The sequence below is a fragment of the Streptomyces hundungensis genome, assembly GCF_003627815.1.
GTDB lineage: Bacteria > Actinomycetota > Actinomycetes > Streptomycetales > Streptomycetaceae > Streptomyces > Streptomyces hundungensis_A.
In genome coordinates this window covers 5259611-5317116 of sequence record NZ_CP032698.1, presented here as the reverse complement: position 1 = coordinate 5317116, position 57506 = coordinate 5259611, and the positions used below count along the sequence as shown (strand labels likewise).

General features: G+C 72.1%; 50 protein-coding genes and 1 other RNA gene (2 of these 51 running past the window's edge). 12 read left to right on the top strand and 39 right to left on the bottom strand.

Annotated features, from left to right (window positions below):
- The 8 genes from DWB77_RS23570 to DWB77_RS23535 all read right to left on the bottom strand — a co-directional run.
- On the bottom strand, positions 1–622 hold the 5' portion of the coding sequence (locus DWB77_RS23570) for a 2Fe-2S iron-sulfur cluster-binding protein (protein WP_246033619.1). Its footprint begins 1433 nt before the window's first position; the window shows 622 of its 2055 coding nt (coding positions 1–622); the start codon lies at positions 620–622; the stop codon falls past the left edge of the window.
- Complete coding sequence (locus DWB77_RS23565; RefSeq protein ID WP_120723138.1) at positions 619–1518, bottom strand: FAD binding domain-containing protein; 900 nt, start codon at positions 1516–1518, stop codon at positions 619–621. Before DWB77_RS23565 ends, DWB77_RS23570 begins: the two co-directional genes overlap by 4 nt.
- Positions 1519–1852: 334 nt before the next feature.
- Positions 1853–3517 (bottom strand): beta-N-acetylhexosaminidase, encoded by a 1665-nt coding sequence (locus tag DWB77_RS23560; RefSeq protein ID WP_120723137.1) that lies wholly within the window; start codon positions 3515–3517, stop codon positions 1853–1855.
- 568 nt (positions 3518–4085) lie between these two features.
- Complete coding sequence (locus DWB77_RS23555) at positions 4086–4931, bottom strand: carbohydrate ABC transporter permease (protein ID WP_120728151.1); 846 nt, start codon at positions 4929–4931, stop codon at positions 4086–4088.
- Positions 4932–4936: 5 nt separating this feature from the next.
- Positions 4937–5896, bottom strand: a complete 960-nt coding sequence (locus DWB77_RS23550; protein ID WP_120723136.1) for a carbohydrate ABC transporter permease — start codon at positions 5894–5896, stop codon at positions 4937–4939.
- Entirely contained in the window at positions 5893–7191 is a 1299-nt protein-coding gene (locus DWB77_RS23545) for an extracellular solute-binding protein (RefSeq protein ID WP_120723135.1), read from the bottom strand. Before DWB77_RS23545 ends, DWB77_RS23550 begins: the two co-directional genes overlap by 4 nt.
- A 244-nt stretch (positions 7192–7435) precedes the next feature.
- Positions 7436–7729 carry a DUF3039 domain-containing protein gene (locus DWB77_RS23540; RefSeq protein WP_100578609.1) on the bottom strand — a complete coding sequence of 98 codons (294 nt, stop codon included), beginning with the start codon at positions 7727–7729 and terminating at the stop codon, positions 7436–7438.
- Between the two features lie 56 nt (positions 7730–7785).
- The gene (locus tag DWB77_RS23535; RefSeq protein ID WP_053727200.1) at positions 7786–8346 is read right to left on the bottom strand and encodes a YqgE/AlgH family protein; all 561 of its coding nucleotides are present in this window, start codon (positions 8344–8346) and stop codon (positions 7786–7788) included.
- A gap of 254 nt (positions 8347–8600) precedes the next feature.
- On the opposite strand from DWB77_RS23535, the gene murA reads away from it, so the two are divergent.
- On the top strand, positions 8601–9941 hold the full coding sequence (murA, locus tag DWB77_RS23530) for a UDP-N-acetylglucosamine 1-carboxyvinyltransferase (protein WP_120723134.1): 1341 nt from the start codon (positions 8601–8603) through the stop codon (positions 9939–9941).
- 480 nt (positions 9942–10421) lie between these two features.
- Here murA and DWB77_RS23525 read toward each other — a convergent pair whose 3' ends face one another.
- From DWB77_RS23525 to DWB77_RS23500, 6 genes are all read right to left on the bottom strand, one after another.
- Positions 10422–10703, bottom strand: a complete 282-nt coding sequence (locus DWB77_RS23525) for an HU family DNA-binding protein (RefSeq protein WP_003968811.1) — start codon at positions 10701–10703, stop codon at positions 10422–10424.
- Between the two features lie 399 nt (positions 10704–11102).
- Entirely contained in the window at positions 11103–12536 is a 1434-nt protein-coding gene (locus DWB77_RS23520) for an NAD-dependent malic enzyme (protein WP_120723133.1), read from the bottom strand.
- A 418-nt stretch (positions 12537–12954) separates the two neighbouring features.
- Positions 12955–15366, bottom strand: coding sequence for a HelD family protein (locus tag DWB77_RS23515; RefSeq protein ID WP_246033618.1), 2412 nt, complete (start codon positions 15364–15366; stop codon positions 12955–12957).
- A 117-nt stretch (positions 15367–15483) separates the two neighbouring features.
- Positions 15484–16245 carry an anti-sigma factor family protein gene (locus DWB77_RS23510; RefSeq protein WP_120723131.1) on the bottom strand — a complete coding sequence of 254 codons (762 nt, stop codon included), beginning with the start codon at positions 16243–16245 and terminating at the stop codon, positions 15484–15486.
- A complete protein-coding gene (locus tag DWB77_RS23505; RefSeq protein ID WP_078966511.1) occupies positions 16242–16829 on the bottom strand; it encodes a sigma-70 family RNA polymerase sigma factor in 588 nt (195 codons plus the stop codon). Before DWB77_RS23505 ends, DWB77_RS23510 begins: the two co-directional genes overlap by 4 nt.
- A gap of 103 nt (positions 16830–16932) precedes the next feature.
- Complete coding sequence (locus DWB77_RS23500) at positions 16933–17493, bottom strand: CGNR zinc finger domain-containing protein (RefSeq protein WP_120723130.1); 561 nt, start codon at positions 17491–17493, stop codon at positions 16933–16935.
- A gap of 218 nt (positions 17494–17711) precedes the next feature.
- On the opposite strand from DWB77_RS23500, the gene DWB77_RS23495 reads away from it, so the two are divergent.
- On the top strand, positions 17712–18260 hold the full coding sequence (locus tag DWB77_RS23495) for a DUF1772 domain-containing protein (RefSeq protein ID WP_246033617.1): 549 nt from the start codon (positions 17712–17714) through the stop codon (positions 18258–18260).
- Here the strand turns inward: DWB77_RS23495 and DWB77_RS23490 are convergent.
- The 6 genes from DWB77_RS23490 to DWB77_RS23465 form a co-directional block, all read right to left on the bottom strand.
- Complete coding sequence (locus DWB77_RS23490; protein ID WP_120723128.1) at positions 18193–19371, bottom strand: uroporphyrinogen-III synthase; 1179 nt, start codon at positions 19369–19371, stop codon at positions 18193–18195. The genes DWB77_RS23495 and DWB77_RS23490 overlap by 68 nt on opposite strands.
- Before the next feature lie 103 nt (positions 19372–19474).
- Positions 19475–20812, bottom strand: coding sequence for a nitrate/nitrite transporter (locus tag DWB77_RS23485; RefSeq protein ID WP_120723127.1), 1338 nt, complete (start codon positions 20810–20812; stop codon positions 19475–19477).
- A gap of 143 nt (positions 20813–20955) precedes the next feature.
- Positions 20956–22113, bottom strand: coding sequence for an acyltransferase family protein (locus tag DWB77_RS23480; RefSeq protein ID WP_120723126.1), 1158 nt, complete (start codon positions 22111–22113; stop codon positions 20956–20958).
- Entirely contained in the window at positions 22110–24212 is a 2103-nt protein-coding gene (locus DWB77_RS23475; RefSeq protein WP_120728149.1) for a bifunctional polysaccharide deacetylase/glycosyltransferase family 2 protein, read from the bottom strand. The genes DWB77_RS23480 and DWB77_RS23475 overlap by 4 nt, the downstream gene beginning before the upstream one ends.
- 181 nt (positions 24213–24393) lie before the next feature.
- Entirely contained in the window at positions 24394–25020 is a 627-nt protein-coding gene (locus DWB77_RS23470) for a hypothetical protein (RefSeq protein WP_162952597.1), read from the bottom strand.
- 503 nt (positions 25021–25523) lie between these two features.
- The gene (locus DWB77_RS23465) at positions 25524–26534 is read right to left on the bottom strand and encodes a LysR family transcriptional regulator (RefSeq protein WP_120723124.1); all 1011 of its coding nucleotides are present in this window, start codon (positions 26532–26534) and stop codon (positions 25524–25526) included.
- A gap of 102 nt (positions 26535–26636) precedes the next feature.
- Here DWB77_RS23465 and DWB77_RS23460 point away from each other — a divergent pair, with 102 nt between their 5' ends.
- Entirely contained in the window at positions 26637–27875 is a 1239-nt protein-coding gene (locus DWB77_RS23460; RefSeq protein WP_120723123.1) for an MFS transporter, read from the top strand.
- 256 nt (positions 27876–28131) lie between these two features.
- On the opposite strand, the gene ssrA is transcribed toward DWB77_RS23460, so the two are convergent.
- The 5 genes from ssrA to ftsE all read right to left on the bottom strand — a co-directional run bounded on the left by ssrA (position 28132) and on the right by ftsE (position 32099).
- Positions 28132–28501, bottom strand: a transfer-messenger RNA (tmRNA) gene (gene ssrA, locus DWB77_RS23455).
- Positions 28502–28580: 79 nt separating this feature from the next.
- A complete protein-coding gene (gene smpB / locus DWB77_RS23450; RefSeq protein ID WP_120723122.1) occupies positions 28581–29108 on the bottom strand; it encodes an SsrA-binding protein SmpB in 528 nt (175 codons plus the stop codon).
- A 34-nt stretch (positions 29109–29142) separates the two neighbouring features.
- Positions 29143–30342 (bottom strand): S41 family peptidase, encoded by a 1200-nt coding sequence (locus DWB77_RS23445; protein ID WP_120723121.1) that lies wholly within the window; start codon positions 30340–30342, stop codon positions 29143–29145.
- Positions 30343–30445: 103 nt separating this feature from the next.
- On the bottom strand, positions 30446–31363 hold the full coding sequence (ftsX, locus tag DWB77_RS23440) for a permease-like cell division protein FtsX (RefSeq protein WP_120723120.1): 918 nt from the start codon (positions 31361–31363) through the stop codon (positions 30446–30448).
- A gap of 46 nt (positions 31364–31409) precedes the next feature.
- Positions 31410–32099, bottom strand: coding sequence for a cell division ATP-binding protein FtsE (gene ftsE / locus DWB77_RS23435; RefSeq protein ID WP_114036589.1), 690 nt, complete (start codon positions 32097–32099; stop codon positions 31410–31412).
- 265 nt (positions 32100–32364) lie between these two features.
- Between ftsE and DWB77_RS23430 the strand changes: the two genes are divergently transcribed.
- Positions 32365–32556 (top strand): hypothetical protein, encoded by a 192-nt coding sequence (locus DWB77_RS23430; RefSeq protein WP_120723119.1) that lies wholly within the window; start codon positions 32365–32367, stop codon positions 32554–32556.
- Between the two features lie 119 nt (positions 32557–32675).
- On the opposite strand, the gene DWB77_RS23425 is transcribed toward DWB77_RS23430, so the two are convergent.
- From DWB77_RS23425 to DWB77_RS23410, 4 genes are all read right to left on the bottom strand, one after another.
- Positions 32676–33602 carry a hypothetical protein gene (locus DWB77_RS23425; RefSeq protein ID WP_120723118.1) on the bottom strand — a complete coding sequence of 309 codons (927 nt, stop codon included), beginning with the start codon at positions 33600–33602 and terminating at the stop codon, positions 32676–32678.
- Positions 33603–34301: 699 nt separating this feature from the next.
- On the bottom strand, positions 34302–35408 hold the full coding sequence (gene prfB / locus DWB77_RS23420; RefSeq protein WP_120723117.1) for a peptide chain release factor 2: 1107 nt from the start codon (positions 35406–35408) through the stop codon (positions 34302–34304).
- A 107-nt stretch (positions 35409–35515) separates the two neighbouring features.
- Positions 35516–36760, bottom strand: coding sequence for a serine/threonine-protein kinase (locus DWB77_RS23415; RefSeq protein WP_120723116.1), 1245 nt, complete (start codon positions 36758–36760; stop codon positions 35516–35518).
- Positions 36761–36913: 153 nt separating this feature from the next.
- Positions 36914–38608: a serine/threonine-protein kinase gene (locus DWB77_RS23410; RefSeq protein ID WP_120723115.1), complete on the bottom strand. Its 1695-nt coding sequence runs from the start codon at positions 38606–38608 to the stop codon at positions 36914–36916.
- Positions 38609–39003: 395 nt separating this feature from the next.
- On the opposite strand from DWB77_RS23410, the gene DWB77_RS23405 reads away from it, so the two are divergent.
- From DWB77_RS23405 to DWB77_RS23390, 4 genes are all read left to right on the top strand, one after another.
- On the top strand, positions 39004–42144 hold the full coding sequence (locus DWB77_RS23405) for an FtsK/SpoIIIE domain-containing protein (protein ID WP_120723114.1): 3141 nt from the start codon (positions 39004–39006) through the stop codon (positions 42142–42144).
- A gap of 235 nt (positions 42145–42379) precedes the next feature.
- Positions 42380–43777, top strand: coding sequence for an ABC transporter substrate-binding protein (locus DWB77_RS23400; protein WP_174248612.1), 1398 nt, complete (start codon positions 42380–42382; stop codon positions 43775–43777).
- Between the two features lie 7 nt (positions 43778–43784).
- Positions 43785–45137 carry a carbohydrate ABC transporter permease gene (locus DWB77_RS23395; RefSeq protein WP_120723113.1) on the top strand — a complete coding sequence of 451 codons (1353 nt, stop codon included), beginning with the start codon at positions 43785–43787 and terminating at the stop codon, positions 45135–45137.
- A gap of 31 nt (positions 45138–45168) precedes the next feature.
- Positions 45169–46050 carry a carbohydrate ABC transporter permease gene (locus tag DWB77_RS23390; protein WP_120723112.1) on the top strand — a complete coding sequence of 294 codons (882 nt, stop codon included), beginning with the start codon at positions 45169–45171 and terminating at the stop codon, positions 46048–46050.
- A gap of 76 nt (positions 46051–46126) precedes the next feature.
- On the opposite strand, the gene DWB77_RS23385 is transcribed toward DWB77_RS23390, so the two are convergent.
- Positions 46127–47077, bottom strand: coding sequence for a ScbA/BarX family gamma-butyrolactone biosynthesis protein (locus tag DWB77_RS23385; protein ID WP_162952596.1), 951 nt, complete (start codon positions 47075–47077; stop codon positions 46127–46129).
- Positions 47078–47220: 143 nt separating this feature from the next.
- On the opposite strand from DWB77_RS23385, the gene DWB77_RS23380 reads away from it, so the two are divergent.
- From DWB77_RS23380 to DWB77_RS23370, 3 genes are all read left to right on the top strand, one after another.
- On the top strand, positions 47221–47874 hold the full coding sequence (locus tag DWB77_RS23380) for a ScbR family autoregulator-binding transcription factor (protein WP_246033616.1): 654 nt from the start codon (positions 47221–47223) through the stop codon (positions 47872–47874).
- Positions 47875–48052: 178 nt separating this feature from the next.
- The gene (locus tag DWB77_RS23375) at positions 48053–48793 is read left to right on the top strand and encodes an HAD family phosphatase (protein ID WP_120723109.1); all 741 of its coding nucleotides are present in this window, start codon (positions 48053–48055) and stop codon (positions 48791–48793) included.
- 122 nt (positions 48794–48915) lie between these two features.
- Positions 48916–49668, top strand: coding sequence for an SDR family NAD(P)-dependent oxidoreductase (locus DWB77_RS23370; protein ID WP_120728145.1), 753 nt, complete (start codon positions 48916–48918; stop codon positions 49666–49668).
- 21 nt (positions 49669–49689) lie between these two features.
- On the opposite strand, the gene DWB77_RS23365 is transcribed toward DWB77_RS23370, so the two are convergent.
- The gene (locus DWB77_RS23365) at positions 49690–50295 is read right to left on the bottom strand and encodes a TetR/AcrR family transcriptional regulator (RefSeq protein WP_120723108.1); all 606 of its coding nucleotides are present in this window, start codon (positions 50293–50295) and stop codon (positions 49690–49692) included.
- Positions 50296–50582: 287 nt separating this feature from the next.
- Between DWB77_RS23365 and DWB77_RS23360 the strand changes: the two genes are divergently transcribed.
- On the top strand, positions 50583–51764 hold the full coding sequence (locus DWB77_RS23360; RefSeq protein ID WP_162952595.1) for an IS701 family transposase: 1182 nt from the start codon (positions 50583–50585) through the stop codon (positions 51762–51764).
- Positions 51765–51786: 22 nt separating this feature from the next.
- On the opposite strand, the gene DWB77_RS23355 is transcribed toward DWB77_RS23360, so the two are convergent.
- The 8 genes from DWB77_RS23355 to DWB77_RS23320 all read right to left on the bottom strand — a co-directional run.
- Positions 51787–52341 carry a hypothetical protein gene (locus tag DWB77_RS23355; protein ID WP_120723106.1) on the bottom strand — a complete coding sequence of 185 codons (555 nt, stop codon included), beginning with the start codon at positions 52339–52341 and terminating at the stop codon, positions 51787–51789.
- Positions 52342–52345: 4 nt separating this feature from the next.
- On the bottom strand, positions 52346–53293 hold the full coding sequence (locus tag DWB77_RS23350) for an NADP-dependent oxidoreductase (RefSeq protein WP_120723105.1): 948 nt from the start codon (positions 53291–53293) through the stop codon (positions 52346–52348).
- 3 nt (positions 53294–53296) lie between these two features.
- Complete coding sequence (locus DWB77_RS23345) at positions 53297–53740, bottom strand: MarR family winged helix-turn-helix transcriptional regulator (RefSeq protein WP_120723104.1); 444 nt, start codon at positions 53738–53740, stop codon at positions 53297–53299.
- Entirely contained in the window at positions 53737–54459 is a 723-nt protein-coding gene (locus DWB77_RS23340) for an HAD family hydrolase (protein ID WP_120723103.1), read from the bottom strand. The genes DWB77_RS23345 and DWB77_RS23340 overlap by 4 nt, the downstream gene beginning before the upstream one ends.
- 83 nt (positions 54460–54542) lie before the next feature.
- A complete protein-coding gene (locus DWB77_RS23335) occupies positions 54543–54794 on the bottom strand; it encodes an acyl carrier protein (protein WP_120723102.1) in 252 nt (83 codons plus the stop codon).
- Positions 54795–54837: 43 nt separating this feature from the next.
- Positions 54838–55851, bottom strand: coding sequence for a beta-ketoacyl-ACP synthase III (locus DWB77_RS23330; protein WP_120723101.1), 1014 nt, complete (start codon positions 55849–55851; stop codon positions 54838–54840).
- Positions 55852–55864: 13 nt separating this feature from the next.
- The gene (locus DWB77_RS23325) at positions 55865–56872 is read right to left on the bottom strand and encodes an AvrD family protein (protein WP_120723100.1); all 1008 of its coding nucleotides are present in this window, start codon (positions 56870–56872) and stop codon (positions 55865–55867) included.
- Between the two features lie 131 nt (positions 56873–57003).
- A protein-coding gene (locus DWB77_RS23320) for an MFS transporter (RefSeq protein WP_246033615.1) crosses the window boundary here: on the bottom strand, positions 57004–57506 show its end. 952 nt of this gene lie beyond the right edge of the window; only the last 503 of its 1455 coding nucleotides appear in the window; the start codon falls outside the window, past its right edge — the gene reads right to left on this strand; its stop codon occupies positions 57004–57006.

Below are 57506 nucleotides of genomic sequence, written 5' to 3'. Positions count from 1 at the left end.
ATTCTTCCGGGAGTTCACCCTCGGCGACCGGGATCGTCCACTGGCCGGTGCCCGCGAGCGAAGGCTCGTCGGGGAAGTGCCACTGGGCCGTGGCGGAGGGGTCGTGGGCGGGCTGGGCGGAGCTCGCGGGCAGGGGCGTGGGCGCGGGGGGCTCCGGCCACACCACGGTCTGCGCGCCGGGCGCGGGGTGGGCCCCGGACGCGCCGGGCGCGCCCTGGTCGCCTGGCTCGCTCGACTCGGCGGGCTCGGCCGGTTCGGTCGGGATGCGCCAGATGCCGGTGGCCCCCGGGTCCGTCGCAGCGAGCGGGGTGAGCGGCACGATCATCGGCGGTACGTAGCCGTGGCCGGGCGCCGCGAGGGGGGCGCCCATCATGTCCATGTCCGGGGGCAGCTGGACGAACGCGGTGGCGTCGGGCTCGTACTCGCCGCCGTGCGGCACCGGCTCCCAGGCACCGTGCCGGGGCGCCTGGCCGTAGCCGTACTGGTGCGGTTGCCCGTACTCGTTCTCGTTCTCGCTCTCGGGCCCGCGCCCGTACCCGTACTCGTACTCGTTCTCGCGTCCGCGGCCGTAGTCGTTCTCGTGTCCGCGCTCGGGCTCGTGCTCATTGTTCCGGTCGGTCACGACAGCGCCCTCCCCAGTGCTCGTCGGGCCAACGCGGCGACGGTGCGCCGCAGATGCAGTACGGCGGGCGAGAGCGGCGGGGGCGGTGAGCCGTCCGCGGGTGGCGCCGGGTCCGGGATGCAGGCGGCGGCCACGTACTCGCCGAACGCGCCGAGCGCCTCGGGGGCCAGCGCGGCGCGCTCGCCGTCCCAGTCGATGAGCGAGGCGATCCAGCGCTCGGCCTCCAGGGGGCGCAGCGGCATGGGCGCGATGGCGCCGACCGCGCAGCGCACTCCGCGCCGGGCCGGGTCGAGGACGACGGCGACCGAGGCGGTGGCCCGGCCGGGACCGGTGCGGCCGGTCGCCTTGAGGAAAACTTGGGGGGCGTGCAACAGCGGCACCCGGACATAACCGATCAACTCGGCCGGGGCGAGCATGTCCCGGCCGGCCAGCAGGTGCGATACGGGGATCTCGCGCCGGGCGGCGTCCGGACCCGCGATGACCAGGGTGGCTTCGAGCGCGGCGAGTACGGGCAGCGCGTCACCGGTCGGGGCGTTGGAGGCGATGTTGCCGCCGAGGGTGCCCGCGTTGCGGATCTGCGGGGGCCCGGCGGCGCGCGCGGCGGCGGCGAGCGCCGGGATGAGCGCCGCGAAGTCCGGGCGCCCCATCCGGGCGTGGGTGAGACCGGCACCGAGCAGGGCGTGGCCGTCCTGGTACTGCCAGCCGCGGATTTCGTTGATCCGGCCGAGCCCGACGAGGCCGGCGGGGCGCAGCAGGCCCCGGTTCACGGCCGCCATCAGATCGGTGCCGCCCGCGACGGGCACGGCGGCAGGCATGGCCGCGAGCGCCGCCACGGCCTCGTCCAGTGAGGCAGGCAGCGTCACCGACTGCGCCGCCTGCGGTGCGTGCGTGGTCAACCCAGCTGCCCCTTCCCGGTGTCCCGGCCGTACGACTGTGCCGTCTGTGGCCACCTGCTGATGGCCGTACCGTACGTGCTCACAGCCCGGACGTGGCAACTCTGGCACATCTTCCGGACCGCGCGACGGGAGGGTCCACGAAGCGCGCTTCCGTCCCCGACCAGGGGAATGTTCCGGTTTCGCAAGCCTTGTACGACTTATGCGGTACGCCTCGTTCCGCACCCCGGGAGTTCGTCACAGCGGTCTTCCTCGCAGCCGGGCGCGGCCGGGGCGGCCGTGACCCGGGGCCACGTTCTCAGGGGCGCGGCGGTGGGGCGCCGCGTTGGGGCGGGGCTCACCTGTTTGGGGGCGCCCCCTCGATCGGGCGTCCGAGCACGCTGGGGCGCTGCTGCCAGGGCAACGGCCCGGTGGGCGGGCGGTAGTCGACGCCGAGCGCGTCAAGGCGCTTGTAGTGGACGGTCATTCGGCGCTCGAAGTCGGCGAAGTCCCGGTCGGCGGGGGCGGGCAGTGCGCTCCAGGCGACCTCGGCGAAGGCGGCGAGACGGGGGAACACCTGGTAGTCGACGCGGGACTGGTTCTCCATCACCTCGGTCCAGACATTGGCCTGAGTGCCCAGGATGTGGGCGGCGGCCTCGGGATCGAGCTGAGGCGGAACGGGCTCGAAGCGATAGACGTCCTCCAGGGTGCGGACGAACCCGATGGGCACGGGCTCGTCGGCGCCCGCGGCCTGCCGGTGGTCGAGGTACACGTACTGCTCGGGGCACATCACGACGTCGTGCCCGGCCTCGGCGGCGGCGATCCCCGCGCCGTATCCGCGCCAGGACGAGACGGCGGCGCCGGGTGCGAGCCCGCCCTCCAGGATCTCGTCCCAGCCGATGAGTCGGCGTCCACGGGCGCTGAGCCAGGTGTCGAAGTGCCGGATGACCCAGGACTGGAGCTCGTTCTCACCGGCGAGCCCGAGTTCGCGGATCCGCTCCTGCGCGACGTCCGACTTCTGCCACTGCTCCTTGGGGCACTCGTCGCCGCCGATGTGGATGAAGGGCGAGACGTCCTCGGGGAAGAGGTCGAGCACCTCCTCCAACACCCCTTCGTAGAAGCGGAGGGTGGTGTCGGTGGGGGCGAGTACGTTCGGATTGACGCCCCAGGTGTCCCAGACGGAGAGGGAGGCGGTGTCGATGACGTCGGTGTTGCCGAGTTCAGGGTACGCGGCGATGGCGGCCTGCGAGTGTCCCGGGAGGTCGATCTCGGGAACGACGCGAATATGGCGCTCGGCGGCGTAGGCGACGATCTCGCGGATGTCGTCCTGGGTGTAGTACCCGCCGTGCGGTTTCTCGTCCCACAGGGGCGAGGCGCGGTGCCCCCACTTGGTCCGCCCGCGCCACGCGCCGACCTCGGTGAGCCGTGGGTAGCGCTTGATCTCGATCCGCCACCCCTGGTCGTCGGTGAGGTGGAAGTGGAAGACGTTGAGCTTGTGGGCGGCGATGAGGTCGAGGTAGCGCAGCACGCCGTCCTTCGGCATGAAGTGCCGCGCCACGTCGAGCATGAGGCCGCGCCAGGCGAAGCGGGGGTGGTCCTCGACGGTGACCTGCGGCAGCGCCCAGCGCCGCCGGCGGCGGCCCGGCTCGACGGGAGCCCTGCGGAAGGCGTCGGGGCCGAGTAGCTGCCGCAGGGTCTGGATCCCGCGGAAGACGCCTGCGGGGGTGCCGCCCTCGATGAGCACGGTGGCGTCCTCGTGGGAGCGGTCGGTGGAGAGCCGGTACGCCTCGGGGCCGTGCCGCCCGCCGATCTCCGCCCTGACCCGCAACACGACCCGCTCGGCCCCGACACCGCCGTCCGCGAGGGGGAGCCCTGTCGCGACCCCGATGGTTCCCCTCAAGAGGGGGGCGAGGGGGGAGGTTTCGGGGGTGGTGTGGAGGGTGGTGGTGGGGGTGAGGTGGGTGGGGGTGGGGTGGGTGGGGTGGGTGCGGGTGGGGGCGGGGATGAGGTGGTCGATGTCCATCGGGGTCCTCTCGGGGGGGTGGGGGTGGGGTGTGGGTGAGGGGGGTGTTGGGGGCGGAGGGTGTTGGGGCTGAGTGGACCGGGGTGCTTGTCGCGCAGTTCCCCGCGCCCCTAGACCCCCCTTTCGTCCTCGCACCGTGCGTGGCTGGTCGCGCAGTTCCTCGCGCCCCTTAAGTGCTCGGTGCGGGGGCACCTACAGCCTGTCCGGCGATTGAGGACGAGCGCCGTTCAGGCGCGAACGGGGGTGCAGGGGGCAGAGCCCCCGCAGGGGTCTGGGGCGCAGCCCCAGGGGCCGAACCATCCAACCCGCTACACGGGCGGGTGGGCGGGCGAACCCGCCGGGGTCTGGGGCGGAGCCCCAGGGGCCCGGAACCAACCAACCCGCTGCACGGGCGGGTGGGTGGGCAGACCCCCGGGGTCTGGGGCGGAGCCCCAGGGGGTCAGCCCGTTCAACGCGCTGCACGGGTGGGGGGTGGGCGAACCCGCGGGCCCCAGGGGGCCGAACCCTCCAACCCGCCGCACGGGTGGGTGGGTGGGCAACCCCCCCGGCCGGGGCGGAGCCCAGGGGGTTATTTGAGGGCGCCCCCAAACCCGCTCACCAGCCTCCGCTGGACCAGCACGAAGAACACCAGCACCGGCACGGTCATGACCGTGGACGCCGCCATGATCCCGCCCCAGTCGTTCTCGTCCGGCTTGAAGAAGACAAGCAGCGCCATCGGCAACGTGGACTGCGAGGTGTCGCTGATGATGAACGACCTCGCGAAGAGGAAGTCGTTCCACGCGGAGATGAAGGAGAAGACGCTGGTCGCCACGAGCCCGGGGAAGACCAGCGGGAACAGGATCTGCCACAGGAAGCGCGTGCGGCTCGCACCGTCGAGCGCCGCCGCCTCCTCGAGCGCGACCGGCACCCCCTTCACGAACCCCCGCAGCATCCAGATCGCGAAGGGCAGCGAGAACGCGAGGTGCGGCAGGATCAGCGAGCCCAGCGTGTTGAGCTGCCCCAGGTCCCGCATGAGGAAGAAGAGCGGGATCGTCAGCGCCTCGACCGGCACCATCTGCGCCACCAGGAACATGATCAGCAGCGTGGTGCGGAACCGGAAGCGGAAGCGGGTCACCGCGGTGGCCGCGAGGAAGGCGATCAGCGCCGAGAGCAGCACCACGGACCCGGCCACGATCAGGCTGTTGAGGAAGTACCGCCCGAAGTCCTGTTGCGAGAAGACCCGGCGGAAGGAGTCGAGGGAGGGCGCGAGGGTCCAGGGCCTGGGGTGGCTGGACTGCACCTCCCCCGCCGGTTTGAACGCGGACAGGGCCATCCAGTACAGCGGGAAGGCCACCACCGCGGCCACCAGGAGCGCGGCCCCCTCGGCGATCAGCCGCCCGGGCCTGCGGATCCGTACCGCGAAAAGGGCGGTCAGGGACCTCACAGTTCCTCCCCCTGGCGGCGCAGCAGCCGCAGATACACCAGCGTCGCCGCGAGCAGGATCAGCAGCATCACCACGCCGATCGCCGAGCCGAGGCTGTACTGCGACGAGGCGAACGCCTTCTGGTACGCGTACACGTTGAGGACCAGGTTCTGTCCGGCGATGCCGCCCCCGTTGGTCATGACGTAGATCTGGGTGAACACCTTGAAGTCCCAGATGACGGACTGGATCGTGACGACGGTGAGGATCGGGCGCAGCATCGGCACCATGACGGACCGCCAGATCCGCCACTGCGAGGCCCCGTCGAGGGCGGCCGCCTCCAGGACCTCGCCGGGGATGGCGCGGATCCCGGCGTACACCGTGACCATCACGAACGGGAAGGAGCACCACACCACTTCGAGCAGGACGAGCAGGAACGCGCTGTAGCGGCCGTACGTCCACGAGTGGTCGCCGAGGCCGAGGACCCGGTTGACCGGGCCGAAGTCGGGGTCGAAGAGGAACAGCCACACGGTCGAGCCGGTGATCGCGGGCGTCGCCCACGCGCCGAGCGCGGCCAGCATCAGGGTGAGCCGGGGCAGTGCGCGTACCCGCGTGAGGAGGACGGCCAGCGCGCAGCCGACCGCGAGGGTGCTCAGGACGCAGGCCGCCGCGAAGACGAGGGTGGCGAGCAGCACCGACCAGAACTGGCTGTCCGAGAACAGCTCGGCGTAGTTGCCGAACCCCTGGAAGCTGGTCGGCTCACCGCCGCTGACCTGGGCCTGGGTGTACTCCAGGAAGGAGATCAGGCCGAGTTGGTAGATCGGGTAGACCAGGAGCGCGCCGAGGACGGCGAGGGCGGGGGCCAGATACAGCCACGGGGTCCAGCCGGCCCGGCGCACCGGGCGGCCGCGTGCGCGCCCCGGCGCGAGCCCGGTCGGGGGCGCCGGGGCCGTCGCGCGCTCGGCGGTCGCCGGGCTCAACCCGCCGCCCCGAACACGTCGTTCATCCTCTTCGCCGCGTCCGATGACGCCTTCGCCACGTCCTTCTTTCCGCTGACGATCTCCTGGAACATCGTGGGCAGCACCAGCGAGGAGTCGATCCGGCCCCAACCGGGCGAGGCGGGAACGAACTTGGCGCCCGCGGCCAGGGTGCGCACGAACGGCTCGACGAAGGGCTGCTTCTTCGCGACGTCGGCCCGTACGTCGGTGTAGGTCGGCAGGAAGCCCATCGCGTCGAAGAGTTCGCGCTGGGTGGCCTTTCCGGCGAGCTGCTCCATGAGGCCGACGGCGAGCGTGCGGTGCGAACTGCTCTTCAGTACGCCGATGTTGTTGCCGCCCGCGAAGGCCGGGGCGATGGAGCCGGGGGCCCGGCCGGGCAGCGGCACGACGGCGTACTTGCCCTTGACGGCGCCGGCGTCGACGGCGGCGTGGTTGAAGTCGCCGCCGATCGCCATGGCCGCCTTGCCGCCCGCGAACGCGGTCACGGTGGCGTTGCCGCCCATCTGCGCGCACTTGGCGGCGGGGCAGTTGTCGTCGCCGAAGAGCGAGGTGTAGGCCGTGATGCCCTTGCGGGCGGGCTCGGCGTCGAGGGCCGAGGTGTATTTTCCGCCGTTCTCGGTGGCCAGTTCTCCCCCGTTGGCCCACAGGAACGGCAGCGCCCCGTAGGTGTAGGCGCCGCCGACCACGAGCCCGTAGAGGTCGGGCTTCGACTGGTGGATCTTCTTGGCGGTCGCGATCAGCTCGTCCTGCGTCCTGGGCACGGCGAGGCCCAGCTCCTTCAGGACGTCGGTGCGGTAGTACAGCGCGCGTACGCCCACGAACAGCGGGGCGCCGTAGATCTTTCCGCCGACCGTGACGGACTGCTTGGCGGTCGGGTCGGTGTCCTTCGCCTCGTCCCAGGCGACGAACTCGGCGCTCACCTCGGCGAGTCCGCCGTCCTTCACATAGCCGGCCGTGTCCGTGTTGCCGTACTCGATCAGGTCGGGCGCGGAGCCGGGGTCGTTGAAGGCGGCCTTGATCTTCTGGGCGCGGGACTCGACGGGTATGTACTCGACCTGGACCTGGGCCCCCTGGTGGGACTTCTCGAAGGCGGCCACGGCCCGGTCGACGACGTGCTGTTTGGGCCCGTTGTTCACCTCCTGGAAGAGCCAGACCCTCAGGGTGCCGCTCTTGTCGTCGCTCTTCGCGCCGTTGTCGGACGTCCCCGGGGCGCAGGCGGCCAGGCCGGCGAGGGCAAGTGCCGCCAGCGGCAAGGCGGTTCGGGCAGAGAGCTTCACTACGGGAATCCTCCCCATGACCGTTGCAACATACGCAACGAGCGTTTCGCATACTGCACAACAGGGAGGAGGCTATGGCGGAGGCAAAGCGCTCGCAAGAGGTCTGGACAACTCCGCACATGCGAACGGCCCCCGGGGTGTGCGTGACGCACACCCCGGGGGCCGTTCGCGAAGGAAACCCCTCGCCCACCCGAACCCGCAGGCCCGGGCCTACTTCAGGCCCGGGCCCGCTTCGATTCCGGGCTTACTTCTTGTCCTTGCCGCCCTTGTCCTTGTCCTTGTCGCCGCCGGCGCCCATGGACTCGTAGATCTCCTTGCACATCGGGCAGACCGGGTACTTCTTCGGGTCGCGCCCCGGCACCCAGACCTTGCCGCAGAGCGCGACGACGGGCGTGCCGTCCAGCGCGCTCGCCATGATCTTGTCCTTCTGGACGTAGTGGGCGAAGCGCTCGTGGTCGCCGTCGCCGTTCGACACCTGGGGTGTCGGCTCTACGAGGGTCCCCGTACCTGCCCCGCGCTCGGGCTCAAGAGTGCTCATAACCACCAAGGGTACTGAAGGCGAGCGCGCCGGGTGGCGGCGCGTCGGCACCGCCGTCAATTGAGCGAGGGGTCGTCCGGATAGGTGGCCACCATCGCGAGCTCGCTGCGCTGGCGGCGCAGCACCGCCCGCCACAGGCTCTCCGGTTCCGGGGACGAGACGTCACCGGGCTCCGACTCGACCACGTACCAGGCGCCGTCGGTGAGCTCGTCCTCCAACTGGCCCGGGCCCCAGCCCGCGTACCCGGCGAAGATCCGCAGCGAGCCGAGCGCCGCCGCGAGCAGTTCCGGGGGCGCCTCCAGGTCGACCAGGCCGATCGCCCCATACACCCGGCGCCAGCCGAGCGGCCCCTCGTCGCCGGGGATGACGGCGACCCCCAGGGCCGAGTCCAGGGAGACCGGGCCGCCCTGGAAGACCACGCCGGGCTCGCCCGCGAGACCCGCCCAGGACTCCAGGATGTCGCCCACGCCGACCGGCGTCGGGCGGTTCAGGACCACGCCGAGCGTGCCCTCCTCGTCGTGGTCGAGGAGCAGCACCACCGCGCGGTCGAAGTTGGGATCCGCGAGCGCGGGGGTGGCGACGAGCAGCCGCCCGGTGAGCGAGGACACCTCGGTCATGCGGACATGATCCCGCATAAGCGGGCCCGGCGGGGAGCGCACGGCAGCACTGGGGCGCACGCCCGTTTCACCCGTCCGCCACGCCGTCGCGGGGACCGGCCGCGACCCGTGACGCTGTGCTGAATTCCCTGCGCGGAGCGTGCTGTAGCGAAGTCATTACCTTCGTGAACCCTCCCAGGCCTTATGGGGCAGGGGTGAAAGCCCCTTACCCTTTATCCCTGCCCCTTGCCCGACCACTCCGGAACGCGAGATTCATGACCGGCACAGACGATGTACTGCTTGTCCACGGCGGAACCCCGCTCGAGGGCGAGATCCGCGTCCGCGGCGCGAAGAACCTCGTGCCGAAGGCGATGGTCGCCGCCCTTCTCGGCAGCGGCCCGAGCAGACTGCGCAACGTGCCCGACATCCGCGACGTACGCGTCGTGCGGGGCCTGCTGCAACTGCACGGCGTCACCGTCCGCCCCGGCGACGAGCCGGGCGAGCTGATTCTCGACCCGTCCCACGTCGAGTCCGCCAACGTCGCCGACATCGACGCGCACGCGGGTTCCTCGCGGATCCCGATCCTGCTCTGCGGCCCGCTGCTGCACCGCCTGGGCCACGCCTTCATCCCGGGCCTCGGCGGCTGCGACATCGGCGGCCGGCCGATCGACTTCCACTTCGAGGTGCTCCGCCAGTTCGGCGCGACCATCGAGAAGCGCGCCGACGGCCAGTACCTGGAGGCCCCCCAGCGCCTTCGCGGTTGCAAGATCACGCTGCCCTACCCCTCGGTCGGCGCGACCGAGCAGGTGCTGCTCACCGCCGTGCTGGCGGAGGGCGTGACCGAGCTCTCCAACGCCGCGGTGGAGCCCGAGATCGAGGACCTCATCTGCGTGTTGCAGAAGATGGGCGCGATCATCGCCATGGACACCGACCGGACCATCCGGGTCACCGGTGTCGACACCCTCGGCGGGTACACCCACCGCGCCCTCTCGGACCGCCTGGAGGCCGCCTCGTGGGCGTCCGCCGCGCTGGCGACCGAGGGCAACATCTACGTCCGCGGCGCCCAGCAGCGCTCGATGATGACGTTCCTGAACACCTACCGGAAGGTCGGCGGCGCCTTCGAGATCGACGACGAGGGCATCCGCTTCTGGCACCCCGGGGGCTCGCTCAAGTCGATCGCGCTCGAAACGGACGTGCACCCCGGCTTCCAGACGGACTGGCAGCAGCCGCTGGTCGTCGCCCTCACCCAGGCCACCGGCCTGTCCATCGTCCACGAGACGGTGTACGAGTCGCGGCTCGGGTTCACCTCGGCGCTCAACCAGATGGGTGCGCACATCCAGCTCTACCGCGAGTGCCTGGGCGGTTCCGACTGCCGCTTCGGGCAGCGCAACTTCCTGCACTCCGCGGTCGTGAGCGGGCCCACGAAGCTCCAGGGCGCGGATCTGGTCATCCCGGACCTGCGGGGTGGGTTCTCGTACCTCATCGCGGCGCTGGCGGCGCAGGGGACGTCCCGGGTGCACGGGATCGATCTGATCAACCGGGGCTACGAGAACTTCATGGAGAAGCTCGAAAGCCTCGGCGCGAAGGTCGAACTCCCCAACGGTTCGCTGGTCTAACCCCCCGGGGCTCCGCCCCAGACCCCGGGCCCCTTCGCCCACTGGGTTGGCTGGGCCGAGCCCCCTGGGGCTCCGCCCCAGACCCCGTATCGCGCCTGAACGGCGCTCGTCCTCAATCGCCGGACGGGCTGAGGTGGCCGATGCGGGCCAGCACCGAGTAGCTAGGGGCGCGGGGAACTGCGCGCCCAGCCCCGCACGGTCCGCAGCCAAAGACCCCTGGGGCTCTGCCCCAGACCCCGATCGCGCCTAAAGGGCGCTCGTCCTCATTCGCCGGACAGGCTGAAGGTGCCCCAGCACCAAGCAGTTAGGGGGCGCGGGGAACTGCGCGACCAGCCCCGCACGGTCCGCAGACGAAAGCGGGTTTGGGGGCCCGGGGAACTTCGTGGAAAGGGCTCGCGGTACGCGAGAGGGCGGTCACCCCGGGATCAGGGTGACCGCCCTCAGCGTTGCTGCTGAGCGACCTTGCAGAGCAAAGGGCGCTTACTTGCCCTTGGCGGCTTCCTTGAGCTTCGAGCCCGCGGAGACCTTCACGCTGTAGCCGGCCGGGATGTTGATCGGGTCGCCGGTCTGCGGGTTACGAGCGGTACGAGCGGCACGGTGGGTGCGCTCGAAGGTCAGGAAGCCGGGGATGGTGACCTTCTCGTCGCCCTTGGCGACGATCTCGCCGACCGTCTCGGCGAGAGCGGCGAGGACAGCGTCGGCGTCCTTGCGGGTCACCTCGGCGCGGTCGGCCAGCGCGGCCACCAGCTCACTGCGGTTCATGTTCTTACTCCCGTGTTCTTCTTGCCTGTGAGGCGTGCCACGCGGCGGTAGCCGCATGTTGGATACAGCGAAGCCGATGCTGCCAGGGCACTCGGACAGTCCCCGGACCCGGGTCCGTGTGCACGACCTCGCGTCCTGGGGGTCCCCCCTGGACGAAGTCCTTGGGGGAGCATCCTGCCCCCACCTGTGGCGGGAAAGCCAATCCGGCACCCTCCCGAGTCACACCGAGTCACACGAAAAGCGCCCCTGCCTCAGGGTGGTGACGCTCCGTCGACCCCGTGCGCACCCCCGTGGAGGGCCCCCTCGGACGGTGCCGGGGGGTTGCCGGTGCGGATGCGGGTCATGGTCCGCCACCCTAAGGGGGCGTTCCTGGGCCCGCATCCCGCGACGCGCCGGAGCTCAGGCCGACGTGGGCCCTGTCACAGCGGCTCCGGCGGCCTTGGCGGCGGTGCGGACGGCCCCGGCGACGGCCCCGGCGACCTTGTCGTTGAAGACCGACGGGATGATGTAGTTCGCGTTCAGCTCGTCCTCGGCGACGACGTCCGCGAGGGCGCCCGCGGCGGCCAGCATCATGTCCGTGTTGACGGTGCGGGACTGGGCGTCGAGCAGGCCGCGGAAGACACCCGGGAAGACCAGCACGTTGTTGATCTGGTTGGGGAAGTCCGAGCGGCCGGTGGCCACGACCGCCGCCGTCTCGCGGGCGATCGCGGGGTCCACCTCGGGGTCCGGGTTCGCGAGCGCGAACACGATCGCGCCCTCGGCCATCGCGGCGACGTCGTCGCCGTTGAGGACGTTGGGGGCGGAGACCCCGATGAAGACGTCGGCGCCGACCACGGCCTCCTTGAGGGTGCCGGTGAGGCCCTCGGGGTTGGTGTTGTCGGCGATCCAGCGCAGCGCGGACTCGGGGCTCGCGTCCACCAGGTCCTCGCGCCCCGCGTGCACCACGCCGTGGATGTCGGCGACGACGGCGTTCTTGACGCCCGCCGCGAGCAGCAGCTTCAGGATGGCGGTACCGGCCGCGCCGGCGCCGGACATGACGACGCGTACGTCACCCATTCCCTTGCCCACCACGCGCAGCGCGTTGGTCAGCGAGGCCAGCACCACGATCGCGGTGCCGTGCTGGTCGTCGTGGAAGACGGGGATGTCGAGGGCCTCGCGCAGCCGCGCCTCGATCTCGAAGCAGCGCGGCGCGGAGATGTCCTCGAGGTTGATGCCCGCGAAGCCGGGGGCGATCGCCTTGACGATGGCGACGATCTCGTCGGTGTCCTGGGTGTCCAGGCACAGCGGCCAGGCGTCGATGTCGGCGAAGCGCTTGAAGAGGGCCGCCTTGCCCTCCATGACCGGCATGGCGGCCATCGGGCCGATGTTGCCGAGGCCGAGCACCGCGGAGCCGTCCGTCACGACTGCGACGGTGTTGCGCTTGATGGTCAGGCGCCGGGCGTCCTCGGGGTTCTCGGCGATCGCCATGCACACCCGGGCGACGCCCGGGGTGTAGATCATCGAGAGGTCGTCACGGTTGCGGATGGGGTGCTTCGACTGCATCTCGATCTTGCCGCCGAGGTGCATCAGGAACGTACGGTCGGAGACCTTGCCGAGGCTGACGCCCTCGATGCCGCGCAGCTCCTCGACGATCTCGTCGGCGTGCGAGGTGGAGGTGGCCGCGATGGTGACGTCGATCCGCAGCTTCTCGTGGCCGGAGGCGGTCACGTCGAGGCCGGTCACCGATCCGCCGGAGGACTCCACGGCCGTGGTGAGCTGGGAGACCGCCGTGCCGCTGGCGGGCACCTCAAGGCGGACCGTCATCGAGTACGAGACGCTGGGCGCCGTTGCCATGACCGTGTTCCTCTGCTTTCCCTAGCTTCGTTGCTAGCACCGCCCCGGCTGTGGCGCGGCGGTGCCATCCGATGGTCGCACCTACTGGCTGGTAGCCGATAATGGGCGGCCCTTTTCGGAAAGTTGTTTCCACCATACGAGAAAGTGGTGGTCCGGCGGAAGTCCCTTCGGCCAGCCCGCCCGGGAAGGACCGACGGCTCAACCGCCGTACGCCCAACGACAACAGGCCCACGCCATCCGAAGATGACGTGGGCCTGTCGCTCACGTTCATGACACCGACCCGCCATGCTCGCCTCGCGGCAAGTGGTCGCTCTGAGCGACTAAGGTTGGGCCCGGGGGCTTGGATCGGGCCGGTGCCACAACCAGGCTAACAAACCACTCCGCCAAGTGATCCCCGCATCGCGAGTTGACCGCGAATTTACTCGCGGAGCAGATCCGGCACCCCCGCCGCGTCGGGCTCGTCCCGGTCCCCCGAGACGACCGTGAGCTGCTGGGTCGCCCGGGTCAACGCCACGTACAGCACCCGCAGTCCGGCCGGGGACTCGTCCGCGATCTCGGCCGGGCTGACGACCACCGTGGCGTCGTACTCCAGACCCTTGGCCTCCAGGCTGCCCAGCGCCACCACCCGGTCGCCGAGCTCCGCCAGCCAGCGCGCGGCCTGCTCGCGGCGGCGCATCGCGACGACCACGCCGACCGTGCCGTCCACCCGGTCGAGCAGCCGCGCCGCCTCCTCGCGCACCGTGCGCGCGAGGTCGCCGTCGCGTACGACCGCGAACCGGGGCTCGACGCCGGTGGAGCGGACGGCGGCCGGGGACTTCATGCCCGGCATCGCCAACGCCAGGACGCGGGCGGCCAGTTCGGCGATCTCGGCCGGGTTGCGGTAGTTGACGGTCAGCTCGAAACGGCGGCGCGGGCGGCTGCCCAGCGCCTCGTCCCGGGCCTCGGCGGCCTCGTCCGGGTCGGACCAGGAGGACTGGGCGGGGTCACCCACCACCGTCCAGGTGGCGGTGCGCCCGCGCCGGCCCACCATGCGCCACTGCATGGGCGTGAGGTCCTGCGCCTCGTCCACGATGACGTGGGCGTACTCGGTGCGCTCCAGGGCGAGCCGCTCCGCGCGCTCGCGCTGGGTCTCCTCGCGGTGCGGCATCAGCTCCTCAAGACCCGTCAGCGCGTCCAGCGGATCGTACTCGCGCTTCCTCTTCGGCCGGGCCGGGGCGCCGAGCAGCGTCTCCAGCTCGTCCAGCAGCGCCACGTCGTGCACGGAGAACGCGCCATCCGCTGCCCGGGCCAGCGAGCGCGCCAGGCGGCGCACCTCGCCCTGGTTCAGGACGCGGCGCGCCCAGCGCCCCAAGCGCTTCTCGTCGGCCATCGCGGCCAGCACCCCGCGCGGGGTGAGCTCGGGCCACCAGGCGTCGAGGAAGGCGATGAAGGCGTCCTCGGAGGTGATGTCGTCGTCGAAGGAGGAGCGCAGTTCGGCGGCGAGCTCCGGGTCGCCCCGGGAGACGTCACCGGCGCGGCCGGCCGCGGCCGACTTCGACCACAGCGCGTCCAGGAGCAGTCGGCGGGCGCGCGGGCGCAGCAGGTTGACGGGTGCGGTGCCGCCGAGCACGGTCTGGCGGATGCGGCGCAGCTCCTCGCCCTCCAGCTCGATGCGCGCGCCGAACGCGACGACGCGCAGCCGCTGGGCGGGGTGCGGCTGCGGGGCCTGCTCGCCGAGGGCGAGCTGTTCGCCGCCGCGCCGCCGGGAGCGTCTGGACTGCTGCTCCCCCGGCCCTTCCAGGGCGCCCCTGGCGGCCCGGCGCAGCACGTGCAGCATGCGGGAGGAGCCCTTGATCCGGGCGATGGCCGGGTCGTCGTACTCGGTGGCCTCCGCGCCGTCCACGAGGTTGCCGACGGCCCGGATCGCGACCTGGCCCTCCTCGCCGAGCGAGGGCAGTACGCCCTCGGTGTACGAGACGAGCAGCGGCGTCGGCGAGACGATCAGGATGCCGCCGGAGTAGCGCCGCCGGTCCTGGTAGAGCAGATAGGCGGCGCGGTGCAGGGCGACGGCGGTCTTGCCGGTGCCGGGGCCGCCCTCGACGTAGGTGACGGAGGCCGCGGGCGCCCGGATCACCATGTCCTGCTCGGCCTGGATGGAGGCGACGATGTCCCGCATGGTGTGGCTGCGGGCCTGGCCGAGCGCGGCCATGAGGGCGCCGTCGCCGATGACGGGCAGCTCCGCGCCGTTCAGGGTCGCCCGCAGCTCGGGGCGCATCAGGTCGTCCTCGACGCCGAGCACCTTGCGGCCCTTGGAGCGGATGACGCGCCGCCGTACGACCCGGCCCGGGTCGACCGGGGTCGAGCGGTAGAACGGCGCCGCGGCGGGCGCGCGCCAGTCGATGACCAGCGGCGAGTAGTCGGAGTCCAGGACGCCGATGCGGCCGATGTGCAACGTTTCGGCGATGTCGGCCGTGCCGTCCGGGCGCACGGCGTCCTCGGCCGGGTCGATCGAGGTGTACGCGCCGTCCGGCCCCTTCTTGCCGTCCTGGCCGAGCAGGAGGTCGATGCGGCCGAAGAGGAAGTCCTCGAACTCGTTGTTGAGACGGTTGAGATGGACCCCCGCCCGGAACACCTGTGCGTCGCGTTCGGCGAGGGCGCCGGGCGTGCCGACCTGACCCCGCTTGGCGGCGTCGTTCATCAGGAACTCCGCCTCGTGGATCTTCTCCTCCAGGCGGCGGTACACCTGGTCGAGATGTACCTGTTCCCCAGCGATCTCGCGTTCCCGGACCGAATCCACAGTGGATTCGGCGGTACCGGAAGCGGTATCGACAGCGGCATCCTGCGCGGCCACCGAGGCCCCCTTCTGACGTGCATTGGGCAGCCGTCAACCGTACGCGAAGGGGGGCCCGATGTCAGGCCACGATTTGGTGCCGAACCGCATGTCGGGACGGTTCTGCCGCGCCGCGGCTCATGCGGGGATGTCCACGAGCGCCTTCCCGTCGAACGTACGGACCTCGAAGTGGTCGATCTGGTCGTGGGTCATCGCGGTGCCGCCGTGCACGTACAGCGGGTACCGAGCCGATTCGTGGGGGCTGTCCTTGATGCCGTAGCCCCAGTTGGGCACCGCCCAGGAGGTGACCGTCTCGCGTTCGCCGTTCTTGCCGATCGCGATCAGGCTGCACTTGAGCGGGCCCTTGACGTTCTTCAGTTCCAGGACCGTGTGGGTGCCCCAGGCCTTGGGCTCGGTGCCGACGGTCGCGGTCACCTCCGACGTCGGGTCGGTCGCGGAGGTCTTCTGGGTCATGTGGTTGAAGAAGGCATCCTCGGCCGGGCTGGTCGGGTGCGCCTCGGCGCTCTGGTGGGTGCCGGTGCCCGAGGAGGTCGCCACCACCGCGACCGCCGGGCCGCCCACGATCAGCGCCGCCGCGGCCGCCACCAGATAGGTGGTGCGCCGCCTGCGCCGGGCCCGCTGGGCCGCGACCTCGTTGATCAGGGCCATGGACAGATCGGGCGGCGCCGGGCGCAGGGGCTGGGCCGCGGGGCCCGGGAACTCCTTGAGGCCGGCCAGCATCGGCTCCATGCCCGCCAGGGCGTCGAGTTCGGCGGCGCACGGCTCGCAGCCCGCGAGGTGGGCCTCGAAGGCGGTGGCCTCGGCGTCGTCCAGGACCCCGAGCACATACGCGCCGACGGCCTCGTGCGGCGAGCCCTGCGCGTACTCCCCGCTCGTCATGTCGTCACCCCCCGTTCCTCCAGTGCGAGTTTCATGGAGCGCAGGGCGTAGAAGACCCGGGACCGCACGGTCCCGCTGGGTACGCCGAGCGCCTGGGCCGCCTCGTTGACCGTACGTCCCTTGAAGTACGTCTCGACGAGTGCCTCCCGGTGGGCCGGGGTGAGGTCGTCGAGTGCATCGGAGAGGGTCATCAGCCACAACGCCTTGTCGATCTCGTCCTCCGCGGGCATGACCTCCAGCGGCGACGGATCGACCTCCTGCGGCCGGGCCTGCCGGCTGCGGTGGCCGTCGATGACGATGCGGCGCGCGACCGTCACCAGCCAGGGGCGGACCGAACCGGTGGCCCGATTGAGCTGACCGGCGTTCTTCCAGGCACGGATGAGCGTCTCCTGCACGACGTCCTCGGCCCGCTGGCGGTCACCGGCGACGAGACGCATCACGTACCCGAGCAGCGGCCCCGCGTGCTCGCGGTACAGCGCCCGCATCAGCTCCTCGTCGGGCACGGAGCGGTGCTTGGCCCCTCGCGGACGGTCATCGGCCACGGCGGCATCCTTGCGCAACCGGCACCTCCAGGTCGAGACCATTCCGGCGCGCGGCTGCGAGCCGGTTCGTCTCTCCATACGGGCGGTTGTCGGGAACCATTCAAAACGCGGGCGACTTTTCTTCGCCCGTTCTCCGCGGGAGCCTTCACAGGGCGGCGAGCCGGCGCCGGTGCCGGGCGACCCGTTCGCGGTTTCCGCACGCCTCGCTGGAGCACCAGCGGCGCCGGCGCCCGCGCGAGGTGTCGAGGTAGAGCAGCCGGCAGCTGTCGCCCTCGCACTGGCGGAGCCGGGATCTCGCCTCGGGGTCGGTGAGCAGGTCGACGGCGTCCCGTGCGACGACGGCGAGCAGCGCGCCGCACTCGGGGGCCCGGCTCAGGGTGCGCACCAGGCCGCCGTCCGCGCCTCTGACGGCCCGTACGCCCGGCGGCGCGGCCGCGGCGAGCGCGTTGACGCGGTCGAGGGCCGCGGGGGCCGCATCGGCGGGTCCGCCCAGTTCCGCGTGGATCAACTGGCTCACGCAGCGCCGTAGTTCGAGGAAGCGGGCGAGCCAGTCGTCGTCGATCCCGGCGAGGGGGGTGTCGCGCGGGACGAGTCCGGCGGCGAGCAGCCAGCGGCTCAACTCCTCGACGCGGCCCAGCTGTTCGCTCTCCCGCGCTCCGGTCGCCACCAGATCCAGACAGATCCGCCCGGAGTCGAACCGCACCATGCGCCTGTCACCGCCTAGGGGGTTACCGGTGAGTGCCTCCCCCCAGAGTGCCCGTCGCGGGCCGCCCCCGGTAGCCCTCCTACCGGGGCGGCCGGTGTGGGCCCCCGCCGAGGAGGGCGGCGGGGCTCGGCGTCGTCCTGGGCGTACGTAGACGTCCGCGTATGGGGGTGCGCGTCGCGGCCATGTCGCCGGGGCCCGGGCGGCGGTTGACTCGGGGCATGAACACACACGACAACATGCGGGTCGGCGGCGGCAGTTGGGCCCTGGGGGCGGCCACGGTGGCCACGGGGCTCGCGGCGGGTTCGTTCTTCGTCTTCTCCTGTGCGGTGATGCCCGCGCTCGCCCGCAGCGACGACCACACCTACGTCGCGGTCATGCGGAACATCAACGACGTGATCCAGAACCCGGTCTTCTTCGCGAGCTTCCTCGGGGCGCCGGTGCTGATCGCGGTCGCGGCCTGGCAGCAGCGCCACGAGCCCGGGGTGCGCGGCTCGACGTATGCCGCGCTCGGCGCGTACGCCCTGGCCTTCGTGCTCACCAGTGCGGTGAACGTGCCCCTGAACGACGCCCTGGCCCGCGCCACCGACCCGGCGGCCGCCCGTGCCCATTTCGAGGGGCCCTGGGTGGCGTGGAACGCGGTGCGGGCCGGGCTGTGCACGCTGTCCCTGGGCTTTCTGGCGCGGGCCTGTCTGGGGCGGCTCAGTCCGCGTCGTCCGCGTATTTCGCGTCGGCGGCCGGGTCGAGTGCCAGTCGGTAGCCGCGCTTGACCACGGTCTGGATGACGCGGGGCGCGCCCAGCGCCGTACGCAGCCGGGCCATCGCGGTCTCCACGGCGTGCTCGTCGGTGCCCGAGCCCGGCAGGGCGCGCAGCAGCTCGGCGCGGGAGACCACCCAGCCGGGGCGGCGGGCCAGGGTGCGCAGCAGGGCCATGCCGGCCGGGGGCACCGGGCGCAGCGCTCCGTCCACGAGCACGGCGTGCCCCCGGATCTCGACCCGCCGCCCGGCCAGCGGCAAGACTCGTGCCCGGGAAGGGAGTTCGGCGCACAGGAGCTGGACGAGCGGCCCCAGACGGAAGCGTTCGGGGGCGAGGGTGTGTACGCCGCGGGCCTGGAGCGGCAGCGCGGTGACCGGGCCGACGCAGGCGGTCAATACGTCGTCGCGCAGGGCGAGCAGCAGCTCGGCGAGCATGCCGCGTTCCTCGGCCCGGTTCAGGAGCGAGGCCGCGGCCGGGGCGCTGGTGAAGGTGAGCGCGTCCAGGCCTCGGGAGACGGTGGCGTCCAGGAGCCGGTCGAGGGGCGCCGGGTCCTGCGGCGGCAGCCAGCGGTAGACGGGGACCCCGACGATCTCGGCGCCGCCGGCCCGCAGCGCCTCCACGAAGCCCGGCAGGGGTTCGCCGTGCAGCTGGATCGCGATGCGCCGGCCCGCCACGCCCTCGGCGAGCAGCCGGTCGAGGACCTCGGCCATCGACTCCGACGACGGCGACCACCGCTCGGTGAGCCCGGCGGCCCGCACCGCGCCCTTGACCTTGGGGCCGCGCGCCAGGAGTTCGACGCCTTTGAGGGTCTTGAGGAGGGCGTCCCCTATCCCCCAGCCGTCGGCGGCCTCGACCCAGCCGCGGAACCCGATGGCGGTGGTGGCGACCACCGTGTCGGGCGCCTTGGTGATCAACTCCCGGGTGGCGGCGAGGAGTTCGCTGTCATCGGCGAGCGGCACGATCCGCAGCGCGGGCGCGTGCAGGACGGCTGCCCCGCGCCGGGTGAGCAGCGTCGCGAGCTCGTCGGCGCGGCGGGCGGCGGTGACGCCGACGGTGAACCCGTCGAGGGGCCCGCCCGGCCCGTGCGGCCCGTGCGGTGCGGCCACTTCTGGTTCTGCGGACATGACTCTCCCGGTGGTGCGGTGGCGTCCGAGCCTGCCAAGGGGGCGTGACGCCCGGGGTTCCTGGTGGTTTCCCGGGTGTTACGTCCCCCTGGTGCGGCCGGGATCACACCTCGACGGCGGCGGGCGGGGCCGTGGCGGGCACGCCGGCTTCGGCGGGCCGGCGGATGTATACCGCCCACGTCACCGTGAAACACGCCGCGTAACAGGCGAGGAAGGCGGCATAGGCGGTGGTGCCGGTGCCGGTGGTCCCGAAGGACTGGCGGAAGGCGAGGTTGATCGCGAGGCCGCCGAGCGCACCGATCGCGCCGACCAGACCCATGGCCGCCCCCGACAGGCGCCGTCCGTAGGCCGCCGCGGCCTGGGGGGCCAGACCGCGGGCGAGCGCCTTGGCCTGGAAGATGCCGGGGATCATCTTGAAGGTGGAGCCGTTGCCGAGCCCGCCGAGCGCGAACAGGGCGATGAACCCGGTGAGGAAGACGGGCAGCGACTTCTGCGCGGAGGCGTACAGGACGACACAGGTGGCCACCGCCATCGCGGCGAAGTTCACCAGCGTGATGCGGGCGCCGCCGTGGCGGTCGGCGAGGCGTCCGCCGACGGGCCGGATAAGGGAGCCGAGCAGCGGCCCGATGAAGGTGAGCGAGGCCGCCTGGAGCGGGGTCCGCCCGAACTGGGTCTGGAGCACCAGGCCGAAGGCGAAGCTGTAGCCGATGAACGAGCCGAACGTGCCGACGTAGAGGAACGCCATGATCCAGGTGTGCGCCTCGCGCAGCGCCTCACCGACCGCGCCGGTGTCGTTGCGTACGGGCGCCAGGTTGTCCATCCCGAGCGCGGCCCCCAGCCCGGCGAGGGCGATCAGCGGCAGGTAGACGGCGAGCACGATGCGCGGGTGGGTGGCCCCGGCGGTCGCGATGACCAGCAGCCCGACGAGCTGGACGACGGGGACGCCGATGTTGCCGCCGCCCGCGTTCAGGCCGAGCGCCCAGCCCTTCTCGCGCAGCGGGAAGAAGGCGTTGATGTTGGTCATCGAGGACGCGAAGTTGCCGCCGCCCACCCCGGCGAGGGCGGAGACCAGCAGGAACGTGCTGTACGAGGTGCCGGGCTCCATCGCGAACCAGGCGGCGCCGGCCGGGACCAGGAGCAGCAGGGCGCTGAAGACGCTCCAGTTGCGGCCGCCGAAGCGGGCCACGGCGAAGGTGTAGGGGATGCGGACGAGGGCGCCGACGAGCGTCGCCACCGAGATGAGGAAGAACTTGCCCGCGGGGTCCACTCCGTAGGCGGGGCCCATGAAGAGGACCATCACCGACCACAGGCTCCAGATGGAGAACCCGACGTGTTCGCAGAACACGGAGAGGAACAGGTTCCGCCGGGCGACGCGCCGTCCCGTCTCCCGCCAGAAGGTGTCGTCCTCCGGCTCCCACCGATCGATCCAACGGCCCGTCATCTTGCCTCCACGGTCGGTTCGCTTCCTGTGGCAGCGACCGTAGGGAGAGCGGGTTTCGGCCGCGTGCCGCCGGGTGACCGGGGTGCAACCGTGTCTTCACGGGGTGCGGTCGGCGGCGGTGAGACCGCCGCCGACCGGGCGGCTCAGACGGGCCAGAGGCGGGGGCGGCGCTTGGCCGCCACGTCCTCGACCCAGCCGAAGCACCCCACGCACACGCCGATGAGGAGCCAGGTCACCACGAGGACCGGCCAGGAGCTGTTGAGGAAGGGGGCGGCGCCCGCGAGGGCGTCGACGCTCCACAGGTCGTCCCAGACGGTGGCGGCGACCAGGATGCACAGGTTGTGCCAGAGATAGATGGTCACGGCGCGGGAGTTGAGCAGGGTGATCAGCCGGTCCCAGCGGCGCAGCGGGTCGGGCCAGGTCTCCCACGAGGGGCTGATGTGGAGCAGCAGGAGCACCGCGCCGAGCGACCACAGGGCTTGGGCGAGCGGGATCGCGTCGAGTTCGGTGTCGCCCGTGAGGGAGTACCCGCCGTGCACCGCCCACCAGTAGCCGAGCGCCATCACCAGGGGGGCGAGCGAGGGCACCAGATAGCCGGGGAGCTTGCGCAGGACGCCCGCCTGGTGGGCCATGCCGAGGATCCAGCAGGCGCCGAAGGTGGCGAAGTCGGTGAGCGCGGAGTCGATCCGCTCGGGCAGCCCGAGGTCGGCGAACTCCAGGAGCGCACAGAGCGCGACCGGGGCGATGATCGTCGGCCAGGGCAGCTTGCGCAGCAGCGCCCTGAAGAGCGGCGAGAGCAGCACGAACCACAGGTAGGCGCGCAGGTACCAGAGCGGTTCGGCGAGGTTGGCGCCCCAGTTGTCGCCGAGTACGTGGTGGATGCCCGGCAGGTCGGCCGCGTACGGCGGATCGCTGAGCGGCACCACCCAGAACAGCAGATGCCCCCACCACCAGGCGGGGTGCCCGTCGGAGTCGGGGCCCCAGCCCTGGGCGAGCATCCCGGTGATGCCGACCGCGCCGAGCAGCCACATCGGGGGCAGCAGCCGCCGCAGCCGGCCGCGTACGACCTGGACGGCGGGCCGCTTGAGGGAGCGGGCCATCAGGTTTCCGGCGAGCGCGAACATCACGCCCATGGAGGGGAAGGCGAGCGGCAGCCAGGCCCAGCCCATCAGGTGGTAGAGCACCACCCGGAACAGGGCGAGGCCGCGCAGGAAGTCGAAGTACCGGTCGCGCGCGGGCGGCCGGGGCGGCGGCGCGGCGGGGGTGGCCGCCGCCTCGGGCACGTTGACGTAGGAGGTCATCCGGCGGCCTTCCGTTCGGCGGGGTTGCCGGGCGCCTCGACGACGCCGGTGCGGCGCAGCTTCTGCCAGCGCAGCCGGCCGCCGGTCACCGCGGTGATCCAGGACTGGAGCAGCACGACGTACATCAACTGCCGGTACAGGACCTGTTGGAGCGGCAGGGACAGCAGATGGGTGAGCCGTTCCTTGTCGAGCCGGAAGGCGTAGGCCGCGCACACCGCTTGGATCAGCAGGACGCCGAGCCAGGCCAGGACCGTCTGTTGGGACTTGCCGAAGACGATTCCGTACAGCAGGAAGATGTCGATGAGCGGGGCGAGCAGCGGGGCCACCACCATGAACAGGGCGACCAGCGGCAGGCCCACGCGGCCGAAGCGGCCGGAGGCGCCGCGGTCCTTGATGGCGCCGCGGTGCTTCCAGATCGCCTGCATGGTGCCGTACGACCAGCGGTAGCGCTGCGACCAGAGCTGCTGGACGGACTCGGGGGCCTCGGTCCAGGCGCGGGCGTTCTCGGCGTAGACGACGCGCCAGCCGTCGCGGTGGATGGCCATGGTGATGTCGGTGTCCTCGGCGAGGGTGTCCTCGCTCATGCCGCCGACCCGCTCCAGGGCCTGGCGGCGGAAGGCGCCGACCGCGCCGGGGATGGTGGGCATGATGCCCATCAGGTCGTACATGCGGCGGTCGAGGTTGAAGCCCATCACGTACTCGATGTGCTGCCAGGCGCCGATGAGCGAGTTGCGGTTGCCGACCTTGGCGTTGCCGGCGACGGCGCCGACGCGGGAGCTGCCGAAGGGCTGGACGAGTTCACGGACGGTGCCGGGTTCGAAGACGGTGTCGCCGTCCATCATCACGACGAGCTCGTAACGGGCGTGCGCGATCCCGTTGTTGAGGGCGGCGGGCTTGCCGGCGTTCTCCTGGCGCACCACGCGGACGTTGGGAAGGCCGAGCGCCTCGACGATGTCGGCGGTGCCGTCGCTCGAACCGTCATCGATGACGATCACTTCGATCGGATGATCGCTCGCCATGAGCGAACGAACGGTGTTGGCGATGCATTCGCGTTCGTTGTACGCGGGCACGAGCACCGAGACCGGTTCGGTGACCGGCGGGCCCCAGCTGAAGTCCTTGCGGCGCACCTTGCGGGCGTGGGCGAAGGAGAGGACCAGCATCAGCCCGAAGCGGGTGAACACGAGCACGCCGATGACGGCGAGGCCGACGACCAGGAAGTCGGTGGTGTGTTCGGCGACCTGAACGGCGCCGACGAACGCCTGCCCCTTCCACAGGTCCATTCCGCTGACCGGGGTCAGGGCGCTGGGCGCGCCGAGCGCGGTGGTGAGGTTGACGAAGGTGTAGCCCGACTCCTGCATGTCCGGCAGGAATTGGTCGAGCGCGGCCACGGTCTGCGAGCGGTCGCCACCGAAGTCGTGCATCAGGACGATGGCGCCCTTGTCGTCCTCGGGGGTGGCGTTGTGGATGATCTTCTTGACGCCCGGACGCTGCCAGTCCTCGCTGTCGGTGGAGTCCAGCGCCACGACATAGCCCTTGCTGCCGACGTACTGGACGACCGGCCAGGTGTCGTTGTCCATGGCGTCGGCGAACGAGGAGTACGGCGGCCGGAACAGCGAGCTGTGCACCCCCGCGGCGCCGGCCAGCGCGAGCTGGTTCTCGGAGAGCTCCCGGTCGATCCGCGCCTTCGACTGGTAGGAGAGATCGGGGTGGTTGAAGGTGTGCAGGCCCACCTCGTGGCCCTCGGCGACCATGCGCTTGATGAGGTCGGGGTAGCGCGAGGCGTTGGTTCCGGTGACGAAGAAGACGGCGTGCGCGTGGTGCTTCTTCAGTTCGTCCAGGACCTTCGGCGTCCAGGTGGGGTCCGGGCCGTCGTCGAAGGTGAGGACGATTCTGTGGTCCGGGATCTGGAGGCTGACCGGCTTGCCCGGGGTGCGTGCGTCGATGACCGGGCCGCCGTCGATGATCGACTCGGGCACCCGGTCGGTGGGCGCGGGGTCGCGGACCCGGTGGTCCGCGGAGATCTCGCTGTGCACATAGCCGCGCAGCATCAGCATCGCGACGAGCGCGACGAGGAGCAGCAGCGGCAGCAGGTAGCGCATGGGCAGCCGCTTGCGCCGCGTCGGCCGCGGCTTGGCCTGGGTGGTTGTCATGACAGGTGTCGTTACGCCTTCGGGCCGGTACGCCGGGGTGGCCGTACGGGGTTGGTGCTCAGGGTGCTCGGGGTGCTGGGGGGCGCTGTCCGGGCCCCTGCGGGCGGGCCGGGTGGAGCGGGCGGTCGCGCTAGGCGCCGGTCTTGGCGGCGGTGGGGGTGACCGCGCGCGTGACCGGCTTCTTCGAGGCGCTCGGGCGCGGGGAGACCTTGGTGTTCACGGGGCTGTGCCCGGTGACGGGGGTGGCGCCGTGCGAGGCCTTGGAGGGCTTGACCGTCTTGGACGCGGGCGCCTTGGACACGCCGTGGGACGGGACCACGAGCTTCTTCGGGGACTGCTTCGGCTGCGGGACCTGCGAGGCGGTCGCCCGCGGCGGGGCCGTCACGGCGTCGTCCTTGGTGGCGTCGGGCAGGGTCAGGCCGGGGGCCCGGGAGTTGCCGCCGAGCAGGGAGCCGACGAGCGCCACGGCGAAGCCGGTGGCGGCCAGTCCGCAGAGCCAGCCGAGCCGGCGCAGCTTCTTGCCGCGCCGTCCGCTGACGTCGACGAACACGGGCTTGTCGTGGCCCTGCTGGGTCGGTATGGCGGGCAGCGGGTTGAAGACCGGGATCTCCTGCGTGGCGGACCACAGCACGGGCTCGGGGGCGGCGGTCCGCGCGGGCGCGGGCGTCCGCTCGGGCGCGGGTGCGGCTGCCCGTGCGGGTGCGGCCTTGGACGCGGGGGCGGCTGCCCGCTCGGGTGCGGCCTTGGACGCGGGCATGGGTGCGGGGACGGCTGTGCCTTCGGGCGCGCGGGAGGGCGCGGTTGCTGGTGCGGTTGCGGGTGCGGGTGCCCGTGAGGCCCCGGCTGCCCGTGCGGCCTCGGACGCGGGGGCGGATGCGGGTGCGGCTGCCCGTGCGGGTGCGGCCTCGGGCGCGGGGGCGGGCTCTGCTGTGGGTGCGGGCGCGGCTGCGGGCGATGGTGCCGGTGCGGGCTCCGGACGGGGCCGGGGCACGTTCAACTCCTGCGCGCGGAAGCTCAGTTGCATCGTCACGTCGGGCGAGGTCCGGCGATCCGCCGACTGACCGGAACGGGACTGTCCGTCCGGTCCGCTGGTTATCCGACTGTCCATGTTCGTACGCACTCCCTGAATGTGTTTCGCGGGTTGCGCGCACGACTCCCGGGCACCACCTCCGGAACGGGGAAAACCCACCCGTTCGGAGTGCCCCCCTATCCCGCCGCACCCGGGCGATGAATGTAGCGCACGAGGCTGTGGACATGTGTTCACGTATCGCGTGAGCTTCGCCTTATGCGGCCCACACGCGGGGCATTGACCACCATCAGGGACATGTCGGGCTCGGGAAGCCAGCTTCCAGCGGGCCTTTCCAGCCACCCGTGCGCCGCCGCCTGTTCACGCGCGACCCGTCGCAGGACATCGAGCCCGGGATGCGTGAGCCCGTCGCGCCAGACCAGGGACACCGGCGCCAGCGGTACGGGCCCGGTCAGCGGGCGCACCACCATGCCGGGGACGTCCATGAACTCGGTGCTGGCCAGCACCGACCAGCCCCGTTTGCGCACCACCCGGACGAACTCCTCCTCGCCCGCGATCTCCGGGAACGGCGCGGCCGCCTCGATGCCGCGTCCCGCGAAGAGCCGCTCGGCCAGGTCGGTCCACTCGGCCGTGGCCCGGTTGCCCGCCGCAACGTACAGCGTCTCGCCGGCCAGCGCGTCCAGCGGCACCTCGGCCAGGCCCGCGAGCCGGTGCCCGGCGTCGAGCAGCACCGCCATCCGCTCGTAGCGCACCGGCTGATGGGCGAGCCCCGCGAGGACCGCCGGGTCGAGCCCGGCGACCCGGCCGAAGGAGACGTCGAGCCGGCCCGCCAGGATGTCGGCGGCGGCCCCCGTCAGGCCGCTGATGAACCGGGCCACGAACTCGACCCCGGGTGCCTGGGCGCGGGCCTCGGCGAGCACCCGCGCTCCCGTGCCGACGGGCGCCGAGACGTCGACGAGCAGCGGCCGCTCGGCGCCCCGGGCCGCCCATGCGTCCCGGAACTCGTCGTGCGCGGCCAGCACCCGCCGGGCGTACGGCAGCAGTCGCGTCCCGTCCGCCGTGAGCGTCACGGCCCGGGTGGTGCGCACGAAGAGTTCGGCCCCCAACTCCCGCTCCAGGCGCCGAATGTCACGGCTCAGGGCCTGCTGCGCGACGAAGAGGCGGGCCGCGGCGCGAGTGAAGTGGAGCTCCTCGGCGACGGCGGCGAAGGCCCGCAGCAGGCGCGGGTCGGTGTCGTGGGGCACGGGCGGCAGTCAACACCACCGCCGACGCTCACAACAAGAGTGCGTGAATGGGCGCTGATCAGGTGTTGGACCCCTCGCGACGGGCCCCACGAGGATCGGTGCATGCCGCACCCGACCCCGCTAGCCCGCCCCCGGAACCCCTACCTTCGCCTCTTCGCCACCCCGGGCGCCCGCGCCTTCACCCTGGGCAACCTCGTCGCCCGGCTCCCCATGGGGATGTTCGGCGTCAGCGCCGTGATCATGATCGCGGGGGCGCGCGGCTCCTACGCCCTGGCCGGGGCCGTCACCGCCACCGGGCTGGCCGCGACCGCACTGGTCGCGCCGTGGACCGCCCGGCTCGTCGACCGGTACGGCCAAGCCCGAACAGCCGTACCGACCACGGCGATCGCGGTCTGCGGATCGCTCGCCCTGCTCCTGTGCGTCCGCCTCGACGCCCCCGACTGGACCCTGTTCGCCGCCTACGCCGCGACCGCCACCACCCCCAACACCGGCGGCATGTCCCGCGCCCGCTGGGCCCATCTGCACGGAGGCCCCTCCGCGGCGGACGCGGCGGCCCTGCACACCGCCAACTCCTTCGAGCAGGCGGCGGACGAGCTGTGCTTCATGCTCGGCCCGGTCGCCGCCGCGTTCCTCTGCTCGGCCCTGTTCCCCGAGGCCGGCACCCTCGTCGGCGCGGTGCTTCTGATGACGGGCGTCCTGATCTTCGCCGCCCAGCACGCCACCGAGCCGCCCGCCACACCCCGGGCACCGGCCGCCAAGTCCCCTGTCCGGGCACGGGGGTTCGCCCCGCTGCTCGCGGTCTTCCTCGCCACCGGGGCGGTCTTCGGCTCGCTGGAGGTGGTGACCATCGCCTACGCCGACGCGCTCGGGCACCGCGCGGCGGCGGGCGCGGTGCTGGCCCTCCAGGCCGCCGGGTCCTGTGTCGCCGGACTCCTGTACGGGTCGGCGCGCCCGGCCCGCGACACGGCCCGGCGACTCGTCGGCTGCCTCGCGGCGATGACCGCGCTGATGTGGCTGCCGCTGCTCGCGGCACGGGCCATCGGCTCGCTGTTCGCGCTCGGGGGCGCGCTGCTCCTCGCGGGCGCGGCGACCGCGCCCACCATGGTCACCGGCATGACGCTGGTCCAGCGCCGCACCCCCCAGGGGCAGTTGAACGAGGGCATGACCCTGGCCGTCACCGCGATCCTCGGCGGCATCGCGGCCGGTTCGGCGCTCGGCGGCCAGGTCATCGAGCATGCGGGCCCGGAGACGGGCTACGTGGTCCCGCTCTGCGCGGCGGCCACCGCCCTGCTGCTGGGGGCCGCCGGTCGCGGACGGTACGGCGCACCAGCCCGCCGATAATCGGCGCCCCCTTCCGCTTGAGCATGACCTCGCCATGCTGCCCGGCCGGGACCTCGCCATGCTGACCGGCCGGCGGGTCGCCTGACCCCCGGCCCCCCACCGGCATCCCGGCATCCCGGCCTACGACATTCGGGCATCCGGGCGTCCGGGCCTACGACGTCCGGACATCCGGGCATGACAAAGGCCCGGCCACTCGAAAGCGACCGGGCCCGTGCCCACATGGGGCGAGGAATCCCGGAAATCCGGGTTTCCTCGACGGTGGAGATGGCGGGAATCGAACCCGCGTCCAACGGTGCAAAAACAGGGCTTCTCCGTGTGCAGTTCGCTGCGATTTTCTCGGCCCCGGCAATCACGCGAACAAGTCGCCGACGGGCCCAGCCACTGTTTGATTTCCTCCCAAACCCCGTGACCGGGCTTGGAAGTTTAGTTCCCTAGCTGATGCCAGGATCCGGGTCGGGAACAGCCCCGGGCTGACACTTCACGCGTCGCTACTTAGGCAGCGAGGGCGAAGGAATCGCGCTTGGTGTTGGCGATTATTGTTTGCGACATATGGTTTACGAGATCATTGCCGCTTCCTCGACACGCTTCCCCTGCTTCGACATCCGCTGTCGAAACCGATCATCCCCATGTTGTTTTTTCAAGGTGGTGCCACACCTTCGCGAGGTGCAGTGCCATCGTACGTGACCAACGCCCGAGGGTGCCAGCCTATTCCGGTCGGGCCTGGCGCAGGCTCGCCCGCTCCTTGCGCTTGACCGCCGAGATGGCACGGTCCGTCTCGCGGCGGTCCTGCTTCTCGCGCAGCGTCTGGCGCTTGTCGTACTCCTTCTTGCCCTTGGCGAGCGCGATCTCGATCTTGGCCCGGCCGTCCTTGAAGTACAGGGCGAGCGGCACGATCGTGTGACCCGACTCGCTGGACTTCGACTCCAGCTTGTTGATCTCCATCCGGTGCAGCAGCAGCTTTCGCTTGCGCCGGGCGCTGTGGTTGGTCCAGGTGCCCTGCGCGTACTCCGGTACGTGCACGTTGTGCAGCCAGGCCTCGCCACCGTCGATCTGGACGAACCCGTCGACCAGCGAGGCGCGGCCCTGGCGCAGCGACTTCACCTCGGTGCCGGTGAGCACCAGACCGCACTCGTAGGTGTCGATGATGAGGTAGTCGTGCCGTGCCTTCTTGTTCTGCGCGACCAGCTTGCGCTTGCTGTCCTTCTCTTTGTCCTTGCCCGTGTTCTTAGCCATAGTGCGGCCATTTTCGCACCTCGGCGCAAGCGGTTTACGACGTGCCGCCCAGTCCGCTCAGGACGGTCCTGGCGTGCTCCAGGGGGTGCTCGGTGACCGGCAGGTCGGGGGTGATGCCCTTGCCGTCGAGCCCGTGGCCCGAGGGGGTGCGGTAGTGGCCCACGGTCAGCTCGGCGACCGAGCCGCCGACCAGGCCGGTGGGCATCTGGACCGAGCCCTTGCCGAAGGTGCGCGAGCCCACGGTGACCGCGCGGCCCCGGTCCTGGAGCGCGCCGGTCAGGAGCTCGGCGGCGCTCATGGTGCCGCCGTCGATCACCACCACCAGGGGCCGCGCGGCGTCCCCGCCGCCGCTCGCGTACAGCGCGCGCTGCTTGCCGTGCACGTCGTACGTGGCGACCAGGCCGCCGGGCAGGAAGGCGGAGGCCGCGGTGACGGCCTCGGCGACCAGGCCGCCGCTGTTGCCCCGCAGGTCGAGCAGGATCCCGGCGCCCGCCGGGGCCCGGCGCACCGCGGCGCGCACCCGCTCGCCCGAGCCCTTGGTGAAGGCCGTCACCCGGATCATCACGACCGTGTCGGAGAGGTTCTCGACGGCCACGTCCTCGGTGCCGAGGACCGCCCGGTCCAGCGTGCGGGTCCAGGTGAGCGGGCCCCGCCCGAGGCCGATGGCGACCTTGCTGCCGGCCGCGTCGCCGCGCAGCCGCGCGACCACGTCGGTGACCGGCTTCCCGTCGGCGGACCAGCCGTCGATGGTGCGCAGCACGTCGCCGGCGCGCACTCCGGCCCGGGCGGCGGGACCGCCGGGCTGCACCCGGGTCACCTGGATGTGGCCGCCGGCCGCGCGGGCCACCCACAGGCCGACACCGGTGTAGCGGCCCTCCAGGGCGTCCGCGTACTGCTCGTACTCCGCCTTGTCGTACACCGCTCCCCAGCGGTCCCCGCTGCGGCCGACGACCTCCTCGGCGGCCCGGGTGGCGGACTCTCCGTCGGCCTGGGCCTCGGCGGCCGCGCGCCGCACCTCGTCGGCGGTGCGGTCGCCGCCGCGGGTGGTGTGGCCCTCGCGCGGGTCGAGGGCGGCGGCCGCCGCCGGTCCTGCCGCCGGCGTGGCGGGGTGCGGCTCGGCGCGCGGCAGACAGTTGGTGGCGGCCGCGGTCACCAGGACGCTCGCGAACACCAATGTCAGAGCCGCCCCGCGGCGCAGCCCGCGGGGCCTGGGACAGAGGTCCGGACCCGACATGGCGCCGAGTCTAGGACAACGAGAAGGCGCCGTAGGGGCTGTTGCTCCTACGGCGCCCGGGGCGCATGTCACACGCGGGGTGGGGAGTTCGGGGTGGCGCGGGTCAGACCTTGAGGTACTTGCGCAGCGCGAAGAAGGCCGCGAGCGCGGGCATCAGGACGCTGGCCGCGAGCACCAGCGGCAGCTTGGCGAGGACCGCGTCCCAGCCGATGAAGTTGATGAGGTTCAACTTGTGCGCCAGGTCGAGCCCGTGGTCGATCATGAAGTAGCGGCCGACGATGAGCATGCCCGCGGCGGCCACACCGCCGAGGAGCCCGGCGAACGCGGCCTCCATGATGAACGGCGCCTGGATGTAGAAGCTGGAGGCACCCACCAGGCGCATGATCCCGGTCTCGCGCCGTCTGCTGAAGGCGGAGACGCGCACGGTGTTGACGATCAGCATCAGCGCCACGATCAGCATCACGAACATGACCAGCATGGCCGCCACGTTCATGCCGTTGAGCAGCCCGAACAGGTTCTCCAGGATGCCCTTCTGGTCCTGCACGGACTGGACGCCGTCGCGGCCCGCGAAGGCGGTCGCCACCACGCTGAACTTCTCCGGGTCCTTGAGCTTGACCCGGAAGGACTCCTGCATCTGGTCCGGCGTGATCGAACCGGCCATCGGGGAGCCGCCGAACTGCTCCTTGTAGTGCTTGAACGCGTCGTCGGCCGACTCGTACGACACGGTCTGGACGACGTCCAGCTTCTTGAGGTCGGCCTCGATGTCCTTCTTCTGCTGCGCCGTCACCGCGCCCTTGGCGCACTTGGCGACGCTCTCGGCGTCCGCCTTGTTGCAGAGGAAGATGGAGACGTTGACCTTGTCGTACCAGTACCCCTTCATGTTGTTGACCTGGTCCCGCATCAGCAGCGAACCGCCGAACAGGGCCAGCGAAAGGGCGACGGAGACGACGACGGCGATCGTCATCGTCAGGTTGCGACGGAGACCGACCCCGATCTCCGAGAGAACGAACTGGGCGCGCATGGCGACGATTTCAGCCTTTCAGTGCTCGACGAGTGCTCTACGGCGCTCAGTGCTGGTAGCCGTAGACGCCGCGCGCCTGGTCTCGTACGAGACGGCCGGACTCCAGCTCGATGACGCGCTTGCGCATCTGGTCGACGATGTTCTGGTCGTGGGTCGCCATGACGACGGTGGTGCCGGTCCGGTTGATCCGGTCGAGCAGCTTCATGATGCCGACGGAGGTCTGCGGGTCGAGGTTGCCGGTCGGCTCGTCCGCGATGAGCAGCATGGGCCGGTTGACGAAGGCGCGGGCGATGGCCACGCGCTGCTGTTCACCACCGGAGAGCTCACCGGGCCTGCGGTCCTCCTTGCCGCCGAGCCCGACGAGGTCGAGCACCTGCGGCACCGCCTTGCGGATCTCGCCGCGCGGCTTGCCGATGACCTCCTGGGCGAACGCGACGTTCTCCGCGACGGTCTTGTTGGGCAGCAGCCTGAAGTCCTGGAAGACCGTGCCCAGTTGGCGCCGCATGTGCGGCACCTTCCAGTTGGAGAGCCGGGCCAGGTCCTTGCCGAGTACGTGCACCTGCCCATGGCTGGCGCGCTCTTCACGCAGGATCAGTCGCAGAAAGGTCGACTTGCCGGATCCGGACGAGCCGACGAGGAAGACGAACTCCCCCTTCTCGATGTCGAGGGAGACTTCCCGCAGGGCTGGTCGGTTCTGCTTGGGATAGGTCTTGGAGACATTGTCGAAACGGATCACGGGTGCACCACGGGTCGGCCGGGAGTATAGGTGTGCGTGACCTTACGCGAACCGGAGGAGCCCGCGCAGGCCACGTCCGGGGATGCCCCTTATGTCCCTTGGGTTGCGCGGGTGGGACCGGGATGAATCAGGCGGGGCGCGCCGAAACGCGCGGGAGCTGGCACAGTGGTAGGGGGAACGGTTGCGTTTCCCTGAGCGTTGAGCGGAGAGATAGCGGTTTGAACGCTGTATGCGCCGGCTCCGCCGCGCGGGAGGAGGAGAGCGCATGACCTATGACAGATTGGTGTGCGCCAACTGCGCGGCGCCCGTGAGCGAGGGCCGCTGTCGCGTCTGCCGGGCGAATCGGGAACGCCTCCAGCAGGAGAACCAGTGGGGGGCTCTGAGCCCCGCGGCGCTGGTCACCCTGCTGATCGTGCTGGTGGGAGCGCTGGCTCTGCTGGCCCACCAGACCGCCTGAGCGACGGTCCGTACACCCGGGTACGCCGGGTGCGCCGTACGCCGTATACGAAGAGGGCCCCGGGTGCGTGATCGCACCCGGGGCCCTCTTGCGTGTGGCTTGCGTGTGGCCGCTATCGCTTACGCGACGTTACGACCGTTGACCAGACGCGGCATGAGGCGGAAGCCCACGCCGCCCGCGATCATGGTCGCGGCGCCGATCAGCAGGAAGGTGGTCCCGCCCGCACCGGTGGCGGCGAGCTCCTCCTTCTGCTGCCCCTGCTCGACCGGCTGCGAGCCGACCGCGTCGGGGGCGGTGCCGGTGTTGCCGGTGGTGCCGGTCGACCCCGTGGTGCCGGTGGAGCCCGTGGAACCGGTGCTGCCGGTGGTGCCCGTCGAGCCGGTGGTGCCGGAGGTGCCCGTGGAACCCGAGGACGTGGTGGAACCGGTGGTGCCGGAGGACGTGGTCGAGCCCGTCGTACCGGCCGAGGTGGTCGAACCGGTCGTGCCGGAGGACGTGGTCGAGCCCGTCGTACCGGCCGAGGTGGTGGAACCGGTCGTGCCGGCGGACGTGGTCGAACCGGTGGTACCGGCCGACGTCGTCGAACCGGTCGTACCGGCCGAGGTGGTGGAACCGGTCGTGCCGGCCGACGTGGTGGAACCGGTGGTACCGGCCGACGTCGTCGAACCGGTCGTACCGGCCGAGGTGGTGGAACCAGTGGTACCGGCCGAGGTGGTCGAACCAGTGGTACCGGAGGACGTGGTCGAGCCCGTCGTACCGTCGGTGGTGGAACCGGTGGTGCCGGCCGAGGTGGTCGAACCAGTGGTACCGGCCGACGTCGTCGAACCGGTCGTACCGTCGGTGGTCGAGCCGGTCGTCTGCCCGCCCGTGGTGTCGCACAGCGGCGCACCCGGGACGCAGGGGTCGTCGAGGACCGTGTTGGTCTTGTTCTCATTGGCGTCGAAGCCGGTGGCCTGGGCCGCACCCGCGGCGGTCAGGGACGCGCCGGCGGCAATCACCGCACCGGCGGCTATCCGCGCGACGCGGACCCGCGTGTTCTTGCTCATTAGCCTGCTACCCCCAGTAGCTGATCTCGTCATGGAGCAGCGCCCGGGGCGGCAACACGGGGAGACGTCGAAACCCCTCCCCTGTCACACGCGCCCCGTACATACGCATGCCGCGCGTTAGCTTTGCCAGTTTCAGAGACGGCGTCAAGGTCGTTGCGTACGCAATGTCCGATATCGGGGTAGTTGCCGGGCGTACGGGAATACGACTGTGACAGAAGACCCGAACTGGCGCGCTCCCGGGGGAAGTTCCGATGTCGACAAAGCGGCGAGTCGCTCAATCTGCGGCTTGCGCGAGCGAATTGGGGGGCCCGGGGGGGCGGGATGCCTCGCGGTTCGGCCGCGGACCGGCGGGGCTGGTCGCGCAGTTCCCCGCGCCCCTAGCTGCTCGATGCTGGCCAGCACCTCAGCCCGTCCGGCGATTGAGGACGAGCGCCCTTTAGGCGCGAACGGGGTCTGGGGCGGAGCCCCAGGGGTCTTTGGCTGCGGACCGTGCCCGCTTCTCGCGCAGTTCCCCGCGCCCCCAACTACGCGGTGCGGGGGCACCTTCAGCCCGTCCGGCGATTGAGGACGAGCGGCCTTCAGGCGCGAACGGGGTCTGGGGCGGAGCCCCAGGGCCTTTGGCTGCGGACCGTGCGTGGCTGGGCGCGCAGTTCCCCGCGCCCCTTAACTGCTCGGTGCGGGGCCGGGTGAAAAGGGGGGCTACTTTTCCTGTTGCTTGCGCCAGCGGATGCCGGCCTCCAGAAACCCGTCGATCTCCCCGTCGAGCACCGCCTGAGGATTACCCACCTCGAACTCGGTACGCAGATCCTTGACCATCTGGTACGGGTGCAGGACGTACGAACGCATCTGGTTGCCCCAGGAGTTGCCGCCGTCCCCCTTGAGGGAGTCCATCAGCGCCTGCTCCTCCTGGCGGCGACGCTCGAGGAGCTTGGCCTGGAGGACGTTCATGGCGCTCGCCTTGTTCTGGATCTGGGAGCGCTCGTTCTGGCAGGACACCACGATGTTGGTCGGGATGTGCGTGATGCGGACCGCGGAGTCCGTGGTGTTGACACCCTGACCACCGGGACCCGACGCGCGGTACACGTCGATGCGCAGCTCGGACTCGTCGATCTCGACGTGGTCGGACTGCTCGACGACCGGCAGTACCTCGACACCGGCGAAGGACGTCTGGCGGCGCCCCTGGTTGTCGAAGGGGGAGATGCGGACCAGGCGGTGCGTGCCCTGCTCCACGGAGAGCGTGCCGTAGGCGTAGGGCGCGTTGACCACGAAGGTGGTCGACTTGATGCCGGCCTCTTCCGCGTACGAGGTCTCGTACACCTCGGTCTTGTAGCCGTGCCGCTCGGCCCAGCGCAGATACATGCGCTGGAGGCGCTCGGCGAAGTCGGAGGCGTCGACGCCACCGGCCTCGGCGCGGATGTTGACCAGCGCCTCACGGGAGTCGTACTCGCCGGACAGGAGGGTACGGACCTCCATCTCGTCCAGCGCCTTGCGCACGGACTCCAGCTCGGTCTCCGCCTCGGCGCGGGTGTCCGCGTCGTCCATCTCCTCGGCGAGCTCGAAGAGCACCGCGACGTCGTCGATGCGGGAGCGCAGCGCCTCGGTCTTGCGGAGCTCGGCCTGGAGGTGCGAAAGCTTGCTGGTGATCTTCTGCGCCGCCTCCGGATCGTCCCACAGGGACGGGGCGGCCGCCTGCTCCTCGAGCACGGCGATGTCCGCCCGCATCGTGTCGAGGTCCAGGACGGCCTCGATCGACCCCATGGTCGAGGAAAGGGACTTCAGCTCTTCGGATACATCGACGACTGCCACGGGTCCAGCGTAACGGCTCCGCGCTCCGGCGTTCCCCGGGCCATCGGATCCCGGGCGGCCCCAGGGCCCTGCCCGGCGGATCTTGTCCGGGACGCGGGGGGGCGGCCCTAGGGGACGACGGGCGCCGAGTTCTTGGTGTCCTGGGGCGGCGACTGCTTGCCGGAGTCGGAGTCCAGGGCCAGCCAGCCGCCGACGCCGACCGCCGCCGCCAGCGCCACCGCGGCCGTCGTCAGGATCAGGCGGCGCTTGCGGACCTGGTCGGCCCGGTGGCGGGCCGAGCCGGGCCGCGGGGCGCCGGCCGGGCGGGGCGCGCGGGCGGTGCCGAGCGGTCCGCCGGCCAGCTCGTCCGGGCCGGGGACGCGCATGCTGGTGTGGGTGTCGCGGTTGGCGGAGTCGTGCGGCGCCCCGGGCACCAGCGGGACCGCGCCGCGGCGCGGGGTGGTGGGGACGGTCGGGTACGGATCCTCGTACGCCTCCTCGTCCTCGGCGCCCTCGGCGTCCGGCTCGTCGACGTCCAGCGGGGGCATCCCCGCGATCAGCGGGAGCAGTTCGCGCAGCCGGGCGGAGAGTTCCGAGGCGCGCAGGCGCGAGGCCGGGGCCTTGGCCAGGCACTGGACGATGAGCTGCCACAGCTCGTCGGGGATGCCGGGCAGCGGGACGACGGTCTCGGTCACATGGCGGCGCAGCACGGCGCCGGGGTGGCCGCCGCCGAACGGGGTGAAGCCGGCGAGCAGCTCGTAGAGGACGGTCGCGAGCGCGTAGATGTCGACGGCGGCGCGCGGCGGGAGGCCCTCGACGATCTCGGGCGCCAGATAGTCCGGGGTGCCGATGATCCGCGTCGCCTTGGTGCGGCGCGGGGTGTCGATGAGCTTGGCGACGCCGAAGTCGGTGAGCAGAGCGGGGTGGGCGCCGCCGGGGCCGAGCGGGCCCTGCATGTCGAGCAGGATGTTCTCGGGCTTGACGTCGCGGTGGACCACGCCGGCCGCATGGGCCGCGGCGAGCCCGTCGGCGACGTCGGCCACGATGGCCACGGCGGCCTCGGGCGCGAGCCGGCGCTCGCGGTCCAGGCGGGTGCGGGCGTCGGTGCCTCTGATCAGGTCCATGACGAGAGCGAGGTCGTTGCCGTCGACCACCAGGTCGCGCACGCCCACGACATGGGGGTGGTCGAGGCCGAGCAGGGCGGTGCGCTCCTGCACGAAGCGCCCGACCAGCTCCTGATCGGCCGCGAGGTCTTCGCGCAGCAGCTTGATGGCGACGGGGCCCTCGGGCCCTTCGCCGAGCCACACCGTGCCGGCGCTGCCGCGGCCCAGGATCTGGTGGGCGGTGTACCGGCTGCCGATATTCCGTGCCAAGACTGCTCCCTCAGCGGCTGGCTGTGCACGCTGAGGCTACGCGGCCGGGACGCCAACCTTCACTTCTGGCGCCGAAATCACCCTCTGGAAGTCGACAAATCCATGAAGTCGCGTCCCGGACCGCCCGGGCGGCGCCCGTTCGTCCGCTGTCTTTTACGGGTTTCCGGAATCGCCGATGCTCTTGATCCAGCCGGATACCGTCGAAATCCCGTCACCGATGGCCTGCCAGTAGCCCTTGCCCTGGGCGACCCAGTCCTGGAGCGGGGTGAGCTCCCAGATCAGCCAGCCCGCGACGATGAGCAGCACGATCGTGAACAGGCACCCCTTGAGACAGCCCAGACCCGGGATCCGCATCCGGTTCGGGCTGCGCCTGCGCGGCTCGCGGGGCTCACTCGGCTCGCGCGCCGGTGCCTGCGGCTGCTGGGGCGGGGGCTGCGGCGGCGTGTACTGCTGCTGTTGCCGCTGCTGTTGCTGGTAGGGCTGCGGCGGCGGGGCGTACCGCTGCGGCTGGGGCGGCTGCCCCTGCGACGGGCGCCGGCCGTCGTACCCCTGCGCGGGCCGACCCTGCTGCCCGTAGCCCTGCGAGGGCTGCTGGCCCTGCTGGCCATAGCCCTGCGGAGGCTGCTGGCCGTAACCCTGCGGGGGCTGCTGCTGGCGGTGCGGGCGGCGGCGCAGCGGGTCCTGCTCGGGGGACAGATAGCCGACCTGGGTCTGCTCGTTGCGGTCGCGGGCCGCCTGGAGCTGGGACTGCCAGGGGTGCGGCTCCTGCGGGCCGGTCGGCGGTACCGGCGGCAGGACGGCCGTCGGGTCGGCGGTGGGGGCACTTCCCGTCTGCGGCAGGACCGAGGTGCGCGCCGACGGGTCGTACGAGCCGGCGTTGGTGGGCAGGACCTGGGTCGGGTCGGCGGCGCCCGGCGCGTCCGGCACCGGGGCGGGCGCGGGATCGGGGGCGAGCAGCGCGCCCACGCCGTCGGCCGCCTCGACCTGGGCGGGGGTGGAGTGCACACCGATGCCGGAGGCGACGACGCGCAGCCCGCGCGCCAGGTTCACGGCGCTGGGCCGACGGTCGGGGTCCTTGCTGAGGCAGCGCTCGATGACCGTCCACAGCGGGGCCGGGACGGTGGTGGGCCGGCGCGGTTCCTCGCTGAGGTGGCGGTGCAGCACTTCGAGCGCGGTGCCGCCCGCGAACGGCGGGCGGCCCGTGACGAGCTCGTACAGCAGGATTCCGGCGCCGTAGATGTCCACGGCGGAGGTCTGCGGGCGGCCCTCGGCGGACTCCGGCGCGACATAGGCGGGCGTGCCCACGAACTCGTGCGTACGGGTCAGGCCCGGGGAGTCGGCGAGGCGGGCGATGCCGAAGTCGGTGAGCATCGGGTGCATCGCGCCGTCGCGTTCGTCCAGGAGGACGTTGGCGGGCTTCAGATCGCGGTGGACGACGCCGTCGGCGTGGCTGGCGGCCAGCGCGTCGGCGATCTGCGCGGTGAGCAGGGCGGCGGCGACCGGGGTGAGCGGGCCGTTCTCGCGGAGGTAGCGGTGCAGATCGGGACCGTCGATCAGGTCCATGACCAGAGCCAGGAGGTCGCCCTCGACGACCAGGTCGCGGGTGCGCACGATGTTGGCGTGACGCAGCCGCAGCAGTACGGAGCGTTCGCGCAGGAAGCGCATCACCACGTCCGCGTCGCCGGCGAGCTCCTCCTTGAGGACCTTGATCGCCACGGTTTCGCCCGGCTGGCCCGCCACGGATGCCTCGGCGCCTGCGGTCTCTCTCTGGCGGGCTCGCCAGACGGTGCCCGTGGCGCCGCGTCCGAGCGGCTCCTCGAGCAGGTACTTGCTGCCTACCGGCCGCACGTCATGCGCTCCCTGCTGCTCGCGTCAGTTGCTGTGGGTTTCCGGCCCACTCTAGTGCCGCCCCCGCGCGCCCCGACGGGTCGCGGGTTCGGCGCCACCAGGTTGTTCACCGTCTTCTCATGGTTCTCCGGAAAGACGCGTTCCGCGCACCGAAGGTTGCCGAACATCCGTGCCCGGCATCCCGTCGGAATGCCCCACTCGGTCGCAACCAGCCACTTTTCCGTCCACTTTTGCGTCGTCGACCGACCGATCAAGATCAATTCGAGGTGGGCGACGGGCGTGTTGTCAGTGGCAGGTGCGAGGATGCCCTCAGCACGAATTGTGTGCCGGGTGGGGGGAATCACAGGGCTGGTCCCCTTTCTTGGCACCCCCGCGCAGAAGGGACCGCCGAGGCGATGCAGATCCGGCTGACCGTCCTCGCGCCACGCAGCGGCCACGCTGCGGCGCGCGCCTGCGACGTGCTCGTCACCGCCCCGGCGGGGACGGCACTCGCGGCCGTCGCGTCCGGCCTGGCCTCGGCCGCCTCCGGCGCGGAGGTCTCGGGCGCTTCCGTGGTGCTCTACGCGGGCCGCGAGCGGCTCGACGCCCAGCGCCGCATCCTCGGCGAGCCCCCTCTGGTGGACGGCGCGGTGCTCTCCCTCGCCACCCCGGCCGAGGACGAGCCGGCCCACGACGGCCCGGCCCCCGCCCGGCTGCACGTGGTGGCGGGGCCGGACGCGGGCGGTGTCCACCTGTTGCACGGCGGCCGCATCGGGGTCGGCCGCTCCGCCGAGTCCGACGTCCCGCTGGGCGACCCGGACGTCTCCCGCCAGCACTGCGAGGTGACCGTCGAGGCGGACGGCCGGGTCCGCGTCGCGGATCTGAACTCGACCAACGGCACCCGCCTCGACGGCCGGGAGATCGGCGCCCAGCCCGTCCGGTTCGCCCCCGGCGCGCTGCTGCGGATCGGCGAGTCCGCGCTGCGCCTGGCCCCCGGCGGCCCCGAGGCGGAGCCGTCCTTGGCCACCGCGCCGGACGGCGAGGGCCATCTCCGGGTGACCCCCAACGCGCCGGCCGCCCGCACCACCGACCCCCAACCCCCCTCCCCCGCACCGCAGTTGGGGCCCCCTACCGAGGCGACGGCCGGCGCCTTCGGCACGCCCCCGCGCGCTCCCTCCTTCGGCCCGTCCGCGCCGGGCGGTCACGAGGCGCCGTACGGCAGCGGGTTCGACGCGCTGGGAGCACCCTCCGGGTACGGGCACGACGGGCGGGACGACCTTCGCGAGCCGCCCGCGCCGAGCAGACGACAGGGCACTCCGACGCGCGGCACCCGCCTGCCCGAAGCCGGCCCGTACCGCAGCGAAGAGGTCGAGCACACCCGCGCCGACCAGCACACCCGCGCCGAGCCGTCGGACGGGGGGCGCCGACGCGGCGGGATAGGCGCGTGGGCGAGGCGGCTGGCCGGGGCGCGCGGCGAGGCGGAGCCCGAGCAGACGGCCGCCGAGCCCCGGCTCCTGCCGGCCGAGCCCGCCCCCGAGAGCTGGCCCGATCCGGCCGCTCTGCTGCTCACGGCGCTCGGCCCCGGCCCCCGGCTCTGGGAGCGGGACCCGGGCCACCCGGAGGCGCTCGCCGTGCGGGTCGGCACCGCGGACCGGGGCGAGCTGTCGGCCGTGCCCGTCACGGTGGGGCTGCGCGAGGTGGGCTCGCTCGGCCTCGCGGGGCCCCGCGACCGGCTGGCCGGGCTCGCCCGCTCGGTCATCGCCCAGCTGGCCGCCCTGCACGCGCCGACCACCCTGGAGATCGTCCTCATCAGTACGGACCGGGCGCGCGGCCTCCAGACGCGCACCGCCGAGTGGGACTGGCTCGGCTGGCTCCCCCAGGTCCGCCCGGCCCACGGCCAGGACTGCCGGCTGCTGCTCGCCTACGACCGCGACCAGGCGACGGCGCGCACGGCCGAGCTGGTCAGACGGCTCGACGCGGGCCCGCTCGGCCCCGGCTGGGCCTCCGCGGACCGGGCCGCCGTCTCCGAGGCCGCCGCCCGCCACGAGGGCCCGTTCACGGTGGTCGTCCTGGACGGCGACCCCGGCTCGGCGCCCCTGCGCGAGACCACCGCGCGCCTTGCCGCGGCGGGCGCCGCGGCCGGCATCCATCTGCTCTGTCTCGCCGAGACCCCGGCCGCCTCGGCCGCCTCCCCCGTCGCGGCCACCTACGAGACGGCCTGCGCGGCCTCGCTCGCGTTCCGCGAATGCGGGGCGGTCGCCCTGCTCAGTGGCGATGTGGCCACCGCGCTGCGGCTGTTGCGCACCGCCGGAGGCCGGCCCGCGGGCCACGGCACGGTGGCGACGGTGGACGCGGTGTCACGGCCCTGGGCCGAACGGTTCGCCCGCGCCCTCGCCCCGCTGCGCACCGGCGACGGCGCCTCGTCCACGGCCGGCCGGCTGTCCTCCTCGCTGCCCCGGTCCTCGCGTCTGCTCGACGAGTTGGGGCTCGCGCGGGCCACCCCGGCCTCCCTGATGGCCCGTTGGGAGTCGGCGCCGGACGGTGCGGTGGTGCTCGGCACCGGGCCGCGCGGCCCGGTCGCCGTCGACCTCGTCTCCGACGGCCCCCACCTCCTGGTAGAAGGGCCCCCCGGCAGCGGCCGCACCGAATTGCTCCGGGCGGTCGCCGCCTCGCTCGCCGCGGGCGCCCGGCCCGACCGGCTCGGTCTGGTCCTTGTGGACGGCGCGGGCGGCGAGCGCGGCGAGGGCCTGCGCCCCTGCACCGAACTCCCGCACGTCTCCACCCACTTGATCGCCTCCGACCCGGTCCGGATGCGGGAGTTCGCACAAGCCCTGGGCGCCGAGCTCAAGCGCCGGGCCGAGCTCCTCGGCGGGCTCGGCTTCACCCAGTGGCACGACCAGCGCGAGGTCGCGGGCCGTCTGGTCGGCCAGCGGCAGGCGCCCGCGGCCGAGAGCCGGGGCGATCTGGATCCGCCGGGCAGCAGCACGCTGCGGTTGCGTCCGGTCGCGCGCAGCCGCACCGAGGAGGGGCCCTCGCTGCCCCGCCTGGTGGTCCTGGTCGACGATCTGGACGCGCTGGTCGCGCCCGCCCTGGGCAGCCCGGGGCGGCCCGCCGCGGGCTCGGTCGTACGGGCTCTGGAGGCGGTGGCCCGTGACGGCGAGCGGCTCGGGGTGCACCTGGTGGCGACCTCGGCCCGGCCCGACCGCACGGCCGACACCGAACTCGCCCGCGGCGCCCGGCACCGGGTGGTCCTGGACCCGCCGCCCGCCACGCCGTCCCCGGAGGAACCGTCCCCGGGCCGCGGCCGGCTGCACCAGCCGGACGGGGCGTCCGTGCCGTTCCAGGGCGGCCGGGTCACCGGACGCATACCGCGCACGGCGACCCAGCGGCCCACGGTCGTCGTCCTCGAATGGGAGCGGATGGGCGACCCGCCCGCCCGCCGGCCCGTGCGCGAGCTCGGCAACGGCCCCACCGACCTGGCGCTGCTCGCCAGCGCCCTCGACCGCGCGGCGTCCTTGGTCAACGCCCCGCCGGTGCCACCTCTGCCGCTGGCGTGACAGCCGGTCCGTCCGCCCCAGGTCGGCCCGGTGATCAACCCGGCTGTAAGGGGCGGCAGTTGGGGCATCACGCCGGGCTCAACGTCACAAGCCCATTACGATCAACTGGTTGACGGCGAAGACGGTATTGCGGCGCCCCCGCACCCGGCGTAGGACTGTCGCACGGGACGAGAGCTGCGGCGCCCGCGTCACCGGGCGCGGCGGTTCGTACGCGCACGGGAGAGACGGGGCACGCATGCGCAGCACTCGTACAAACCGCACCACCAGGGCCGCCGGCACGACAGGCCGCACCCTGCTGTCCGCCGCGGCCATCGGCGCTCTCGCGCTCGGCGCGACGGCGTGCAGCAGCGACGGAGACGGCAAGAGCACACCTTCCACCGGCACCACCACCTCCGCCTCCTCGGGCAGCGGGGTCCAACTCCCCAAGCTGACGGGCGAGAAGATCGAGGTGGCCGCCGTGTGGACGGGGGCCGAGCAGGCCAACTTCGTCAAGGTGCTCAAGGAGTTCGAGTCCCGGACCGGCGCCACCGTCACCTTCGTGCCCGCCCAGGACCCGATCGTCAACTTCCTCGGCACGAAGATCGCCGGTGGCAGCCCGCCCGATGTGGCGCTGCTCCCCCAGGTCGGCGCGATCCAGCAGGCCGTGGCGAAGAAGTGGGCCAAGCCCGCGGGACCCGAGGCCAAGGCGCAGCTCGCCGCGAACTACGCGAAGGTGTGGCAGGACCTGGGAGCGGTCGACGGCACCCAGTACGGGGTCTACTTCAAGGCCGCCAACAAGTCCCTGGTCTGGTACAACACCAAGGTCTTCCAGAACGCGGGCGTCACCGCGCCCGCCACCTGGAAGGACTTCCTGGCCGCCGCCGACACCATCTCCGCCTCGGGCGTGACGCCGGTGTCCGTCGGCGGCGCGGACGGCTGGACGCTCACCGACTGGTTCGAGAACGTCTATCTCTCGCAGGCCGGCCCCGACAAGTACGACCAGTTGGCCAAGCACGCGATCAAGTGGACCGACCCGTCCGTCAAGGACGCGCTCACCACGCTCGCCCAGCTCTTCGGCAAGCCGAACCTCATCGCGGGCGGCGCGAACGGCGCGCTCCAGACCGAGTTCCCGGCGTCCGTGACGCAGACCTTCACCGGAGGGGACCAGCCGAAGGCGGGCATGGTCTTCGAGGGCGACTTCGCCGCGGTCAACATCGCGGAGACCTCCGCCAAGCTCGGCACCGACGCCAAGGCGTTCCCGTTCCCCGCCGTGGGTGACAAGGCCCCGGTCGTCACCGGCGGCGACGCGGCGGTGGCCCTGAAGGACACCAAGGGCGCCCAGGCGCTGCTCACTTGGCTGGCGTCCACCGACGCGGCCAGGATCGCGGCGGGTTCGGGCGGATTCATCTCGCCGAACAAGGCGCTCGACGCCGCCGCGTACCCCAACGACGTCCAGCGTGACATCGCCAAGGCGCTGATCGCGGCCGGGGACAACGTGCGCTTCGACATGTCGGACCAGGCTCCGCAGTCCTTCGGCGGCACCCCCGGCAAGGGCGAGTGGAAGGACCTCCAGGACTTCCTGAAGAACCCCTCCGACGTCGCCGGCACCCAGTCCAGGCTGGAGGCCGACGCGGCCGCGGCGTTCAAGAACTGATCCGGCGATGACCACCGCGACGGCGGGGGGCGCCCCGCCTCCCGCCACCCCGTCCGCACCCAGGACCGTCAAGAGCGTCACCCGGACCCGCAAGTGGATCGCGGCCCTCTTCCTGCTGCCCGCGCTGGTCCTGCTCGGCGCGCTCGTCGTCTATCCGATCGGGTTCTCGATCTACCGGTCGTTCTTCGATCAGTCCGGTGATTCGTTCGCCGGGATCGACAACTACACGACGCTGTTCACGGACCACACCATCCGGACCGCGGTGAAGAACAACGCGATCTGGGTCCTGTGCGCCCCCACGATCGCCACCGCCCTCGGTCTGATCTTCGCCGTACTGACCGAACGGGTGCGCTGGGGAACGGCGTTCAAGCTCGTCGTCTTCATGCCGATGGCCATCTCCATGCTGGCCGCGGGCATCATCTTCCGCCTGGTGTACGAGCAGGATCCGGCGCGCGGCGTCGCCAACGCCGTGGCGGTGGGCATCCACGACACGTTCACCCCCTCGGCCGGCTATCCCAAGGCGCACCCGCTGCCCAGCGCCCCGCTGAAGGACGCGGGCGGCGGGGCGTTCCTCACCCCGGCCGCCGCGCACGCGGGGCAGCCCGCGCTGCTTCCGCTGGTCGGGGTGGCCGCCGACACCATGCCGTCCTCGGCCGCGCCCGCCCGACCCGCCGCGAGCGAGCCGGGCAAGGTCACCGGAACGGTCTGGCTCGACTTCACCAAGGGCGGCGGCGGCCGGCCCAACGTCATCGACGCCAAGGAGCTGGGTCTGAAGGGCATCACGGTCGAGGCCGTGAAGGACGGGAAGGTTCTCGCCTCGGCGACGGCCGGGGCGGACGGCACCTTCACGCTGCCCGCCGCCGCCGACGGGGCCCAACTCCGGCTGCCCGCGAGCAACTTCCACGCGCCGTACAACGGCATCGAGTGGCTCGGCCCGACGCTGGTCACCCCGGCCATCATCGGCTCGTACATCTGGATGTGGGCGGGATTCGCGATGGTGCTCATCGCGGCCGGGCTCGCCGGGCTGCCGCGCGAGCTGCTTGAGGCGGCGCGGGTGGACGGCGCCAACGAGTGGCAGGTCTTCCGCCGCGTGACGGTGCCGCTGCTCGCGCCGGTGCTCGCCGTCGTCCTCGTCACGCTGATGATCAACGTCCTGAAGATCTTCGACCTGGTCTTCATCATCGCGCCGGGCTCCAGCCAGGCCGACGCGAACGTGCTGGCCCTCCAGCTCTACCGCTCCTCCTTCGGCACCGAGGCGGACCTGGGCATCGGCAGCGCGATCGCCGTCCTGCTGCTGCTCCTGGTGATCCCGGTGATGCTCTTCAACATCCGCCGCATGCGACGGGAGGGCAGGCGATGACCGTTCGTCGCGTACGCAAGGGGGCCAGGCGATGACCGCTGTCGATGGGATCGTCAAGGCCCGGCAGTCGCTGCCCGCGCGCGTCGCCTCGCGGGCCGGCGGCGGCGTGCTGCGGATCTTCCTGATCCTGGTGGGTCTGCTGTGGCTGATGCCGACCGTCGGGCTGCTGCTGTCCTCGCTGCGCAGCCCCGCCGACATCGCCTCGACGGGCTGGTGGAAGACCTTCGCCGACCCGTCCCGGCTGACCTTCCACAACTACGCCCACCTGCTCGACAACAGCACGATCACCAACTCCCTGTGGTCCACGGTCGCCATCACCGTCCCGGCCACCGTCCTGGTCGTCGTCATCGGCTCGCTCGCCGGTTACGCCTTCGCGTGGATGGACTTCCCGGGCCGCGACTGGTGGTTCATGGTCGTGGTGAGCCTGCTGGTGGTGCCGGTGCAGGTCGCCCTCGTGCCGGTGGCCAAGCTGTTCGGGCAGGTCGGGATCTTCGAGACGACGATCGGCGTGATCATCTTTCATGTCGCCTTCGGCCTGCCCTTCGCGATCTTCCTGCTCCGCAACTTCTTCGCGGAGATCCCCAGGGAGCTCCTGGAGGCGGCCCGGCTCGACGGGGCGGGCGAGATCCGGCTGTTCACCCGGGTCGTGATGCCGCTCGGCGGCCCGGCGATCGCCTCGCTCGGCATCTTCCAGTTCCTGTGGGTCTGGAACGACATGCTGGTGGCGCTGATCTTCGCCGACTCCAAGCACCCGCCGATCACGGTGGCCCTGCAACAACAGGTCCGCCAGTTCGGCAACAACATCGACGTGCTGGCGCCGGGCGCCTTCGTCTCGATGGTCATCCCGCTCGCCGTCTTCTTCGCCTTCCAGCGGCAGTTCGTGTCGGGGGTGATGGCCGGCGCCGTGAAGTGAGCGTACGCACAACGCACTTGAGCGCTCGATCGAACGATCACGGCGGGTGGGCGGCGCGGGCCCTGCCGGGGAGGCGTCAGAAGAGGTGGAGCGCCTCGGTGACCGCGGGGCCGCTCCGGGCCGTGACGGTGGCGGCGAAGACGGGCTCGCCGTGCTGGCGGGCCGTCACCCGCGAGGAGATGTGCGTGGGCAGTTGCGCGGGCAGGGCCTCCACCTCGATCCAGCAGGGGGCGTCGAACTCGACGTACCGGCTGAAGCGGGTGTCCATGCCGGTGATGACCGCGAACGCGGGGTGGGCCACCGCATGGGCGGCCTGGCGCGCGGCCTCCAGCATCAACATGCCGGGAGCGTGGTCGACGGGGTGGTCGAAGAGCGCCGGGTGGTTGAGGTCGACGCGGAGCTGGAACAGGTTCGGCTGGTCGCTCGGCGACAGCACCACATCGCGGAAGCGGTCGCGGCCGACCCACTGCGGCGGCAGCGGCGGAGCGAGGGCGACCACCCGCGAGGCGGCGAGCTCGGCGAAGGCGTAGTCGCCGCGCAGCCGCGCGTAGACGGACGGCGACTGGTTGGTGAACCGGGTGGCGGCGGTGCCGAGCGGGACGCCGTCGCGGATGATCTCGATGTCCATGCTGAGGGCCGCGAGGCGGCTGCCGCGGCGGACGACGTCGGAGCACTTGACGCGCATCTCTATCTCCGCGGGAGCCCCGGCGCTCGCCATGGCGTCCGGGTCGACGGCCCAGGTGAGGTGGTCCCAGATCTGGCGGTGCCCGAAGGGGACGTCGTATCCGAGGTGACTGAGCAGCGGCACGGCCTGGCGGACGCTCTCCGCGACCAGGAGCGGGTCGTGTTGGCCGTTGACCGAGTCGTAGAAGGTGTGCGATCTGGGCCATTGCGCGGTGATTCTGAACGTATCGGCCCCCAGGCGCTCCCAGCCGTTGAGCAGAACCTCGCTCTGGGCGGCCTTGTGCACATACTGCCGGGGGACGACGGGAGCGAGGGCGTGGTGGTGCGCGGTGAGGACAGTCACGGATGTCTCCCGGAGCGTGGAACGCGAACCGGCCGAGGTCCGCGGAGGTGGACGCGGACGGCCGTTGTCCGCGGGGTTGCCGCGGTGATCGCGGTCGGCCATAAGATAAAGGACGATCGTTTTCTTTGTCGAGAGGTGTCGGAGTGAGCGCCAAGCCGGGGACCAGGGCCGAACGGGCCCAGCAAGAACGAGCGTTGAGGACGCGCGAGACCCTCGTGAGATCGGCCGCCGAGGTCTTCGACGAGTTCGGCTTCGCCGGCGCCAGCATCACCAAGATCATGAAACGGGCGGGGCTCACGCCGGGCGCGATGTACTTCCACTTCGACTCCAAGGAGGACCTCGCACGCGCGGTGATGAACTCCCAGCCGGACACGATCACCCCGTACGTCACCTCGCAGGGCTTGCAGCGGATCATCGACATCACGCTGGTGTGGTCGCGGCAGTTGCAGATCGATCCGCTGCTGCGGGCGGGCGTACGGCTGACCAACGAGCAGAACAGCTTCGGCGTCGAGGACGCCACGCCCTATCAGGAGTGGGCGGGCATCATGCAGGAGTGCCTCGAAGTCGCCCGCGAGAAGGGCGAGTTGGCCGACGGCGTGGATGCGCACATGGTGGCCGACTTCGTCGTCGCGGCCTGTACGGGCATGCAGATGTACTCCTGGATCGCGAGCGGCCGCAAGGACCTCCCGGAGCGCGCCGTCCAGATGTGGAAGATCCTGCTGCCCGGCATCGCCACCGCGTCCGGCGCCGCCGGCGCCAAGGTGAGCACGCGACGCGTCGCCACCCTGGTGCGCTGAGCGGACCACCCCCGGCCGTCGCCCCCCTCCGCGACGGGCACACCCCCTGCCCCGACCCCGGCCGCCCCGCCGCGGGTGCGGGCCCGGGCGCGCGCACCGCGCCCGGCCGCGTCCCGGCGGGCGGCGCATCCCCCGACCACTGCGGCCGTCGAGCCGCTCCTCATTTCACGGAGAGTTCATGAACAAGGACCTGGGCCGGCTCCGGCTCGCCGCGATCAACATCGACGGCGTACTGCTCAACGACACCTTCAGCCCCGTCATCCACCAGTTCATCGTGGGCCGGGGCGGCACCTACAGCGCCGAGCTCGAAGGCCGCATCTTCTCCCAGACGCGGGCGGTGGCCGGAGAGCGCATGGCCGAGGCGGTCGGAGCCACGATGACCGGGCCCGAAGCGCTCGCCACCTACTTCGAGGAGCGCGCCGCCTACGTCCAGGACCACCCGGTCCATCTCCTGGACGGAGCCGTCGAGTTGCTGCACCGGCTGCGCGGCCTCGGGCTCTCCACCGTGTGCTACGGCGGCCTCGACAAGTCGCACTTCGACCACTTCCTGGGCGCGTACGCGGACCTGTTCGACGGCCCCGGCTATGTGTGCACCAACGACTTCCGGCCCGGCCTGAAGGAGATCACCACCGAGATCTTCGGGCTCGACCACGACCAGGTCGTCTTCATCGACGACGTGGCGCGCGTCGCGCAGGCCGCGCGCTCCTTGAACATCGCCTTCATCGGCCACCCCAGCACCTTCGAGCACAGCCACCAGCGTCAGCTGATGCGCGAAGCGGGGGTGCGCCACCTCGTCGACTCGCTGCACGCCATCGACGAGCCGCTGCTGCGCACCATCGACGCGGAGGCCGCGGCCGGCACGAGCTGGGGTGGCGTCACGGCGCCGCACCCGACGCCGGGAACGGGCGCCACGCGCTGACGGCCATCGGGCCCTAGGCGAACACCGGGCAGGCACGAGGCACGCCCGGATCCGATACGAGCGGGGAGAAGAGCAAGGTGAACGACAGCGGCACGCTGACGGCGGCGAAGACCGGACCGGGCATGGTCGAGGGCAAGGTCGTCATGATCACGGGCGCGTCCAGCGGGATCGGCGCCGCGGCGGCACGCCTGTTCGCGGCCGAGGGGGCGGCCGTGGTGCTGATGGCCCGCCGCGAGGACCGGCTGGCGGCGCTGGTCGAGGAGATCACCGGGGCGGGCGGCCGTGCGGTCGCCAGCGCGGGCGATGTCGTACGGGGCGCGGACGTCGCGCGCGCGGTGGACCGCGCGGTGGAGAGCTTCGGCCGGCTCGACGGGGCCTTCAACAACGCCGGTTGGGCCTCGGCCGGCGCCGACCTGCACGAGGTCGACGACGAGGTGTACGACCGGATCATGGACGTCAATGTCCGCGGCGTCTGGAACTGCCTGCGGCACCAGATCCCCGCGATGCTGGCGACGGGATCCGGCGCGATCGTCAACACCTCCAGTTCGGCGGGCGTGGTGGCGACCGGTGCGGTCGCTCCGTACGTGGCGGCCAAGCACGCCGTGCTGGGCCTGACCAAGGCGGCGGCAGCGGAGTACGGCGCGCGCGGGATACGGGTCAACGCGCTGGTGGTGGCCAGCACCCGGACCGAACTCCTGGAGGGCGTGATCGCGGAAACCCCCGCACTTGAGGAGGTGTTCGTCGCCCGCCAGATCCAGCGACGCATGGCCGATCCGGTGGAGGTCGCGCAGGGCGCGCTGTGGCTGTGCAGCGATCGCGCGTCCTTCGTCACGGGGTCGGCGGTGGCGACGGACGGGGGCCTGACCGCGATCTGACCGGCGCCGACCGCACGCGGGTCACGCCGTCGGGTCCGACGCCGCCAGCAGGCCGCGCCGGGCTATCGACCACAGGTCCGCGAACTCTTCGAAGGGGCATCCGCCGGGGTCATGACCCCGGTGGGTGCGCCCATGGAGGTCGGCGCCGCGCACGAACAGCGCCGCGAGCGCGGCCACCTGGTCGGAGCGCACCGACCCGGGGAGGTCGCCCGAGCGGCAGGCCAGGCCCGCGAGGTGCCGTATCACCGGATACCAGTCGGCCGACCAGTTCGGTGCGTTCCGGGGACGTTCCTGCTCCAGGCGGGCGGCGCCGCGTACCTCCACGTCGTCGTGGAGGGCGCGGGCCAGGGCGATCACGACCGCGCCCAGGCGGTCCATCGCGGTGCCCTTGGTGTTCAGGGCCACCTCATCGAGGACGTCCACCACCTGGGCGCGCGCCCGGGTCACCACCGCGTCGGCGAGTTCGCTCTTGGAGCTGAAGTGGAAGGTCAGGGCGCCGGTGGACAGGCCCGCGGTCTTGGTGATCTGACTCATGGAGGCACCGGCGTAGCCACTGCGGTCGAACTCCGTGGCCGCGGAGCGGATGAGGGCTGCCCGCGTGCGCACAGCCCTGTCCTGCTTGGTCATCCTCTTTGTTTTCCTCGCCTGTGTCGTCGTGTGCACTCGGTGCCCAGCATGCGGTGCGCCACACCGTGCGCCTAGGCAAACTTGCCACAACTGCACACCTCCTGTGGGTCGTTGGCGCCTTGCTCGGCAGGGTCATGCGCTTCATCACGCCATCACGCCGCCGCCTTCCGGCCACCCGTCGACTTCCGGCGGCGAGCGGATCGGGGACGGAAAGTGCCGGTTCAGGACTGGTAAAAGTACAGAACGTTTTGTATTTTTCTCTCGTCACCAAGGGAGGGGAGCCCACCATGTCCGTGCAGGTAGTGACTCGTTTGCCGAAGGCGCCTGCCCCGGACCCGCTCGGCGCGTTCGCGCGGGACCTCTTCGCGGAGCTGCCGCGCTCGGATCAGCGCCGCTCCGCCCACCTCTACCTGCGCGGAGTACTGAACGCGCCCGGCAAGAAATCGATCCGCGAGATCGCCGCGGCGGCGGGCGCTCCCGGCGCGGCCCCGGTGCTCCAGCAGTTCGTGAACTCCAGCCCGTGGGAGTGGCAGCCGGTCCGCAGGGCCCTGCTGGAGTGGGCTCAGTCGCGCACGTCCGCGCGGGCGTGGACGATCGGCTGGGCGGTCGCCCCCAAGCGCGGCGTGCACACCGCCGGAGTGCACCGGCGCTTCCAGCCCGAGCTCGGGAAGATCGTCAACTGCCAGGCGGGCATCGGCCTCTTCCTGGCCGGCGAGCACGCGCGGCTCCCCGTCGACTGGCGGATGCTGCTGCCGGGGCGCTGGAGCCGGGACGCGGAGCTGATGGCGCGCGCCCGCATCCCCGCGCAGCACCGCGAACAGTCGGTGTCCGCGCACATTCTGAACCTGGTCGACTCGCTCGCCGAGGAGTCGGTGTCGCTGGGCGCTCCCCTGGTGGCCGACCTCGGCCACGACCGCCAGGCCAGTGCCCTGGCCCGAGCCCTGGCCGATCGCCGCCACGACTTCGTCGTGGGCGTGCCGCAGGCGACCGCGATGCTCCCGCTGGAGCAGGACGCCGCCCCGGAGCCGGTGACCGCGCTCGGCGGCGAACCCCTCGACGCCCGGCGCCTGCTGGCCCGGCACGGTCGCACCGTCACCGCGCTGGGGCAGACCGCCGCGGGCGCCGGCCGCATGGTGCGGGTCTCCACCTGTGTGGTGCGTCTGCCGGGCCCGGCGCGCGGCCGCTCGCTGTGCCGGGTGTTCGCCCCCTGGCCGGCGTCGGGCGCGGGCCCCGGCCGGGTCTGGGTCACCAACCTGGTCCATGAACGCATCGAGCGGCTGCTCGCCCTGGCCGCCACCGCAGACGCCACCGTGACGACGCTCGGCACGCTCGCCGACGGGTTCGGCCTCGCCGACTTCGAAGGCCGCTCCTACCCCGGCTGGCACCACCACATGACGCTGACGTCGGCGGCCTACGCCTACGAGCTGATGGGCCGGGCACCGATGCGCGCCCTGGCCGGGGTGGCCTAGGACCGACGCGGCCCGGCACCGTTCAGGCCGCGTGCTGCCCGACGGCCGCCCGATGGTGCGCGAAGGCGTGCTCGACCAGCGCGGGCAGATCGCGTTCGAGGCACCCCGAGGGGCCGGTGGCCCGCGCGAAACGCAGTTGGCGTTGGTCCTTCGGGGCCGGCTCCAGGAGCATCGGGCCCCGGATCGCCCGGGGCGTCCTGGCGATCTCCGCGCTGCTCTGCTCGAAGAAGCGCAGCCCGCGCCGGCGCATGTCCTGCGGGAGCCAGTCCAGCGGGGGAACCAGCAGTTCGCCGAGGTCCTCGGCATCGTCCATGCGCGCCAGGCGCCGTATCGCGTCCGGCGCCCCGGAGAGCTCCTCCCGGGTGACGGGGACGCCGCCCTCCCGCTCCGCGAACACGATCAACACCGGCTCGCCGTCCCGCAGTCGCTCCCTCACCTCGGCGCGGTCGCCGGGTTCCGGCCACAGGCCGACGGGAGTCCAGCAGGCGGCCGACTTCCAGCTCCACCGCACGCGGGGCGCCCCCTCGAAGACGACGAGGGCTCCGGCCGCGCGCAGGGTCGTGGTCTGCTTGACCATGGGGTCACTTCCCGTCGGTGGTGAAGGTGATCAGCTGACGGCCGCGCAGGCCGCCCTTCTCCAGGTCCCGGTGGGCCCGCCAGGCGTCGGCGGGGTCGAGGACGGCCGCGGTGCGCGGTGTCAGATGGCCGGCGCCGGCCAGCGCGGCCAGTTCGCCGAGCGCCTCCCGCCTGGGTCCGTACTCCAGGACGGAGGCGGTGTGGACGGTGATGTCCCGTTCGGTGGCGGGCTCCGCGGGGCGGCACCGCACCATCTGCCCGCCGTCCCGCACCGCGCCCAGCGCCGCCCCGCCCAGGACCGCGGCATCCACGAGGGCGTCGACGCCGCCGGGGACGGCGCGGCGGTAGGCCTCGATTCCGCCGGAGCGGGGCACCACCACGTCCACGCCGAGCGCCCTGAGCAGGTCGTGGTCGGCGTCGTCGCCGGCGGCGATCACCGTGAGGCCGCGGTGGTGGGCGAGTTGGGCGGTGAATCCGCCCAGGGCGCCGGTGGCGCCGGTCACGGCGAGCGTGGCGCCGGCCGGCAGGTCGAGCAGTGCCAGGCACTGGTGCGCGGTGAGCGCGTTCATGGGCAGACCGGCCGCCGCCACCAGATCGAGCCCGTCCGGGACGGCGACCACGTGCGCCAGGGGCACCACGACGTACTCCGCCTGCGCCCCGCCGTGGGGGGTGAAGGGGTCGACGAACGCCATGACCGGGTCGCCCCGGGTGAATCCGCTCTCCGCCGGAGCCTCGTCGACCAGGCCCGAGACCTCCATCCCCGGCACGTACGGGCCCTCAAGTGCCCCGAGATAGGGGTCCAGTTGGCCCAGGCGCAGCATCACGTCGGCGGGGTTGACGGCGGCGGCGTACGTCTTGATGCGCAGGCAGCCCGGTCCGGGTGTGGGGACCGGTAGCTCCACCACGTCGAGTACCTCGGGGGCACCGTAGCGGGTGACGGCGACGGCTCGCATGGCTCAGCTCTCCTCGTGGTGGTCGGCCGGGCGCGGTGAGAACGCCCCGTCCGGAAGTGATGTGTCGATCGCGCGGGCCAGGGCCGCCCGATAGCCGGGGCGCGCCTCGGCGTACAGCGCACGGCCCTTGTCGGTGACGTGGCCGTGGACGCTGCGCCGGTCGTCGGTGCCCTCCCGCCGGGCCACCAGCCCGTCCCGGGCGAGGCGCTCCATCAGCCGGGAGGTGGACGAGGGGCTCAGACCGACCCGGCCGGCCAGTTCGGTCATGCCCAACTCCCTTGACGCGGCGGCGAGTTGTTCAAGTGCGAGATAGGCGGACAGGGACAGGCCCTGGCGGTCCAGCGCGCGGGCGATCTCGCGGGCCACCCGGGTGCGGATCCTTTGCAGGGCGTGCCACCACGCCAGCTCGCCGGAGGTGGCCTGGCGGTGCGGGGCCGCGACGCTCATGACGCCTTCCTCCCGGTCGCGGCCACCGCCGGGAACAGGTCGAGGGGCGGGGGCGCGGGCTGGGCGGGCAGGTGGCTCCAGTGCGCACGGCGCACGGCGTCCAGGGCGGGGTCCTCGCCGATGAGGACACCGTCGCCGGTCTCCTCCAGCATCGGCAGGTCGGAGAGGTGGTCCCCGTAGGAGACACACCGCTCGGCGGGGATGCCGTAGAAGGCGCACGCCTGCTGTACGGCCTCCGCCTTGGCCGCGCCGATCATCGCGGGCCCGACGAGCTCGCCGGTGTAACGGCCTTCGCTGATACGGGGGTTGGAGCATCGCACGGCATCGGCGCCGAGGTGGGCGGCGATCGGGTCGAGGCAGGCGGGGAAGGACCCGGAGACCAGGACGACGCGGTCGCCGGCCTCCCGGTGCCGGTGCAGGGCCCCCACCACATGCGCGTTGAAGAAGCCCTGCTGGTCGAGTTCGGCGGCCAGCCACCGCTCGCCCAGGGCCGCGACCCGGTCGGCCTCGGCGCCGGCGAAGTTGGCGAAGTAGGCCCGGTTGGTCTCTTCGCGCGGTACGCCGCGGGCGGCCAGCTCCATGATGTGGCGCCGGCGTTGCAGATAGGTGTCCTCGCCGTGGCCCTGGGCGGCCAGGTAGTGGCGCAGGAAGCGGAACAGGCTGGTGGCGTTGGTCAGGGTGCCGTCGACGTCGAAGAACGCGATCCGGGTGCGGCTCATGTCAGTGCTGTCCTGGGTGGGGGTGTGGGGGGATGCGGGCGGGGCGGGCGGGGGGATGCGGCCGCCCCGTTGCCCGGGCCGCGTCAGCCGTGGATGCCGCGCGCGGCGAGGTGGGCGACCGTCTTGGTGACGGTGCCGGCCTCCTGGAGCTCGTCGTCGGTGACTTCGGCGCCGAGCAGCGAGCTGAGCGCGACGGCGAGCTCGACGAGGATCAGCGAGTCGAAGCCCAGGAGCTTGAACTCGGTGTCGACGGTGGTGCCGGCGGGTGCGTCGAACTCGCTGACGAGCAGGTCGAGGATCTGGTCGCTGAGCGGGACGGTGAGGGTCTTGGACATGACGTACTCCTTGGTCGTGAAGGTCGGAGGAAGTGCGGGGAGGTCAGGCGGGGGTGGGGCCGGGCCAGGTGAGCGCGGCCGAGCCCCAGGTCAGTCCGCCGCCGAAGGCGGTGAGCAGCACGCGGTCGCCCGGTGCGAGCAGGCCGGCCGCGCAGGCGTCGGCGAGCGCGAGGGGGATCGAGGCGGCGGAGGTGTTGCCGACCTGGTCGATGTTGATGAAGGCGCGGTCCTCGGGCAGATCCAGCTGTCTGGCCAGGGACTTGAGGATGCGGGCGTTGGCCTGGTGGCCCACCAGCAGGTCGATCTGGTCGGTGGTCCAGCCGACGGCGTCCAGGACGCTGACGGTGGACTGCCGCATGTGGTTGACGGCGGCGGCGAACACCTTCTTGCCCTGCATCGTGAAGTACTGCTCGGCGGGGTCCGGCTCGCCGTGGGTGGCGCGCTGGCGTGAGCCGCCGCCGGGGATGCAGATGAGGTCCTTGTGGGCGCCGTCCGAACCGAGGTGCACGCCCAGGAGCGCGCCCGGCTGGTCGTCCTCGCCGGCCGTCAGGACCACGGCGCCCGCGCCGTCGCCGAAGATGACGGAGGTGGTGCGGTCGGCGGGGTTGAGGATCGTCGAGTACGTCTCGGCGCCGATGACCAGGACCCGGTCGGCGTGCCCGGCGCTGATCTGGGCGGAGGCGACGGCGAGCGCGTAGACGAACCCGGTGCAGACCGCGGAGATGTCGAAGGCGGCGACGGGGCCGAGGTGGAGCCGGGCGGCGACGTCGGGGGCGGTCGCCGGACAGGGCTGGTCGGGGGTGGTGGTCGCCAGTACGACCATGTCCACCACGCCCGGCTCCGGTGCCAGTCCCGCGGACTTCAGCGCGCGGTGACCGGCCTCGACGGCCAGGTCACCGGTGGAGATGCCGGTGTCGGCCCAGCGGCGGCTGCGGATCCCCGTCCGGGTGGTGATCCACTCGTCGGAGGTGTCGAAGCGCTCGGACAGCTCTTCGTTGGTGACCCGGCGCGGCGGCAGATAGCCGCCGAGGCCGGCCAGGACAGCGGTGCGTGCCATGGCGGTGTCTCCTTCAGGAGGCGGGGGCGGCGAGGGCGGGCAGTCGGTGGGCCACGTGGCAGGTCAGCGCCATGCCCGCATATCCGGCCGTGATCTTGGCGGCGCGCCAGACGCCGTCGTCGGTGGGGAGTTCGGTCGGCTTCGCCAGCTCGACCCGCAGACGGCCGTCGTCGGCCGCGTGCGCGGGCACCGGGGAGATGGTGGTGCGGCGCATCCACAGCGTGTTGGAGGTGGCGCGGTCGACGCCGTCGAGCCGGTAGAGCAGGATCTGTCCGAGCTGGAGGCAGGCGGTGAACAGGTCGATCATGGTGGGCGGTTGGGCGGCCGGCCGGGTGCCCTCGATGTCGGTGGTGATGTCGAGGCGGGCGCTGGCGGTGTGGGCCACGCCGTCGGCGCGGATGTCGCGCAGCAGTTGGTGGCGTCCGTGGTGCGAGGCGCCGAACGGGGCGTCGTTCCAGGGGCCGGGCAGGAACTCCGGGACGCCGTAGGTGCCGTCGGATCCGGCCTGGACGGCCGAGTCGGTGTGTTCGGCCTCCACGCGGACGGTCAGCGAGCCGATGCGGCAGTCGGTGACGGTGAGCTGGTGTCCGGGGCGGTCGGCGGGGCCGGTGGCGATGTGCTGGGCGTGGGCGGGGAAGCGGTCAAGGCCGTCCTCGTCGGGCGCGGAGCCGGCCTTGATGCTCAACGACCGTACGACGAAGGAGTCCTGGCGGCCGAGGCCTCGGGTGTGGGCCAGGTAGAGGCCGGTGAGCTGGGCGGCGAAGGCCATCGCGTCGATGGTCGACAGGTGGGGGCGCTGGTGGGATTCGCCCTTGCGGGACCAGGTGCCCGGGATGCGGACGCCCGCGGTGGCGTCGATGCGTCCGGGGATCCCCAGCGCCGTCGGTCTGACGGTGATGTCGGTCAGGACGTGGGTGACCCGTTTGAAGCCCTCACCGAAGAAGCGGTTCTTGCGATCGCCGAGGAATTCGTCGGCCGAGGCGAGGCTCAGGACGTGGGGAAGGACGGCGGTGGCGGTCATGCGCGTGTTCCTCCGAGACGATCCGGTGTGTACGGGTGGTGGTGCGTGGGGGTGGGGTGACGCGGGAGGGGTGGGGGCGGCGGCGCCCGAGGCGGGGGATGACGGGGCGCCGCCGCGTCAGGGGGCGGGTCTCAGACGCGTTCGAGGTCGCGCTCGGGCGTCTGGACCGCGGGGGTGGCCGGGTCGACCGGGGCGGCGGGCTTCTTCAGGTTCAGCACGGCCAGGACGGTCACGGCGATGCCCGCCGCGATGCCCCAGGTGGCGAGGCGGATCCCGTCGGTCAGGTCGGCGGGGTCGGGGGCGTGCTCGCCGGTCTTGCCGGAGGTGAGGGCGATGAGCACGGCGAGGCCGACGGCGCCGCCGATCTGCTGACCGGTGGTGGCGATGCCCGAGCCGATGCCCTGGTCCTCGGCCGGCACACCCGTGGAGGTCGCGGCGAACATCGTGGTGAAGACCATGCCCTGGCCCAGCGAGAGCAGGACGAGCGAGGGGGCGAGCACGGCGTACGAGGCGTGCTGGGAGAGGGACAGGGCGAGTGCGACGGTGCCGACGACACCCATGGCGAGGGCGACGAGCAGCGTCGTGCGGACGCCGAGCCGGGTCGCGGCCTTGCCGCCGATGACGGTGCCGATCA

Coding starts and splice junctions, on each gene's coding strand:
- DWB77_RS23560 (WP_120723137.1), bottom strand. CDS start 3,517: ATGGACATCGACCACCTCATCCCCGCCCCCACCCGCACCCACCCCACC.
- DWB77_RS23540 (WP_100578609.1), bottom strand. CDS start 7,729: ATGAGCACTCTTGAGCCCGAGCGCGGGGCAGGTACGGGGACCCTCGTA.
- DWB77_RS23535 (WP_053727200.1), bottom strand. CDS start 8,346: ATGACCGAGGTGTCCTCGCTCACCGGGCGGCTGCTCGTCGCCACCCCC.
- murA (WP_120723134.1), top strand. CDS start 8,601: ATGACCGGCACAGACGATGTACTGCTTGTCCACGGCGGAACCCCGCTC.
- DWB77_RS23525 (WP_003968811.1), bottom strand. CDS start 10,703: ATGAACCGCAGTGAGCTGGTGGCCGCGCTGGCCGACCGCGCCGAGGTG.
- DWB77_RS23520 (WP_120723133.1), bottom strand. CDS start 12,536: ATGGCAACGGCGCCCAGCGTCTCGTACTCGATGACGGTCCGCCTTGAG.
- DWB77_RS23510 (WP_120723131.1), bottom strand. CDS start 16,245: ATGACGAGCGGGGAGTACGCGCAGGGCTCGCCGCACGAGGCCGTCGGC.
- DWB77_RS23505 (WP_078966511.1), bottom strand. CDS start 16,829: ATGGTCTCGACCTGGAGGTGCCGGTTGCGCAAGGATGCCGCCGTGGCC.
- DWB77_RS23500 (WP_120723130.1), bottom strand. CDS start 17,493: ATGGTGCGGTTCGACTCCGGGCGGATCTGTCTGGATCTGGTGGCGACC.
- DWB77_RS23495 (WP_246033617.1), top strand. CDS start 17,712: ATGAACACACACGACAACATGCGGGTCGGCGGCGGCAGTTGGGCCCTG.
- DWB77_RS23490 (WP_120723128.1), bottom strand. CDS start 19,371: ATGTCCGCAGAACCAGAAGTGGCCGCACCGCACGGGCCGCACGGGCCG.
- DWB77_RS23485 (WP_120723127.1), bottom strand. CDS start 20,812: ATGACGGGCCGTTGGATCGATCGGTGGGAGCCGGAGGACGACACCTTC.
- DWB77_RS23480 (WP_120723126.1), bottom strand. CDS start 22,113: ATGACCTCCTACGTCAACGTGCCCGAGGCGGCGGCCACCCCCGCCGCG.
- DWB77_RS23475 (WP_120728149.1), bottom strand. CDS start 24,212: ATGCGCTACCTGCTGCCGCTGCTGCTCCTCGTCGCGCTCGTCGCGATG.
- DWB77_RS23470 (WP_162952597.1), bottom strand. CDS start 25,020: ATGCCCGCGTCCAAGGCCGCACCCGAGCGGGCAGCCGCCCCCGCGTCC.
- DWB77_RS23460 (WP_120723123.1), top strand. CDS start 26,637: ATGCCGCACCCGACCCCGCTAGCCCGCCCCCGGAACCCCTACCTTCGC.
- smpB (WP_120723122.1), bottom strand. CDS start 29,108: ATGGCTAAGAACACGGGCAAGGACAAAGAGAAGGACAGCAAGCGCAAG.
- DWB77_RS23445 (WP_120723121.1), bottom strand. CDS start 30,342: ATGTCGGGTCCGGACCTCTGTCCCAGGCCCCGCGGGCTGCGCCGCGGG.
- ftsX (WP_120723120.1), bottom strand. CDS start 31,363: ATGCGCGCCCAGTTCGTTCTCTCGGAGATCGGGGTCGGTCTCCGTCGC.
- DWB77_RS23430 (WP_120723119.1), top strand. CDS start 32,365: ATGACCTATGACAGATTGGTGTGCGCCAACTGCGCGGCGCCCGTGAGC.
- DWB77_RS23425 (WP_120723118.1), bottom strand. CDS start 33,602: ATGAGCAAGAACACGCGGGTCCGCGTCGCGCGGATAGCCGCCGGTGCG.
- DWB77_RS23405 (WP_120723114.1), top strand. CDS start 39,004: ATGCAGATCCGGCTGACCGTCCTCGCGCCACGCAGCGGCCACGCTGCG.
- DWB77_RS23400 (WP_174248612.1), top strand. CDS start 42,380: ATGCGCAGCACTCGTACAAACCGCACCACCAGGGCCGCCGGCACGACA.
- DWB77_RS23395 (WP_120723113.1), top strand. CDS start 43,785: ATGACCACCGCGACGGCGGGGGGCGCCCCGCCTCCCGCCACCCCGTCC.
- DWB77_RS23390 (WP_120723112.1), top strand. CDS start 45,169: ATGACCGCTGTCGATGGGATCGTCAAGGCCCGGCAGTCGCTGCCCGCG.
- DWB77_RS23375 (WP_120723109.1), top strand. CDS start 48,053: ATGAACAAGGACCTGGGCCGGCTCCGGCTCGCCGCGATCAACATCGAC.
- DWB77_RS23370 (WP_120728145.1), top strand. CDS start 48,916: ATGGTCGAGGGCAAGGTCGTCATGATCACGGGCGCGTCCAGCGGGATC.
- DWB77_RS23365 (WP_120723108.1), bottom strand. CDS start 50,295: ATGACCAAGCAGGACAGGGCTGTGCGCACGCGGGCAGCCCTCATCCGC.
- DWB77_RS23360 (WP_162952595.1), top strand. CDS start 50,583: ATGTCCGTGCAGGTAGTGACTCGTTTGCCGAAGGCGCCTGCCCCGGAC.
- DWB77_RS23355 (WP_120723106.1), bottom strand. CDS start 52,341: ATGGTCAAGCAGACCACGACCCTGCGCGCGGCCGGAGCCCTCGTCGTC.
- DWB77_RS23350 (WP_120723105.1), bottom strand. CDS start 53,293: ATGCGAGCCGTCGCCGTCACCCGCTACGGTGCCCCCGAGGTACTCGAC.
- DWB77_RS23345 (WP_120723104.1), bottom strand. CDS start 53,740: ATGAGCGTCGCGGCCCCGCACCGCCAGGCCACCTCCGGCGAGCTGGCG.
- DWB77_RS23340 (WP_120723103.1), bottom strand. CDS start 54,459: ATGAGCCGCACCCGGATCGCGTTCTTCGACGTCGACGGCACCCTGACC.
- DWB77_RS23335 (WP_120723102.1), bottom strand. CDS start 54,794: ATGTCCAAGACCCTCACCGTCCCGCTCAGCGACCAGATCCTCGACCTG.
- DWB77_RS23330 (WP_120723101.1), bottom strand. CDS start 55,851: ATGGCACGCACCGCTGTCCTGGCCGGCCTCGGCGGCTATCTGCCGCCG.
- DWB77_RS23325 (WP_120723100.1), bottom strand. CDS start 56,872: ATGACCGCCACCGCCGTCCTTCCCCACGTCCTGAGCCTCGCCTCGGCC.